The organism is Pseudomonas sp. 58(2021) (assembly GCF_017491585.1).
GTDB classification, from domain to species: domain Bacteria; phylum Pseudomonadota; class Gammaproteobacteria; order Pseudomonadales; family Pseudomonadaceae; genus Aquipseudomonas; species Aquipseudomonas fluorescens_BT.
In genome coordinates this window covers 1-56,411 of the sequence record NZ_JAFGYZ010000030.1, presented here as the reverse complement: position 1 = coordinate 56,411, position 56,411 = coordinate 1, and the positions used below count along the sequence as shown (strand labels likewise).

Below are 56,411 nucleotides of genomic sequence, written 5' to 3'. Positions count from 1 at the left end.
TTTTTTGCGCCGGTTTCTTGTTTCAGGGTTTTGCCATGGAGCGTTCAGGAGACAGAAACGACAACGGCCGACCCGAAGGTCAGCCGTTGCTCGAAGTGTTGCGAGGCTTATCAGTTCAAACGGTGCCGGTTGCGCACCTCCTGTTTCACGCCCCAGCCTTCGATAATACCGCCCAAGGGCTCGACCACCGCCGAAAAGCCCTGCTCGAAATCGCCAATGTCGTCGTAGGTTGCGTACATCACCTTGCTCAATTCCAGGGACCACGCGCCGTCGTCGCGCGCACTGACCTGGGCATTGATGGATTCACCGCGAAACTTGCCTGCCGCCCTGCGCGCCCGCTCCTCGTCCGGGAAAATGGCGTAGAACTCGATGGGATGGAATCGGGAAAAATCGAAACCGCCTTCTTTCATGCGGCGCAGAACATTGCTGCTGATGTCTTCTTGATAGGCTGTGCTCATGAATCGTCCCCCTCGCATAGATGGATAGACTTTCCGTATTCCCTGCACTGGCCCAAAGGGCTTGTGTGCTTACGGCAACCGCGTTGCCGGCGGGAAACAAGCATGTAGCTGACAAGACCAGACCTTAGCGATCCGTTCGCTGATCTCGCTTGCAGAGTAGCCCCAAGATAGAGCCGCTGCCAAGGCCTGGTACATGAAGAAAATGAAGATTCAGATTGGGGTGATGCTGCGGATTTCGATGCTGTTCTGGGTTTTCAGGCTTTTTACGCCGGCATCGGCGGTGCGCCCTTCCAGATCGTTCAGGTCAAGCTCGGCGGCGACCGGCAGCAATCGTTCCTTGATGAGGCGGGCTGCCCGTTCATGGCTGGGGCATTCCTCGCACTCGAAGACTTCGTCGATCGTTTCACCGTGATCGTCCACGAAAGTGACTTTCCACTTTGACATCGGAGCCTCCTCGAACAAACCCGCAAATGGGCTTACATCTATCTCGACTTTTGTCAGGATTGATCGTTCAAAAGGTTTACATCCGCCGAACATGAAAAAAAAGCTATCCACGTGGGAGCGGGCCTGCTCGCGAAAGCGAACGACCAGTCAACTCTACGTTGAATGATAAGACGCCTTCGCGAGCAAGCCCGCTCCCACAGGGGGTTTACAGTGCTTTTAGTCGTTGCTTGGTTTGTTTACCGCTTGCAGCACATATTGCGGCAAGGCGAAGGCGCCGATGTGGATTTCCGGGTTGTAGTAACGGGTGACGATGCCGCTGCCGATGAAGCGTTGTTGCAGAACCTCACGGCTCAGCTTGCGGTAAGCCGGGTTGGTCGAGCCCCAGGCGAAGGTCATCGAACCGCCGATGTAGGTCGGCACGGCCGCCTGATAGAAGTGCCAGTCCGGGAACAGGCTGCGCAGGCGGCCGGCGGTGGTTTTCACTTCTTCGATCTGCATGAACGGCGTGCCGTTCTGGGTCACGAGGATGCCGCCCTCGTTCAGGCAGCGGTGGCAGGCCTGATAGAAGTTTTCCGAGAACAGCACTTCGCCCGGGCCGATCGGGTCGGTGGAGTCGGAAATGATCACGTCGAACTTTTCAGTGGTGGTCGCGACGAAACGCATGCCGTCGTCGATCACCAGGTTCAGGCGTGGGTCGTCGTACGCGCCTTTGGAGTGGTTCGGCAGGAATTCCTTGCACATATCGACCACGGTGCCGTCGATCTCGACCATGGTGATGTGCTCGACGCTGGCGTGCTTGGTCACTTCGCGCAGCATGCCGCCGTCGCCACCGCCGATGATCAGCACGCGCTTGGCGGTGCCGTGGGCGAGGATCGGCACGTGAGTGAGCATTTCGTGATAGATGAACTCATCGGCTTCGGTGGTCTGAATCACGCCGTCCAGCGCCATCACCCGGCCCATGCGCGGGTTCTGGAAGATCACCAGGTGCTGGTGCTCGGTGCGCACTTCGTGCAGCAGTTTTTCCATGCGAAAACGCTGGCCGTAGCCTTCGTAGAGGGTTTCCAGGTATTCGCTGGTCTTGGTGACGGTCATGGTGAAGTGCTCCGATGAATGCGCGGGCGCCAATCGTCAGGTTCGATTGCCCGGGAAAGGCGCGCATTCTACGTTGCCGAAGATGACAGGTCGAACCTCAGTTCATCGGCCCCGCGCAATCCTTTGTGCGAACGGTCAGATCCGCATATTGCCCCGCGGCCCGGCAATCGCCCAGATGATCAGGCCCAGCACCGGCAGGAGGATGATCAACAGCACCCAGAGAATTTTCATCCCGGTCTCGGCGCCGCTCTTCAGCACGTTGATGATCGCCCAGATATCGAGGGCAAGAATGATCAGGCCGATCAGGCCGTTGAACGTGGAACCCATGGTGTCGCTCCAGAATAGTGGCATGCACTTTTAGGATAGACGGTCGCGCGCAGGGTTCCCTTTTATTGCGTTCAGACGTGCACGGCGACCTTCAGGGCTTCCAGCGACGGCGCAGCGGCGATGCCGACTTCGGCACACAGTTCCAGCACTCGCGGCACATCGTTGCCGTAGACCAGCACCACTTGCAGCTCGTCGTCGAGCAACTGGCTGAAGTTCATCAGCGTGTAGCCGCCGTTTTCCTTGTTCAGGCTGCTCATCTGCACCTGGATGCGGTTGAGCGCGGTCAGCGCTTCGGTCTTGGCCAGTTGCTTGGGCTTGAGGTTGAACTCGACGCCCGGGCCGAACGAAGCAACGATCTGCGCGAACAGATCAACATAGGTGTCAGCCTGGAACAGCACGGTCTCCGGCAGGCTGCCGACCACCACCCACTCACCCAGCGAAATCGGGAAAGTGTCGTCGTAGTTGATGTCCGGGTTGGCGGTCAGAAAAGCGTCTGCATCGGCGTAGGCCTGTGCCGCTTCATCCGCGACTTTCAGAATCTCGTCTTCGCCCATGCAGCCGGAGCTGATTTTGCTGATGAGTTCGGCGAGTGCGGCTTTCATGGGGCGGATCCTGTGGCGAAGGGAATTTTGAGGGCGCGAAGGATAGCGCATTCTCGCCTTCGCCACAGAGCAGGTTCCGGCCAGCGGCTTCAGCCCAGCAGTTTTTCCAGCTGCGCGGTGGTGTCCACGGCGCCCATGGTCCGGGCGGCGTCCAGGGCGGTGACGCCATTGGCATCCGTGGCTTTCGGATCGGCGCCCTGGTCGATCAAGTAGTCGACGATTTCAACCCGGTTGAACATCGCCGCCATCATCAGCGCCGTGCGGCCGTCGAAAGAGGCACCTTCAATCTGCGCCCCGCCCTCGACCAGAGCCTTGACCACGGCCAGATCCCCCTTGAACGCCGCGCCGGCAATCGGGCTCTGGCCGTTGCCATTGCGTTGCTCCGGATCGGCCTTGTGCTTGAGCAGCACTTGCACCGCGTCCACATGGCCGTAGTAACTGGCGAGCATCAGCAAGGTGTCGCCCTTGCTGTTGGTCAGGTTCACCGGCAGACCGGCAGTAATCAGGCGATCGAGCATCACCGCATCGCCCTCGCGCGCCTTGTTGAATACCTGCTCGGTGAATTCGGCAGCTTCTTCGGGGGTCATCTGGCGGCTTTGGTCGGACATGGGGCAACTCCACTTTCGGTCAATCGGAAAGCCGATAGTTTCCCGAGCGCGGCGATAGCTGTCATCCCCTTTTTTCCAAGGCTGCCGATAGCCAATATCAATAGCGGTACCTGCCTGCCCGAATGTCGGCAAGGATTTCATCCGTGACCTGCACGTAGGTTTCGGTCCCTGGCAGCCAGGCATAAATCGGATCATCGCCCGTCAGGCCGGGATCGAAACCTTCGTTTTTCAAGCGCGTCTTCTGATATTTGAAGGTGCCGGTGGTTTCCATCTTCACCTTGACCCGCAAGAACAACGGCACGGCATAGGCCGGCATGCGCTGGCGGGCGAAGGCCAGCAGTTCGGCGAAATCCAGGGTCGCCAGCGACTCGGCCGGGGTGATCGCCGCCATGCCGGCGCGGCCATTGGTGTTGGGGATTTCCACGCCATAGGCCACGGCTTCGGAGATGTGCGGATGCTGGAGCAGCAGGTTCTCGACCTCGGTGGTCGAGACGTTCTCGCCCTTCCAGCGGTAGGTATCACCGAGGCGGTCGACAAACTGCGCATGACCGAAACCGATGTTGCGCAGCAGGTCGCCGGTGTTGAAGAAGCGATCCCCCTTGGCAAACACGTCCTGCAGCACGACCTTGGCGGTTTTTTGCGGATCGGTGTAGCCGTCCAGCGGCGCCTTGTCATCGATCCGGGCCAGCAACAGACCCCGCTCGCCCCGATCGACCTTGCGCATGAAGCCGTCGGCACCGCGAATCGGTTCACCGCTGTCCTGGTCATAGGCGACCAGCTCCCAGGCCATCAGCGAGAAACCGATGGTGTTGTCAAAGTTGAGGATGTTGGTGAAGCCGATATTGCCGTCGCTGGCCGCGTACAGTTCACAGATGTGATCCACCGCAAACCGGGTCTTGAACTCGGCCCACGCACCGGGTCGCAAACCGTTGCCGATCATCTTGCGCACGTCATGGCGGCTGTCATCGCTGCTGACCGGCTGATCCACCAGATAGCGGCACAACTCACCGACGTAACCGATGGTGGTTGCGCGGTAGCGACGCACGTCGTTCCAGAACTGCCGGGCGCTGAACTTGCGGCGAATCGCGAAGCCCGACGCGCCATTGACCGCCGATCCCCAGCACACGCAAAGCCCGGTGGCGTGATACAGCGGCAACGTGCAATAGACGATATCGTCCGGGCGCATGTCGAGGGCGATCATGCCGAAGCTTGCCGAACTGCGCATCCAGCGCCCGTGCTTGAACACCCCGGCCTTGGGCAAGCCGGTGGTGCCGGAGGTGTAGATGTAGAAGCACGGGTCATCGAAGAAGATCTGCCGGCTGCTGGCCGGGTTGTCGACAGGTGCGTCGGCGCTGGCACTGATCAGATTGGTGTAACCCTGCGGGGCGATGCCCGGGTGACTGAAAGTGTCCTGATCCGCCACGAACCAGGTGCGGACCGGCGCAATCGTCACTTGCTCGCGCACCGCCGCGAAGGCTGGCAGCAATTCTTCCCCGACGACGATCGCCACCGGCGCCACCAGATTGATGCTGTGGATCAGCGTGTCGCGGGTCTGCGACGTGTTGAGCAGCGCGCTGACGGCGCCGACCTTGGCCAGCGCCAGAATCGTCACCAGCAGTTCCGGGCGGTTTTCGATGAACACCGCCACCACATCGCCTTTGCCGATGCCCTGCCCGATCAGGTAGTGGGCGATGCGGTTGGCCCACTGGTTGACCTGTGAATAACTCAGCACCACCTCGCCCGACAGCAGCGCGGGGCCATCGGGATTGCGCAGGGTCGCTTGTTCGAATGTCCAGCCCAGGCCACAGGTTTGGGTCGGATCCTTGACGTTGGCCACCTTCATGCCTTTCACCACCCGAGGAATGGCTTTGGCGATCATCGGCAGTTTGCGGAGCATCATGCCCCAGGTAATCGTGTCGCTAGGCGCGTGGCGCATGGCAGCTCCCGTTCGACCTTGGCGTGCAGGCCGGATTTTTATTGTCGGGCAATCGGGTGAGACAACCGGCGCTTCTCGAGCGAGGGTCGAGGCCGAAAATACGTCAGGGCTTCTCGGGCTGTACACGCGGTTTTTGCAATGTTTTGTATCCGCCAACGCTCCGAGGCGAAACGTGATTGCGGCCGGAGGGAATGGTTCCATCGGATCGACCATGATCCCGCAAAATGCAGGATGCACGATGGCCATTCATGCAGATTGCACGACACCCGAAATTAACGAAATTTATAACTTATTGATTTATATGGATTTTTAAAATCGAAAATACTGGCACAATCGCTGCAACTCCCTCCGCATGCTTGCCATTCAAGTGCATACGGAGCTGAAAGACATGAACCTGATCCAAGAAAAATTTACTTCCCTGTTCTCCAACTTCGCCGTCACTACTCAGCCACGTCCCGATGGCGGAATCCTGCTGACACTGAAGAGTGCCGACGGCAAAGTATTCAAGCGTGCGTTGACCTATCAGCAATTGCACACCGGCGATCAACTGTCGTGGGCGATCAGCGCGATTCGTCGTGACCTGGCGGAACAAGCCAGCGAGCTGCCGCAAATCGGCATGCTGCAAAGTCAGCAACGTTTTGCCCTGCCGACCTATCATTCGATGTAATCCGAACTTCGCATAAACAAACAGGCCGTGGAGCTTTCGCTTCACGGCCTGTTTGTTTATGCGTCCATTGTGTGAATTCAGAACGCTTCCGGCTCAATCCCGGTAAAGCTGTCGACGGTCACATGCCCTGCCAGCTCCCCGCCCTCACGGGCCAGCCCGCAGGTTTGCAGACCGGCGGCCTGGGCGGCGTCGAGTTCCTGAACGATGTCGGACAGGAACAGAATCTCCTGCGGCTCGACCCCGATGGCTTGCTGGATATTGCTGTACGACTGCGCTTCGCGCTTGGGCCCCGACGTGGTGTCGAAGTAGCCGCTGAACAACGGTGTCAGATCCCCTGCTTCCGAGCAGCCGAAAATCAGCTTCTGCGCCTGGATCGAACCGGACGAATACACGAACAGTTGATACCCGGCCTGATGCCAGCGCTGGAGCGCTTCGACAGCGTCCGGGTAAACATGGCCCTTCAACTGCCCGGCCTGATAACCCTGTTCCCAGACCATGCCTTGCAACGCCTTCAGTGGCGTGGCCTTGCGGTCCTCGGCAATCCAGCCCAGCAGAATGTCCACGACCCGTTCAACATCGGCCTGCGGTTCGTTGCTGTCACGGCGCACAGCGTCCAGTTGCCCGGCAACGTCTGCACGTGCGGCGTTCTGACGAACGAAGTCTGGCAGGTGTCTGGCGGCATACGGAAACAGCACGTCGAACACAAAACTCACCGAGCTGGTGGTGCCTTCGATATCGGTGAGGATGACCTTGATCGACATCGCCTCAGTCCTCCAGACGCGGGAAGCGGCCGGCTATGTCTTCGCCGGTGAAGTTGGCAACCCAGCCTTCAGGGTTGTTGAACAGCCGGATCGCCACGAAATGCGGGTTCTCGCCCATGTCGAACCAGTGTTTGGTGCCCGCGGGTACCGAAATCAGGTCGTTCTTCTCGCACAGCACGGCGTAGACGTAATCGTCGATGTGCAGGGTAAACAGGCCACGACCGGCGACGAAGAAACGCACTTCATCTTCGCCATGGCGATGTTCTTCGAGGAACTTGGCGCGCAACTCGGCCTTTTGCGGGTGATCGCTGTTGAGGCTGACCACATCGACTGTAATGTAACCGCGTTCGGTCATCAGCTTGTCGATCTGCTCTTTATAAGCACCGATCACTTCTTCCTGGCTGGCGCCGGGCTGGATCTTCGCGGCGGCTTGCCAACGGTCGAAGCGCACGCCCTGCTCGGCCAGGGTCGAGGCGATGTCTTCGAAATGGGTCAGCACCTTGTTCGGAATCTCGGGGCTGGAAACGTGATAGACGGACAGGCTGCTCATGGGGCATTCCTCGGTATCGGCCTTGCCGTCCGGTTCTTTCAGACCGGTCGGGCACTGCATTCATCAGGCAAATGGGCTGGTTCTGGTGAAGTCAGCCTTGGCGGTTCATGACGCTGCGGGTCTTCAACTCGCATTCAAACAGAAATTCAAAGGCCTCGATCTGGCGCAACGCGTCGCTCATCTGCGCGCCCCAGGTGTAGAGACCGTGGCCGCGTATCAGATAACCCACACAATCGGGATGGGCGTCGAGCCAAGGCTGCACCTTGGCGGCGAGGCGAGCAATGTCCTGATCGTTGTCGAAGATCGGTACTCGCACCCGGGATTCGTGGGTCGAGATGCCGCTGAAGGCTTTCTGCAGTTCGTAGTCTACGAACTCGATGAAGTCTTCGGGCGTCAGGCGCGACAGCACCGTGGCGTTTACCGAGTGGGTGTGCAGCACGGCACCGATCTCCGGGCGCCAGCTATACAGCTGGGTGTGCAGCAGGGTTTCGGCGGACGGTTTTTTGCCCGGTTCCAGACTGTTGCCGCAAAGATCGGTGGCCAGTACATCGTCCGGCCCCAACTGACCCTTGTGCTTGCCGGACACGGTCAACAGCGCTTCGCTCGGCGACAGGCGCGTCGAATAGTTGCTGCTGGTGGCCGGCGACCAGCCGCGACCATAAAGAAAACGCCCGGCATCGACGATTTGCTGGGCAAGCTGTTCACGGGTAAGGCTCATGGCCTGTCCTCTTGCATTCGAATGGCAATAATAACGGCAGCGGCGAGCGCTGCGAGACTGGCAATACTAAAGGTCAATGTCGCACCGAGGGCATTCCAGCTGTAGCCGGAATACAACGCGCCGAGCGCGCCGCCAGTGCCGGCCAGTGCGGCATACAACGCCTGGCCCTGCCCTTGCTGGCGCGCGCCGAAGCTACGTTGCACGAACGCGATGGCAGCGGCATGAAAGCTGCCGAACGTCGCGGCGTGCAGCACCTGGGCAAACAGCAGCACCCAGAGGAACTCGGCGAACGAACCTAGCAGCAACCAGCGCAGCGCCGCCAGCAGAAAACTTGCCATCAGCACCCGGCGAAGGGAAAAACGCGCAAGGATCCGGCTCATCGCCATGAACATCAGCACTTCCGCCACCACGCCAACGGCCCAGAGCATGCCGATCACGCCGCGGCTGTAACCCAATCGCTCGAGGTGCAAGGTCAGAAAGGTGTAATACGGCCCGTGACTCATCTGCATCAGCGCCACGCAAGCGTAGAACGCCAGCACCCCGGGACTGCGCAACTGCTTGAGAAAACCCTCGCCCGTCGGCCGGTTGCCCTGAGGCGGCTGCGCATTCGGCACCCACAGACTGCTGAGCACGATGCCGGCCATGATCAGCACCAGCGCCGCCGGGTAAATGTCGAGGCTGAGCCATTCGAACAATCGCCCCAGCGCCACCACGGTGATGATAAAACCGATGGAACCCCACAGCCGAATCTGGCTGTAGCGGGAGGTCTGACCTTGCAGATGCGCCAGGGTGATGACTTCAAATTGCGGCAACACCGCGTGCCAGAAGAACGCATGCAACGCCATGACCATCGCCAGCCAGGCGTAAGTCTTGCTGACGAAAATCAGCGAGAAGGTCAGCAGCGTACACACCGCGCCGAAGCGCACGATGGCCAGTCGTCTGCCGCTGTAGTCGCCGAGCCAGCCCCAGATGTTCGGCGCCACGCAGCGCATCAGCATGGGGATCGCCACCAGCTCGCCGATGCGTGCGGCGCTGAATCCAAGGTGATCGAAGTACAACGCCAGAAACGGCGCCGTCGAGCCGAGCAAGGCGAAATAGAACAGATAGAAACTGGACAGCCGCCAGTACGGGAGCGCCGCCACGGTCAGACCGCGGCGGCTTCGAGATCACCCATCAAAGCTGACCCAGCACCGGGGTGCTGACGCGCACGTCGGCGTTCTGGCCACGGTGACGCAGCAGGTGATCCATCAGCACGATGGCCATCATCGCCTCGGCAATCGGCGTGGCGCGGATGCCGACGCATGGGTCGTGACGGCCCTTGGTAATCACGTCGACCGGGTTGCCGTCGATGTCGATCGAACGGCCCGGGGTGGTGATGCTCGAGGTCGGCTTCAACGCCAGGTGCGCGACGATCGGCTGACCCGAAGAGATTCCGCCGAGAATGCCGCCGGCGTTGTTGCTGAGGAAACCTTCCGGGGTCAATTCGTCACGGTGCTCGGTGCCGCGCTGGGCGACGCAGGCAAAACCGGCCCCGATCTCCACGCCTTTGACCGCGTTGATACTCATCAGCGCGTGGGCCAGTTCGGCGTCGAGGCGGTCGAAGATCGGCTCGCCCAGACCCGGCATCACACCTTCGGCAACCACGGTGATCCTGGCCCCGACCGAGTCCTGATCGCGGCGCAGTTGGTCCATGTAGGCTTCCAGTTCCGGCACTTTGTCCGGGTCCGGGCTGAAGAAGGCGTTCTGCTCGACCGACTCCCAGGTCTTGAACGGGATTTCGATCGGGCCGAGCTGGCTCATGTAGCCGCGAATGACGATGCCCTGGGTCGCCAGGTATTTCTTGGCAATCGCACCGGCCGCCACGCGCATGGCGGTTTCCCGCGCCGAGCTGCGACCGCCGCCGCGGTAATCGCGCTCGCCGTATTTATGGTGGTAGGTGTAGTCGGCATGGGCCGGACGAAACAGATCCTTGATCGCCGAGTAGTCCTTTGACTTCTGGTCGGTGTTGCGGATCAACAGGCCGATGGAGCAGCCGGTGGTGCGGCCCTCGAACACGCCGGACAGGATTTCGACTTCGTCCGCTTCCTGGCGCTGGGTGGTGTGGCGGCTGGTCCCCGGCTTGCGGCGATCGAGGTCGCGTTGCAGATCCTCAAGGGAAATCTCCAGGCCCGGCGGGCAGCCGTCGACAATGGCGACCAACGCCGGACCATGGCTTTCGCCCGCGGTGGTGACAGTGAACAACTTGCCGTAGGTATTGCCGGACATGCAGGACGCTCCGTGAAATCAAACCCAAATTCATGATGCGCGCCAGTATACGCAGGCTAACCGAGTAGTTCATCCTCGAACCTTGGCGGTGTTGGTGAGTCCAACCGGCACCTTTGCAAATGATGGCGTGATGATGCTGCGAGTTTTGATCTTGAGCCTTACCCTGTTTACTGGCTTTGTCCAGGCGACCGTCCTGCAACGTCCGGTGACTCTGGACACCGGCAGCGGAGAACTTTTCGGCTCCCTGTTGCTGCCAAAGTCTGACAATCCGGTGCCGATTGTCCTCATTATTTCTGGCTCGGGTCCTACGGATCGTGACGGAAACAACCCCGACGGCGGGCGCAACGACAGCCTCAAACGGCTGGCCTGGGTGCTGGCCAAGCACAATATCGCCAGCGTACGTTTCGACAAGCGCGGGGTGGCCGCGAGCCTGGCCGCAACGCCGGATGAGCGCAATCTGTCGGTGGACGCCTATGTGGCGGACGCCGTGGCCTGGGGCCAGAAGCTCAAGGCTGACCCGCGTTTCGGCCCGTTGATCTTGCTCGGCCACAGCGAGGGAGCACTGATCGCCAGCCTGGCCGCACCGAAAGTCGACGCCGCCGCGGTCATTTCACTGTCCGGCACCGCCCGACCGATCGATCAGGTGTTGCGCCGGCAACTGGCCCGCAGCCTGCCGCCATCTTTGATGCAGCGCAGTAATGAACTGCTCGACAGCCTCAAGGCCGGTCACACCGACGACAATGTCCCGCCGCCGTTGCAGGCGATTTTCCGCCCGAGCGTGCAACCGTATCTGATTTCGCTGTTCCAACAGGATCCTTCCGCCGCCTTCGCTCAACTGAAAATGCCGGCCTTGATTGTCCAGGGCAGCAACGACATTCAGGTTCAGGTCGATGACGCCAACCTGCTCAAGGCGGCAAAACCCGATGCGACGCTGGCGTTGATCGAGGGCATGAACCACGTGATGCGCATCGTGCCCAACGACGTGAAGCGGCAAATGGCCTCCTACAAGGATCCGAATTTGCCGCTGGCGGCGGAACTGGGCACCCGGATCCTCGAATTTATTGACGGACTTCGCACCCGTTAAGCGCTTTTCGCCCTCCAGTCTTGATGAAAACGGCCGATAAGCCTTTGTCGCCAGCGTACTGGCTGGCGGCAAGCAGCTTGGACAGGATCTCGCCGTTATGACCGATACCCAGACTTCACCCGACACCACCGCTGAAAAAGACACACCACCGGCGGTCGAGCTGCCATGGGCGGATGTCCACGTCGAGCACCACAAGATGCTCCGCCTGGCGCCGTTGCAGACCGACCGCAACACCGGCGGGCGGCCGTTGCGCTTTGTTGAATTCGGTTACGCCGAGCGCAACAGCAAAGAACACAGCCTGATGCGCATGTCGATCAAACTGCCAGCGCAGCGTGTGCGCAAGGAACAGAACCAGCTCGACGTGTGGGTCGACCACAAGACCAAACGCGTGCATTTCGGCCCGGACAGCGGTTTGCAGATAGAACCGCTGAACCGTGGCATCGGCCGCTTCATGGCCGCCCAGGGCATCAACTGGGCGAAAAAGCGCTGGCCCACCTACACCGTCGACGGCATGGACTTGAACAACAAGGACGCGCTGAACGAAGACACTCGCCTGCGCCGCGATCACTTTCTGCGCGTGCATGGCTTTGACGTGGTTTACGCCGACGCCCAGCATTTGAAGGGCAGCGTCAAGGAAGTCCAGGTCGGTGACCTGCTGGGCGACTGGAACAGCGAAAAGCTGCAGATCGTCGAGATTCTTGAAGCTGCGCAGATGTTGCAACAGGCCGAGCAGAATCTGGCCGAGCAGGAAGTGAAGCTGAAGAAGCAGGAAGACAAGGTCAGCAAGTTCAAGCGCGAAGACGCCGGGTTGCGTTTCACTATTACCTGTCTGGTGGCGTTTGCGGTGTTTCAGGCCGGGTTGCTGATCTGGATTGCAACGCACCGCTGAGCCAATGATCGTTCCCACCGAGGTGGGAACGATCGGTTCAGGTCAGACGCGGGAAGCGAACAGTGCCTGATGATCGCGGCACTGTTCGGCGGTCAGCATGAACACGCCATGCCCGCCGCGCTGAAATTCCAGCCAGGCGAAATCGACTTCCGGGTACAGCGCTTCGACGTGTACCTGGCTGTTGCCCACCTCGACGATCAGCAAACCCTTCTCGGTGAGATGATCCGCCGCTTCGGCGAGCATCCGGCGCACCAGATTCAAACCATCATCGCCGCAGGCCAGGCCCAGCTCCGGCTCGTGCTGGTATTCGTCCGGCATGTCGGCGAAATCTTCCGCATCGACGTAGGGCGGGTTAGACACGATCAGGTCGAAACGTTGACCCGGCAGACCATCGAAACCATCGCCCTGCACGGTGAACACCCGCTCATCGACGCCATGGCGCTCGATGTTCTGGTTCGCCACCTCCAGCGCTTCGAACGACAGGTCCGCCAGTACCACTTCGGCGTTCTGGAACTCGTAAGCGCAGGCGATGCCGATGCAGCCGGAGCCGGTGCACAGGTCGAGAATTCGCGCCGGCTCGTCGCCGATCCATGGGGCAAAACGGTTTTCGATCAGCTCGCCAATCGGTGAACGCGGGATCAGCACGCGCTCGTCGACAATGAACGACATGCCGCAGAACCAGGCCTCGCCCAGCAGGTAGGCGGTCGGAATGCGCTCTTCGATGCGACGCTTGAGCAGGCGTTGCAGGTTGACCAGTTCATCGTCTTCCAGTGCGCAGTCCAGATAGCTGTCAGCGATTTCCCAAGGCAGATGCAAGGCACCGAGCACAAGTTGCCGGGCTTCGTCCCAGGCATTGTCGGTGCCATGGCCGAAAAACAGATCCTCCCCATGGAAGCGGCTGACGGCCCAACGGATGTGGTCGCGCAGGGTACGAAGTCGGGAAGTGATCACGGGGCAGAACTCCAGAAAAAACGACTGGCGATTCTACCAGCCAAAACGCGCCACGACGACGCAGGAAAAACTCCGGGGCGACGGTAGGACTCTTCCGATTTTCCCCTCGGCTATTGAACAGATCGTGTAACTTGACAAGGCTGCAGGCCAGCAACGACGGCGCCTACGACAGTAGCGATTCACAGAACCGCTCAGCCAGAGGACAATGTCGCAAAAGCCCCACCCCAAGGAGCCCCAGAATGTCCGTTCCAAAAACGATGTTTCAACTCAGCGGTCGCGGTTACGCAGCGGCCACGTTGAGCCATGCCACCGTGGTCATCATCGATGCCCAGAAAGAGTATCTCAGCGGCCCGCTGGCCCTGAGCGGCATGGACGCGGCTGTCGCGAACATCAAACAACTGGTTGCCGCCGCCCGCGCAGCCGGCCGGCCGATCGTGCATGTGCGCCACCTCGGCACCGTCGGCGGTCTGTTCGACCCGCAAGGCGAACGCGGCGAATTCATCCCCGGTCTGGAACCCCAGGGCGATGAAACCATCATCGGCAAACTGCTGCCGAGCGCTTTCCACGGCACCGAACTCTACGATCGTCTGCAAACCATCGGCTCGCTGGATCTGATCGTCTGCGGTTTCATGAGCCACTCCAGCGTCAGCACCACTGTGCGCGCGGCGAAAAACCTGGGCTTCCGCTGCACGCTGGTCGAAGACGCCTGCGCCACCCGTGACCTGCCGTTCAAGGGCCGTGTGCTCAGTGCCGCACAGGTTCAGGAGGCGGAAATGGCGATCATGGCCGACAACTTCGCCACCCTCGCGCTGACCAATGACCTGATCTGATCGACCGCCAATGAGCGGCTCTGCCCGCCGCTCATCCGCAAAAGCCTCGCATTTGCTTCAATTACCCTAGCCTCAGGAACAACCCGGTCAACTCCCGGTCGAAGGGCCGATACCCATTGAGGAAGGTCGGAATGAAGTTATCCGATGGATTTGACGCACGCCGCTTGCGGCCCAAAGGCCAAAGCAACTGGCGTTTTCGATTCGGCGCAGCGATCGCCGCCATTCTGGCGACGTTCGGCGTGCTGTTGGCGATGGCCGGGGTTGCCAGCCTGATCGGCCACCCGCCGGCACTCGGCGACTTGAATGCGACGCCGATGGGTTCGGCGATCATACTGGCCGTCGGCCTGTTGTTCCTGTATTTCGGCGTGGCCCTGTGGCGCCGTTGCCGGCGTCGCGCCCGGCAATCCCGGGAATTGAACATGTCCCCGCACCTGATGAAAAAACACGATTGAATCGACGGCCTGGCTTTTTGCCGGGCCGTTTTGTGTCTGTTTGGGTAAACTGGCCGCCCTTCGCGGAGGCTGATTATGCAAGACGACGATTTTTCCCTGTTCAAAAGTGCGATCCAAGGCGTCAAGCCGATCAAGCACGACCGCGCCGACACCGGCAAACCCAAGGCTGACCGCGACCGGATCGCCAAGCTGCGCCAGTCCGCCACCGTGCGCACCGAAACCACTACCGTTGATGGTCTGTCCGATCAGTTCGTGATCGACGTCGGTCCCGAAGACGAACTGATGTGGGCCCGCGACGGCGTGCAGGAAAGTCAGATGCGCAAGCTCAAGGTCGGGCAGATCCCGTTCGAAGGCAGCCTCGACCTGCACGGCATGAGCGTCGAAAAGGCCCGGGAAACCCTCTGGGCGTTTCTTGCCGAAGCGACCAGATTCGAAATCCGCTGCGTGCGCGTCACCCACGGCAAGGCTGTGCGACTCGACGGCAAGCGGCCAATGATCAAGAGCCACGTCAACACCTGGCTGCGCCAGCATGCGCAAGTGCTCGGTTTCTGCTCGTGCCAGGCGAAACACGGCGGTGCCGGCGCTGTTTACGTGATGCTCAAACGCACCATGATGGAAGGTCGTGACGAATAATCCCGTCACACCGAACTTGCAGGGGCGTGTCCGCCACCGTACCCTTGCCCTTTGCGAAAATCCCCACAGGTAGTTTCATGTCCCTGGAACAGAATTACACCGCGATTCTCGGCCAACTGGGCGAGGACGTCTCCCGCGAGGGCCTGCTCGACACGCCAAAGCGTGCCGCCAAAGCCATGCAGTACCTCTGCCGCGGTTATGAACAGACGCTCGAAGAGGTCACCAACGGTGCCCTGTTCAGCTCCGACAACAGCGAAATGGTGCTGGTCAAGGACATCGAGCTCTACTCGTTGTGCGAACACCACCTGCTGCCGTTCATCGGCAAGGCCCACGTCGCGTATATCCCGAGCGGCAAGGTGCTGGGCCTGTCGAAGGTCGCGCGGATCGTCGACATGTACGCCCGCCGCCTGCAGATCCAGGAAAACCTCAGCCGCCAGATCGCCGATGCGGTCCAGCAGGTCACCGGCGCGCTGGGCGTGGCCGTGGTGATCGAGGCCAAGCACATGTGCATGATGATGCGCGGTGTGGAGAAACAGAATTCGTCGATGATCACCTCGGTGATGCTCGGTGAGTTCCGCGAAAACGCGGCGACCCGCAGCGAGTTTCTCAGTCTGATCAAGTAATTTGCGACACAAAAAAACCGGCGTTGATCGCCGGTTTTTTTTCGTCCGTGAAAAATCGGGTAAGCTGCGCGCCTTCTTCAATGTCCCTGTGAGGCTTGTAACGTGTTCGTCAAAGCGCTTCGTGTCGGCCTCGGCCAACTGATCATCTTCGTTGACTTCCTGACCCGCCCGGGCAAGAAACAGCGCCCCGCCGCTGCCCAGGCCCAGGTCGACGCTGCCGCAAAAGACCTGACCCTGTATCAGTTCCACGCCTGCCCGTTCTGCGTGAAGACCCGCCGCAGCCTGCGCCGCCTGAATGTGCCGGTGGCGCTGAAGGATGCGAAAAACAACGAGCAGGATCGCCAGACCCTGCTGGAACAGGGCGGCAAGATCAAGGTGCCGTGCCTGCGCATCGAAGAGAACGGCCAGACCACCTGGATGTATGAGTCCAACACCATCATCGAATACCTGAACAAGCGGTTCGCCGCAGTCTGAACCCAAAAAAACCGGCCTGATGGCCGGTTTTTTCATGCCGCCTGCGCGGCCTGGGCCTGGCGCACCACCGCCGCCAGACGCTTGAGCCCTTCGTCCAGTCGTGCCGGATCGATGTGACTGAAGTTCAGGCGCAGATGACCGGGATTGCGATCCGGCTCGGGGAAGAACGGTTCGCCCGGCATGAACGCCACATCGTTGGCCAGTGCGGTGTTCAGCAGCGTGCGGGTGTCCAGCGGCTGTTTCAGGGTCAGCCAGAAAAACAGCCCGCCCTGCGGCGTGTTCCAGTCCGCCAGATCGGCGAAATGGATTTCCAGCGCCGCTTGAAAGGCATCTCTGCGCTGACGGTAAAAGCCGCGCAGTTCGCTCAAGTGTTGCTGATATTTCTCGCTGCCGATCCACTGCAATGCCTGCCACTGACCAATGCGGTTGGTGTGCAGATCCGCCGACTGCTTGAGTTTGAGCAGATGCGGAAACAGATCCGGGCTGGCGATCAGGTAGCCGACGCGCAGACCCGGCAGCAGGGTTTTCGATACGGTGCCGGTGTAGATCCAGCTGGATTTCTTCAGACGTCCGGCAATCGGTTGGGCGCTGCCGCCGTCGAAGGTCAGTTCGCGGTAAGGCTCGTCTTCGATCAGGGTCACGCCGAACTCGTCGAGCAATGCCGCAACAGCTTCGCGCCTGGCTTCGCTGTAGCGCACGGCGGACGGGTTCTGGAAGGTCGGGATCAGGTAGATGAACGCTGGGCGGTGCTGCTCCAGACGCTGACGCAATTGCGCAAGGTTCGGACCGTCAGCCTCCAGCGGCACGGTCAGGCAATCGGCGCCGAACAGCTGGAAGATCTGCAGGGCCGCCAGATAGGTTGGCGCTTCGAGCAAGATTTCTGTGCCCTTGTCGATGTACAACTTGGCCGCCAGATCGAGAGTTTGCTGGGAACCACTGACCACCAGCACCTGACTCGCCTCACATGGCAAACCCAGCGCCCTCGCCTCTGCCGCCAGGGCTTCGCGCAACGCAGGTTCTCCTTCGCTCATGCCGTATTGGCCCAGAGACAGCGGCATGTCGGTCCAGTCGACCTTCGGCAACATCGCTTCAGCCGGCAAACCGCCGGCGAAGGACATCATTTCCGGGCGCTGGGCCGCTGCAAGGATTTCACGGATCAGAGAACTTTTGAGACGCGAGACACGTTCGGAAAAAGCCATGGAAGTCACCGCTAGCAAGGCATGAGAAAAATGAGTCAAACTTGTTGACTGAAATTACGACAATCTCACTGGAAGCGTCAACATGCTTGACCTTAAAAACTGCAGCAGCCAACAGCAAGCCATGGAAGCGTTCTTCTTCGGCTATCAGGCGTTCACTGCCAAGGCCGACGAAATGCTCGAGCGTCGTGGCCTGTCCCGAGTGCATCAGCGCATCGTGTTTTTTATCGCCCGCTATCCCAATCTGAGCGTCAAGGAGCTGCTCGCGCTGCTCGGCGTGAGCAAACAGGCGCTGAACATGCCGTTGCGGCAATTGCAGGAAATGTACCTGGTGGACAGCGTGGCGTCCGAGACTGACAAGCGTAAGCGTCTGCTGGAACTGACTATCGAAGGTGCGAAGTTTGAACAGGCGCTGCGTCGGGAGCAGGTGAAATTACTTGAGCGGGTGTTTGCCGAGGCCGGCGAAACCGCGGTGAATGGCTGGCTGGCGGTGAATATGGCGCTGGGAAAAAACCAGACAACTCTCGACTGAATGCCCTGCCCTCTTCGCTGGCAAGCCAGCGAAGAGGGCCCCTGCAAGCGATATATCCCTATCGGCAAAACTTTCGTCAACAAAACCAAAAACATTATTTGCTTTATTTGTATACAAAAGCATAATCCACTGCGTGCGAGTTCCTGACTGCATGGTCAACAAATTCGCGTATGCCTCAAAGGGCCGCTGCCACCCCCTCATAGGGTCCGGCTCTGGAAATAACAATAAAACTCTTGAGGAGTACTCGCTGTGGAAAGCCGCAAATCCGAAGCATCGACGCTGGAACTCTCGCCGCCGTTACGCAATGGCCTGCTTGAGCGCCTCTTTAAACTCAGCTTGCATGGCACCACGGTGAAGACCGAGCTGATCGCCGGTCTGACAACCTTCATCACCATGGCCTACATCATTTTCGTCAACCCGAACATCATGGCCGATGCCGGGATCGATCACGGTGCAGCCTTCGTCGCCACCTGTATCGCCGCCGCGCTGGGCTGCCTGCTGATGGGTCTCTACGCCAACTGGCCGGTAGGCCTGGCGCCGGGCATGGGCCTCAACGCGTTCTTCACCTACACCGTGGTCGGCACCATGGGCTACAACTGGGAAACCGCCCTCGGTGCGGTGTTCGTTTCGGGCGTGCTGTTCATGATCCTGACCTTTTCGCGGATCCGCGAATGGCTGCTTAACAGCATCCCGGTCAGCCTGCGCTTTGCGATGGGTGCCGGTGTTGGCCTGTTCCTCGGGCTGATCGGCCTGAAAACTGCCGGCATCGTCGTCGATAGCCCGGCCACCCTGATCAAACTCGGCTCGCTGCGTGAACCCGGCCCGCTGCTCGCCGCCATCTGCTTCCTGATGATCGCGATCCTCAGCTACCACAGGGTATTCGGCGCAATCCTCATCAGCATTATTACCGTGACCCTGGCCGGCTGGGGCCTGGGCATCGTGCACTACTCAGGCATCATGTCGACTCCGCCAAGCCTGGCGCCGACCTTCATGGCCATGAACGTTGCCGGCGTGTTCAACGTCAGCATGATCAGCGTGGTGCTCGCCTTCCTCTTTGTGCACATGTTCGACACCGCCGGCACCCTGATGGGCGTCGCCCAGCGTGCCAATCTGGTGGGGGCTGACGGCCGCATCGAAAACCTCTCTCGCGCCATGAAAGCAGACTCCGCTTCCAGCGTATTTGGTGCGGTCGTCGGTGTACCGCCGGTCACCAGCTACGTGGAAAGTGCCGCGGGTGTAGCCGCTGGTGGTAGGACTGGTCTTACCGCAGTGACCGTCGGTGTGCTATTTATAGCCGCGATGTTCTTTGCACCGCTGGCAGGCATGATTCCCGCCTATGCCACCGCTGGCGCGCTGATCTATGTAGCGATGCTGATGATGGGCGGCATGGCGCACATCGAATGGGACGAAGCGACCGACAGCATTCCGGCCATCGTTACCGCGATCATGATGCCACTGACCTTTTCGGTCGCCGACGGCATCGCGCTGGGCTTCATTACCTATGTCGCGCTGAAGGCCGGCACCGGTAAATACAAAGAGATTTCCGTCAGTCTGTGGGTGCTCTGCGCGATCTTCATCGCCAAGTTCATCTTCCTGTAAGCGACACGCGGTTCACGCTTCAAAACAGCCTCACCCTGCCGGGTGGGGCTTTTGTACATTCTTGATAACGATAAAAGGGAGAACGTGATGAGTCTGGAAACCTGGCTGCTGTTCAGCGGCGCTGCGCTGGTGGTGATCCTGATTCCGGGGCCACTGTCGTTGCTGATGATCAGCAACAGTCTGAATTACGGTCTGCGCCGCTCATACCCGGCCTTCCTGGGTGGCGTAAGCGCGTCGATCTGCCTGCTCAGCGCTTCGGCCCTGGGACTGGGCGCCCTGTTGCTGGCATCGGAAAAACTCTTCAGCGCGCTGAAAATCGTCGGTGCGCTGTATCTGTTCTACCTCGCCTGGCAGAGCTGGCAGCAATCGCGTCAACCATCAGTCGGGGCCCAGGTTCCACACTCAGCGCCGGCTCCGCGCTTTCGCGCACTGTTCGGACGAGCCTTTGTACTGGGCGCCAGCAATCCAAAAGATATCCTGTTCTTCGCCGCGTTTCTGCCGCAGTTCCTCAGCACCGAACAGCCGTTTGTGCCACAACTGCTGGTGATGATTGTGACCTGGACGCTGCTCGACCTGCTCTGCAAGCTGACCTACGGCCTCGGCGCCCACGGTGCGGCACGCTACCTGCGCAGCGGCAAGGGCCAGAGCTGGTTCAACCGTATCAGTGCCGGATTGTTTGGTGGCGCAGGTGCGGCCTCATTGCTGAGCAGTCACTAAGTTCGTCGAAAACGGGTGATGCCCGGCAACATTTCACCTCACGAACAGATATATGTACCGCACTTCGCAGCGTTGATTCACCGAACATCCGGCCTCTTCTGGCCAGACCAACGTGAATCGACCTTGCGAGTGAAATACCCATGAGCCCCAAACGCCCGATAAAACCCGGTGCATCAACCACCTCCCCCGAAACGCCCTTCAACCTTCCCGACGTCGGGCCTCCGGCACTCCACAGGCTGCCGCTGAACATCGCTCCCCATGGCGAAGAGCGAGTACCTGTCGATCCCCCCGGGACGGCTGTTCAATCATCTTCCTCCCGACCTGTACCTTTGGAGATCGTCGACCTTCCGGCCGAGACCCACATCACCCCTGTCGTGGTCCATGCGCCGATCGAACACTATTTTCTCCCCCCCAATCAGCTATCCAGGCTTCCGGCGCCGAATGCGCTTTCCGGCATTCGGGAACTCGGGACGCAAAGGCATTTCGTGGATCTTCAGGAAGGGGGAACCGTGTTGCTGGGCATTGATGCGGAGAATCATTTCCGGGCCAGATTGAACAGCGACTACAGACCTTCCGGTCCACGAGTCGAACGGGTGGAAGGCACCCTCACCTGGCGCGTGAAACCCATCGACGAGGGCGCCGGCGGCAGCGATTCCAGATTAACGCTCAAGCGGCTGCGAAGCACGGATGATGATCCGCAAGAGGTTGTCGCGACCAAACGTTCTTCCACCTCGACGGGTAATGAATGGTCCGACCCCTGGAAAAAATGGGATGCGCCACCCCGGGAGACATCCATCGGCGGCATTGAAGTCGATGGCATCCGGTTTCTGCTTGTGCCGCACGGTAGCGACCCGGATCACCCGATCGTTTACATCAAGAATCCGGAACACTGGATGTATGACTTCGACTACATGGAACGCATCCTCGGCACCGACCTGATGCAGCAACCCAGAGGTGCGATCCGTGTTCCGCCCGCCAATCAGTGGGAGGTCGATCCGAACCTGCCCTTTCAACACCCGCTGACGCAGTACATCGCCACTTATTTTCCGCTGTTGTCGCATACCTCGGTGAACAAGGTGGCCAGACATCAATTCGGCCTGGCCAACGATGGGGATATGGCAACCGGCGTGGGTTTGACTCGCCTCAGGCAAACGTTCAACGATTGGAAACGCGGTAACAGCACGCCCCATCCGTCACTGGCCGATCCATTACTGATGCTGCCGACGCTGGCAACATCCAGCGCTATGCCAGGGCTCGGCCGCACCCTGGAATTGCCAACCCTGACCCCGGAAGGCCCTCTGCAGCGGCTTGACTTCGCCCTGACAAGGCAAGAGTGGGATTATTTCAAAGCGACGCAGTCAGGCGTTGACCTCAAGCGGCTCATGGCCAATATCCTGAATCGCCAGGGCTATGATGTTTTCACGCCAACGCCTTCAACTTCCTTTCCAGCCTTGGTATTTCGCCGGGAGAATCATCCCTTTGTCTTTTTCATCAGCCTGCATCGCGTCAGGGGCAAGAAAATTCATCAACCTCTGAATTCCGCTCCTGATGCCAGCGAAGCCCGGTTGAACACCCAGGTCGGATACCCGGCTTTGCAGGAAATGCTCCAGGCGCACGCTGAAAACAGACTGGTGTGGCTCAAGGGTGGCTCTCAGATTCATGCTTCGCAACCGGACAGCATTTTCATCGTCAGGGATGATGAGTCGAGGCTCGGAACGCTTGCCGACCTGTAATCCGGGATGCTTTTGGCAAGACGAAAAAAAGCCCGCAGTGTGAGCGGGCGAAAGACCAAAGAAGCTATATGCGCAGTCGCTTCCCGGCAGGGGCAGCAGCTTGGGGGTCAGCTGCCCCGGTAGGTGGAATAGCTGTAAGGCGAGATCAGCAACGGTACGTGGTAGTGATCCTGTTCGGCAGAGATGCCGAACCGCAGCACCACCACGTCCAGGAATGCCGGCTCCGGCAACTGGACGCCACGGGCGCGGTAGTAATCGCCGGCGTGGAACTGAACCTGATAGACACCGGTACGGTAGTCATCGCCTTGCAGCAGCGGCGCGTCGACCCGGCCATCGCTGTTGGTAAGCGCACTGGCAACCAATTCCAGGTGCGAACCTTCAACGCGGTACAGCTCGATCTTGATCGAGCTGCCCGGGCAACCGTGTGCAGCGTCCAAAACGTGTGTTGTCAAACGTCCCATTGATTCTGCGCGCCTGCCTGCGTGGAGCAGTCAGACTTCGCGCCTCCCGAAGTCAGTTGAAAAGGAGACCGCACCGTTTCGGAGCACGAAAAGCTGCGGCGAGCGATTGATTAAGACACTTTTCAAAAAAATTGTACACAATAAAAACGACATTTTTCCTTCCACCGCCGCCATCCTTGAATTTCCCGGTAGTTTGCCCTTCAACCTTGCATTCATTGAACCCTCCATCCACTAGCTGACTGGTCAGGCAGGTTTCTTGCAGGTTCACGCCATTAACAGCAAAAGATGACGGCCGGTGAAAAATGCGAAAATTCAGGCTTACAAATTGAGAATAAAGTTGTATACAATCAGCCCATCGCTGTGACGCCAGCCTGCCATCCAAACTTCAGGGCGCCACACAATCTGTCAACGAATAAGAAGGAAGACTGCAGTGAGCGCTGACTACCCACGCGACCTGATCGGTTACGGCAGTAACCCTCCTCACCCACACTGGCCGGGCAATGCCCGGATCGCCCTGTCGTTCGTACTCAATTACGAAGAAGGCGGCGAGCGCAACATCCTGCACGGCGACAAAGAATCGGAAGCCTTCCTCTCGGAAATGGTCGCCGCCCAGCCTCTGCAAGGCGCGCGCAACATGAGCATGGAATCGCTTTACGAGTATGGCAGCCGTGCCGGCGTCTGGCGGATTCTGAAACTGTTCAAGGAATTCGACATTCCGCTGACCATCTTCACCGTGGCCATGGCCGCCCAGCGCCACCCGGACGTGATCCGCGCGATGGTCGAGGCCGGTCACGAGATCTGCAGCCACGGCTACCGCTGGATCGACTACCAGTACATGGACGAAGCGCAGGAACGCGAGCACATGCTCGAAGCGATCCGCATCCTCACCGAACTCACCGGCGAGCGCCCGCTGGGCTGGTACACCGGTCGCACCGGCCCGAACACCCGTCGTCTGGTGATGGAAGAAGGCGGTTTCCTCTACGACTGCGACACCTACGACGACGACCTGCCCTACTGGGAACCGAACAACCCGACCGGCAAGCCGCACCTGGTGATTCCTTACACCCTGGACACCAACGACATGCGCTTCACCCAGGTCCAGGGTTTCAACAAGGGCGACGACTTCTTCGAATACCTCAAAGATGCCTTCGACGTGCTCTACGCCGAAGGCGCCGAAGCACCGAAGATGCTGTCGATCGGCCTGCACTGCCGCCTGATCGGCCGTCCGGCGCGCCTGGCGTCGCTCAAGCGCTTTATCGAATACGCTAAAAGTCATGAGCGGGTGTGGTTCAGCCGCCGCGTCGACATCGCGCGTCACTGGCACGAAACCCACCCGTACCAAGGGGCTGCCAAATGAGCACCTTTCAAACCCTGAAACCGTCGACCCTGAGCCGCGACGCCTTCGTCAAAGCTTTCGCCGACATCTACGAACACTCGCCATGGGTGGCCGAGAAGGCCTTCGACCTGGGCCAGGACGCCTCGATCGATCAGATCGAAACCCTGCACCAGCGCATGAGCGACATCCTGTTGAGCGCCGATCACGCCAGTCAGCTGGCACTGATCAACGCTCACCCGGACCTGGCCGGCAAAGCTGCCGTCCAGGGCGAGTTGACCGAAGCCAGCACCCATGAACAGGCTGGCGCCGGTATTCACCAATGCACGGCCGAAGAGTTCCAGCGCTTCACCGAGCTGAACGACGCCTACAAGGCCAAGTTCAAGTTTCCCTTCATCATGGCGGTAAAAGGCAGCAACCGGCATCAGATCCTCGCGGCGTTCGAAACGCGCATTCACAACCCGGTCGACACCGAGTTCAAATGTGCGCTGGCGGAGATCAACAAGATCGCCCTGTTCCGATTACTGACTCTCTAGCGAGCCTGGCCCGAGAAACCTCTAGAACGCTTGTGTTTCCCAGGGCCCTGCAAGCATCCCAAGCCACTTATTTAAAGGCAGACAAGAAGAATGAAAGCTTACGCCGTACCTTTCGAGAAGTTCGTCAACCTGGCCGATGCCCGTCTGGGCACCAAAATCATCTCGGTCACCGATGACTGGTTCGCAGACGCCAATCGTCTGTTTCAGCCGACCCCGGCCGTGTGGAAGGAGGGCGTGTTCGATGACAACGGCAAGTGGATGGACGGCTGGGAATCGCGCCGCAAGCGCTTCGAAGGCTACGACAGCGCGGTGATTCGCCTGGGCGTACCGGGTTCGATCAAAGGCGTGGACATCGACACTTCATTCTTCACCGGCAACTTCCCGCCATCGGCCTCGCTGGAAGCCTGCTTCCTGGCGTCGGGCGAGCCGGACGAAAACACCCAGTGGACTGAAGTGCTGTCGGCCGTCGAGCTGCAAGGCAACAGCCACCACTACCACGAAATCAACAACGACAAGGCGTTCAGCCACCTGCGCTTCAACATCTACCCGGATGGCGGAGTTGCCCGTCTGCGCGTGTACGGCATTCCGTTCCGCGACTGGTCGGCAGTTGGCGACAACGAGCAAGTCGACCTGGCTGCAGCCCTCAACGGTGGCCGCGCCCTCGCCTGCTCCGACGAACACTTCGGCCGCATGAGCAACATCCTCAACCCGGGCCGTGGCATCAACATGGGCGACGGCTGGGAAACCGCACGTCGTCGCACGCCAGGCAATGACTGGGTGATCGTCGCACTGGGCCACCCGGGCGAGATCGAAAAAATCATCGTCGACACCCTGCACTTCAAGGGCAACTACCCGGACACCTGCTCGATCCAGGGCGCGTTCGTCAAGGGCGGCACCGACAGCCAGATCGAAACCCAGTCGCTGTTCTGGCGCGAACTGCTGCCGAGCCAGAAGCTGGAAATGCACGCCGAACACACCTTCGTCGAGCAGATCAAGGCGCTGGGCCCGATCACCCACATCCGTCTGAACGTGTTCCCGGATGGTGGTGTGAGCCGCCTGCGCGTTTTGGGCAAGGTCGCTAAATAAGCGGTGCGCCCTTCGCGAGCAAGCCCGCTCCCACAGGGGAATGCGGTCGAATGTGGGAGCGGGCTTGCTCGCGAAGGCGTCAGAACCAACAACACAGAACTCAACGAAAAGAAGAACAGCATGCGCACACTGACGATTGAACCGCTGACCAAAGAAGCCTTCGCCCCATTCGGTGACGTGATCGAAACCGACGGCAGCGATCACTTCATGATCAACAACGGTTCGACCATGCGCTTCCACAAACTGGCGACGGTCGAAACCGCGACGCCTGAGGACAACGCGATCATCAGCATCTTCCGCGCCGACGCGCAGGACATGCCGCTGACCGTCAGCATGCTGGAACGCCATCCGCTGGGCAGCCAGGCTTTCATTCCGCTGCTCGGCAACCCCTTTCTGATCGTGGTCGCGCCACTTGGCGATGTACCTGTATCAGGCTTGGTCCGCGCCTTCGTCACCAACGGCAGGCAGGGCATCAATTACCATCGCGGCGTCTGGCACCACCCGGTGCTGACGATCGAAAAGCGGGATGACTTCCTGGTGGTTGATCGCAGTGGCACAGGCAACAACTGCGATGAGCATTTTTTCAAAGAGGATGAGCGTTTGATCCTCGCCCCCCACCAATAAGAGAAGGTCTGATCACTCGACAACAAGAGTGACAGGCGAGAGGTAAAGACTGTGGAAGCACATCTGTTGGAATGGCTGAACCTGAGCGTGCGCTGGGTTCACATGATCACTGGCGTGGCCTGGATCGGCGCGTCGTTCTACTTCGTCTGGCTGGAGAACAACCTCAACCGCGTCAACCCGAAAACCGGTCTTGCCGGTGATCTGTGGGCGATCCACGGCGGCGGTATCTATCACCTGGAAAAATACAAACTGGCCCCTCCGTCGATGCCGGAGAACCTGCACTGGTTCAAATGGGAAGCCTATTTCACCTGGATGTCGGGGATCGCGCTCCTTTGCGTAGTGTTCTACTCCAACCCCGTGCTCTACCTCGTGGCACCCGGCAGCGGCCTGACCGGCCCTGAAGGCGTGGCCATCGGTATCGGCTCGCTGATCGCCGGCTGGTTCATCTACGACTTCCTCTGCGATTCGCCACTCGGCAAGAAACCCGCCCTGCTCGGCTTCATCCTGTTCGTACTGATCATCGGCGCGGCGTATGGCTTCAGCAAGGTGTTCAGCGGTCGTGGTGCGTACCTGCACGTCGGCGCGATCATCGGCACCATCATGGTCGGCAACGTGTTCCGCATCATCATGCCGGCCCAGCGCGCACTGGTGGCCGCGATCGCCGAGAACCGCACGCCGGATCCGGCGCTACCGGCCAAAGGCCTGCTGCGTTCGCGTCACAACAACTACTTCACCCTGCCGGTGCTGTTCATCATGATCAGCAACCACTTCCCGAGCACTTACGGCAGCCAGTACAACTGGCTGATCCTGGCCGGGATCGCCGTGTTGGCGGTGTTGGTGCGTCACTACTTCAACACCCGTCACGACAGCCACAAGTTTGCCTGGACCCTGCCGGTAGCAGCGGTGGGCATGATCAGTCTGGCGTACGTCACGGGCCCGGCGCCGATGTCGACCGCTCCGGACGTGGCCAAGGCGCCTGCGAAAATCGAGTACCAGCCGTTGCCGGAAACGGCGCTGGGTGGTGGCGCGAAACCGGCTGAAGCTGCACAACCGGCAGCCTCTGCCGCCCCTGCTGCCGCTCCGGCTCAGGCGTCCAACACCGGTCCTGCGTTCGACAAGGTGCACAACGTGATCCAGGAACGCTGCGCGGTCTGCCATTCGGCCAAACCGACCAGCCCGCTGTTCAGCGCGGCACCGGCCGGTGTGATGTTCGACACCCCCGAGCAGATCCGCCAGAACGCGGCGCGGATCCAGGCGCAAGCCATCACCACGCAGATCATGCCACTGGGCAACATCACGCAGATGACCCAGCAGGAACGTGACCTGATCGGTGCCTGGATCGCCCAGGGAGCCCAGACCAACTAAGCAATAAAAGCATCGCGGGCAAGCCCGCTCCCACAGGGATTCACACAATCCCGTGGGAGCTGGCTTGCCTGCGATTAGCCGCAACGCGGTTTACCTGATGCAAAAGGACAGCTGTGAGCAACCCGGCAGCTGTTCAATCACAAGAATAAAAAAGATCCGAGGTGTTGCATGTCCGAGCTGTCCAAAGCGCGCATCCCCGACGCACCCGCCATTCAGCGTTTGCCCCTTTTGCAACTGATCCTGGTCGGTTTGCAACATGTACTGCTGATGTACGGCGGCGCCATCGCGGTACCGCTGATCATTGGACAGGCCGCTGGCCTGAGTCGTGAAGAAATCGCCTTCCTGATCAACGCCGACCTGCTGGTCGCCGGCATCGCCACCATTGTGCAGTCCCTGGGGATCGGCCCGATGGGCATACGCATGCCGGTGATGATGGGCGCCAGTTTCGCCGCCGTCGGCAGCATGGTCGCCATGGCCGGCATGCCCGGCATCGGTCTGCAGGGAATCTTCGGCGCCACCATCGCCGCCGGGTTCTTCGGCATGATCATCGCGCCGTTCATGTCCAAAGTTGTGCGCTTCTTCCCGCCCCTGGTGACCGGCACGGTCATCACCTCGATCGGTTTGTCACTGTTCCCCGTGGCCGTGAACTGGGCCGGTGGCGGCGCTGGCGCCGCTCAATTCGGTTCACCGATTTACCTGGCCATCGCCGCACTGGTGCTGGCCACCATTCTGTTGATCCACCGCTTCATGCGCGGTTTCTGGGTCAATATTTCCGTGCTGATCGGCATGTGCCTGGGTTACGTGCTCTGCGGCGCCATCGGCATGGTCGACCTGAGCGGCATGGCCAGTGCGCCATGGGTTCAGTTCGTCACCCCGCTGCATTTCGGCATGCCGAAGTTCGAACTGGCACCGATCCTGTCGATGTGCCTGGTGGTGGTGATCATCTTTGTCGAGTCCACCGGGATGTTCCTCGCACTGGGCAAGATCACCGGCCAGGAAGTCTGTCCGCGCATGCTGCGCCGGGGCTTGCTGTGTGATGCCGGCGCGTCGTTCTTCGCCGGATTCTTCAACACCTTCACCCACTCCTCCTTCGCGCAGAACATTGGCCTGGTGCAGATGACCGGTGTGCGCTGCCGTTCGGTGACCATCGTCGCCGGCGGTTTGCTGATCGTCCTGAGCCTGCTGCCGAAAGCGGCGTTCCTGGTGGCGTCGATTCCACCGGCAGTACTCGGCGGTGCGGCGATTGCGATGTTCGGCATGGTCGCGGCTACCGGCATCAAGATCCTGCAGGAAGCCGACATTGGTGACCGTCGCAATCAATTGCTGGTAGCCGTGAGCATCGGCATGGGCCTGATCCCGGTAGTGCGTCCGGAGTTCTTCGCCCACCTGCCGTTGTGGATGAGTCCGATCACCCACAGCGGGATCGCCATGGCCACCCTCAGCGCGCTGACGCTGAACCTGTTGTTCAACATTCTCGGCGGCGCCGAACGCGCCGCGATCAACGACTGCCACGCACACCAACATTAACAGCGACACAAAAATCCCCTTGTGGGAGCGGGCTTGCTCGCGAAAGGGTCATGTCAGTCACCATCACTGTTGAATGAGCCTCCGCTTTCGCGAGCAAGCCCGCTCCCACAGGGTAAGCAACGCCCTGCCTCAAACAATAAAAACAAGAGGGAGCAACAGATGATCCGGACTCAAACCAACGTGTTGTTGAGCGGCGGCCTGCTGGCCGCCTCGCAAGCCATGGCCGGCGATTTATTGCTGTGGCAGACGAACAGCCTGAGCTACCTCTACGGCAAGAACTTCGCGATCAACCCGTCGATCCAGCAGACGGTGACGTTCGAGCACGCCGACAAGTGGAAGTACGGCGACAACTTCCTGTTCGTCGACAAGATCTTCTACAACGGCCAGGAAGACCGCAACAAAGGCCCCCACGCCTTCTACGGCGAATTCAGCCCGCGCCTGTCGTTCGGCAAGATCTTCGACAAGAAGCTGGAGTTCGGCCCGATCAAGGACCTGCTGCTGGCGATGACCTACGAATACGGCGAAGGCGAGAGCGAGGCCTATCTGATCGGCCCCGGTTTCGACCTGAAAGTGCCGGGCTTCAACTATTTCACCCTGAATTTCTACCGCCGCCAGACCGAAGGCCCGCGCCCGGGCGATGGTGTCTGGCAGATCACCCCGGGCTGGTCCTACAGCATTCCCGTGGGCAATTCCGATTTGTTGATCGATGGCTACCTCGACTGGGTGGTCGACAACGACAAGAACTCGCGCGGCACCTATCACGCCAACCTGCACATCAACCCACAGATCAAATACGACCTGGGCAAAGCCCTCGGCTGGAGCCAGAAGCAGGTGTACGTCGGCACCGAATACAGCTACTGGAAGAACAAATACGGCGTCGAAAGCACCCACCGTTTAGACACCAACCAAAACACCGCCAGCCTGCTGGTGAAGGTGCACTTCTAAAATGACCCGCAACCGTGCCCCCTACCTGTCGTCGGTGCTCTGTTGCGGGGCACTTGAGACCTGGCCGTTGAGTCAGTATTCTCCGCGGCCTCCTGAATTCGGTCTAAAAAAAAGCCCGGATTTAATTCCTGACCAACGAGCCAACTTATCCCGGCGCAGTCAGTACCGAGGCATCCCGAAAACACGCTCAGTCGACTGTTTTTCAGCAGCCGACGGGCGTTTTTTTGCTTTTCGAAAAGCCTTGGCTCAGCTCTTGCTAACAGCATTAAAGCTGACCGGATGGATGATTTTTGCAACAACGAAAAAAGGCGCCACACCAGAGCGCCGACTCAAAAAAATAAACGTGGAACACCTACTTTGGGAGCAACCGAATGAAACGTATGAGCACCAGCCTGATGCTTGCGGGAACCATGCTGGCGGGGGGCCAGGCCATGGCCGACGGCCTGCTGCAATGGCAGAACAACAGCCTGACCTACCTCTATGGCAAGGATTTCCAGGTCAACCCGCGCATTCAGCAGACCGTCACCTTCGAACACGCCGATGCCTGGAAGTACGGCGACAACTTCCTGTTCGTCGACAAGATCTTCTACAACGGCAAGGATGACGGCGGTGTCGGCTCGAACACTTACTACGGCGAAATCAGCCCGCGTCTGTCGTTCGGCAAGATATTCGACCAGAAACTGGCTTTCGGTCCGGTCACCGACGTGTTGCTGGCCATGACTTACGAGTTCGGTGAGGGTGATACCGAGTCGTACCTGATCGGTCCAGGCTTTGACCTGGCGATCCCGGGCTTCGACTACTTCCAGCTGAACTTCTATCAGCGCCACACCGAAGGCTCCCGCGCCGGAGACAACGTCTGGCAGATCACCCCGGTCTGGTCCTATACGATTCCGGTCGGCGACTCGAACATCCTGATCGACGGGTTCATGGACTGGGTGGTCGACAACGACTCCAACTCCAAAGGCGATTACCACGCCAACCTGCACTTCAACCCACAGGTCAAATACGACCTGGGCAAGGCGCTGAGCATTGGCGAGAAGCAGTTGTATGTGGGTGTTGAGTACGACTACTGGTCGGACAAGTACGGGATCAAGGACAGCCAGTATTTCAAGACCGATCAGAGCACCACGAGCTTCCTGGTGAAGTTCCACTTCTGATCCTGGTGTCAATGGCGTCTGAAAGGACGCCTTCGCGAGCAAGCCCGCTCCCACATTGGTTTTGTGTCGTTCACAAAACCAATGTGGGAGCGGGCTTGCTCGCGAATGGGCGGCACCACAAATCTCAAGCGGGAGCCAACGCCGCGGTTATCCCCAAAAACCGGCACAGCTCATCGCGCTTGGCCAAGGCATCGCGTCGCCCAAGGTCGATCAGTTCGCTGCAATACCCGGCCTCGAACAGCAAGTAACTCAATACCCCTGCCCCACTGGTCTTGGTCGCCCCCGGACCGCGCAAGAACAGCCGCAACGCCGCTGGCAGCTCCTGTCGATGCCGCGCCGCGATTTCATCGATCGGCTGGCTCGGCGAAATCACCAGCACGTCCACCGGCGCTACGCCCAGCGCGCGGGTCGGCGTTCCGTCGGGCATCAGGTGACTGAACTGGTTCAACCGCTGAAGCAGCTCGATATCGCTTTCCAGACTGTCAATGAAGGTGCTGTTGAGCATGTGCCCGCCGATCTGCGCCAGTGTCGGCTGCTTTCCCGTGTAAGTGCGCTCAAGCGGATGTGCCGGATCGAACCCCCGAGGGTTGCCGCTGACGCCCACCACCAGCACCCGGCTCGCACCCAGATGCAGTGCCGGGCTGATCGGCGCCGATTGCCGCACCGCGCCATCGCCGAAATATTCATCGCCAATCTTCACTGGCGCGAACAACAGCGGGATCGCCGAACTGGCCAGCAAGTGTTCCACCGACAACTGCGTCGGCACACCGATGCGCCGGTGACGCAGCCAGGAATCGATGGTCCCGCCGCCCTGATAGAAGGTCACCGCCTGCCCCGACTCGTAGCCGAACGCTGTTACCGCCACCGCGTGCAATTGCTTGCGCGCGATGGACTCGGCGATGCCGGGCATGTGCAGTTTTTCATTGAGCAGATGGCGCAGCGGCGAACTGTTGAGCAGTGCTACCGGCACTTGCCTGCCCATGCCCAACAGGCTGTGGCTGACAAAACGACTGGCCTGGTGGATCACCCCCGGCCAGTCGCTGCGCAACACGCGATGGCTGCGAAAGCCTTGCCAGAACAGCGTCAGACGCTCGATGGCCGCGCGAAAATCGGTCGCACCGCTGGCCAGGCTGACCGCGTTGATCGCCCCGGCCGATGTGCCGACGATCACCGGGAACGGATTGTCCGCGCCCAGCGGCAGCAGTTCGGCAATTGCCGCCAGCACCCCCACCTGATACGCCGCCCGAGCCCCGCCGCCGGAAAGAATCAAACCTGTGACCGGTTCAGCTGGGCTCATCGCAACGCTCCGTGGTGCTTATGGGATGGGGTGAATCAACGACGTTTGGCGTACAGCTTAGGCTCGCCCGGCGGACGGCTCTTGAAACGCCGGTGCGCCCACAGGTATTGCTCGGGGCAATCGCGTAGCACATCTTCCACCCACTGATTGATGCGGATGCAGTCGGCTTCTTCGGTTTCGCCCGGAAACCCTTCCAGCGGCGGATGGATCACCAGACGATAGCCGCTGCCGTCCGCCAGACGCTCCTGGGTGAACGGCACCACCAGGGCCTTGCCCAGCCGGGCGAACTTGCTGGTGGCGGTGACGGTTGCGGCCTGAATGCCGAACAACGGCACGAAGATGCTTTGCTTGGCGCCGTAGTCCTGATCCGGCGCGTACCAGATCGCACGCCCGGAACGCAGCAGCTTGAGCATGCCGCGGACATCGTCGCGCTCCACCGCCAGCGAATCGAGATTGTGCCGCTCGCGGCCCTGACGCTGAACGAAGTCGAACAACGGGTTCTTGTGCTCGCGGTACATACCATCGATGGTGTGCTGCTGGCCGAGCAGCGCCGCGCCGATTTCCAGTGTCGTGAAATGCACTGCCATCAGAATCACGCCCTTGCCTTCGCGCTGGGCCTTTTGCAGGTGCTCGAGGCCTTCGACATGGGCCAGTTTCGCCAGACGCTGACGGGACCACCACCAGCTCATCGCCATTTCAAAGAACGCGATGCCGGTGGAGGCGAAGTTTTCCTTGAGCAGGCGTTTGCGCTCGGCGGCGGATTTTTCCGGGAAACACAGTTCCAGATTGCGCTTGGCGATACGCCGCCGGTCGCTTGCGAAGCGATACATCAGGGCACCGAGAAAACGACCGATGGCCAGCAATGCCGGATAGGGCAACTGCACCGTCAGCCACAACAGCCCCAGGCCGCACCAGAGCGGCCAGAAGCGAGGAGCAAGAAATGCTTTTCGAAAACGCGGGCGATCCATTAAAGCTTCCGTAAATAAGTGGCCGCGCATTCTACATCGTTCAGCCCGGCTTGCGGCTGGCGGGCGTTCTCGTTATAAGTCTCGGCACTTTTAGTGACAAGCCGTTGTATGCCGACATGAGCCAAAACGAATCGCCAGACCAAGATCCCGTGTTCCAGCTGAAGGGCAGCATGCTCGCCATTACCGTGCTGGAATTGGCCCGCAACGACCTCGACAGCCTCGATCGGCAACTGGCCGCCAAAGTCGCCCAGGCACCGAATTTCTTCAGCAACGCGCCGCTGGTTCTGGCGCTGGACAAACTGCCGCCAAGTGAAGGTGCTGTCGACTTGCCGGGACTGATGCGCGTGTGCCGCCAGCACGGCCTGCGCACCCTGGCGATCCGCGCCAGCCGCATCGAAGACATCGCCGCCGCCATCGCCATCGACATCCCGGTACTGCCGCCGTCCGGCGCCCGTGAGCGACCGCTGGAAACCGCTGAGCCTGTTGCTCCGAAGAAGCCGGAAAAGCCGCCGGAGCCGACCGTCAAACCGACCCGCGTCATCACCACGCCAGTACGTGGTGGCCAACAGATCTATGCCCAGGGTGGCGATCTGGTGGTGGTGTCGTCGGTCAGCCCGGGGGCGGAACTTCTCGCCGATGGCAACATCCATGTATACGGCCCGATGCGCGGTCGTGCGCTGGCCGGGGTCAAGGGCGACACCAAGGCGCGGATTTTCTGTCAGCAATTGAGCGCTGAACTGATCTCCATCGCAGGCCATTACAAGGTTTCCGAGGACCTGCGTCGCGATCCGATGTGGGGCTCGGGTGTACAGGTCAGCCTGTCGGGCGACGTGTTGAACATCATTCGGCTTTAACGGATACTGCCGCATTTTCCAAGCATCTCTAAAACGTAGCGAAAACGGCTCAAACGAAGTAGGAAAAAGGCCAAAAGCCAAATTCCAGCCAAGGCTGTCCGACTGCAGTAGTTTTCAAGAGATGTTTTTCAGGGGCTGAACAGTCCTTCTTCCTTAGGGGTGAAACACCTTGGCCAAGATTCTCGTGGTTACATCCGGCAAGGGTGGTGTGGGTAAGACCACCACCAGCGCCGCTATCGGTACCGGCCTCGCTCTGCGCGGCCACAAAACAGTGATCGTCGACTTCGACGTGGGCTTGCGAAACCTTGACCTGATCATGGGTTGCGAGCGCCGCGTGGTGTATGACTTCGTCAACGTGGTCAACGGCGAAGCCAACCTGCAGCAGGCCCTGATCAAAGACAAGCGCCTGGAAAACCTCTATGTGCTGGCCGCCAGCCAGACCCGCGACAAAGACGCGCTGACCGTCGAAGGCGTGGAAAAAGTCCTGATGGAGCTCAAGGAACAATTCGAGTTCGTGGTCTGCGACTCCCCGGCGGGCATCGAGAAAGGCGCCCACCTGGCCATGTACTTCGCTGACGAAGCGATCGTCGTGACCAACCCGGAAGTGTCTTCGGTACGTGACTCGGACCGCATGCTCGGCCTGCTGGCCAGCAAATCCCGTCGCGCCGAACGTGGCGAAGACCCGATCAAGGAACACCTGCTGATCACCCGCTACCACCCGGAGCGCGTTGAAAAGGGCGAAATGCTCGGCGTCGAAGACGTCAAGGAAATCCTCTCGGTGACCCTGCTGGGCGTGATCCCGGAATCCCAGGCGGTGCTCAAGGCTTCCAACCAGGGCGTCCCGGTCATCCTCGACGACCAGAGCGATGCCGGCCAGGCCTACAGCGATACCGTCGACCGCCTGCTGGGCAAAGACAAAGCACACCGGTTCCTCGATGTCGAGAAGAAGGGATTCTTCGAGCGCCTGTTTGGAGGTAGGTAATGAACCTTTTTGACTTCTTTCGTGCCAACAAAAAGCCAAGCACTGCCTCGGTAGCGAAAGAGCGTCTACAGATCATCGTGGCGCATGAGCGCGGCCAGCGCAGCACGCCGGATTACCTGCCAGCCTTGCAGAAGGAACTGGTGGACGTGATCCGCAAGTACGTCAACATCGGCAACGACGACGTACATGTTGCACTGGAAAGCCAGGGCAGTTGCTCGATTCTGGAACTCAACATCACCCTGCCAGATCGCTGAGTCGATCCGGCAGGAACGACGGCGGCTCAGGGCCCTTCCGAAACCGGAAGGGCCCTGAGCCGCCGTTGGCATTTGTTACGAGGCTGTTTTAATGCCGCTGTCCAACATCCGCATCATCCATCAGGACGCCGCCGTGCTGGTGGTCGACAAACCGACCCTGCTGCTCTCGGTGCCCGGTCGCGCCGACGACAACAAGGACTGCCTGATCACCCGCCTGCAGGAAAACGGCTACCCGGAAGCACGCATCGTCCATCGCCTGGACTGGGAAACGTCGGGCATCATCCTGCTGGCCCGCGACGCGGACACCCACCGCGAACTGTCGCGGCAGTTTCACGACCGCGAAACCGAAAAGGCCTACACCGCCCTGGCCTGGGGTCAGCCGGAACTGGACAGCGGCAGCATCGATCTGCCGTTGCGCTACGACCCGCCGACCAAACCGCGCCACGTGGTCGATCACGAACATGGCAAACACGCCCTGACCTTCTGGCGCGTGCTGGAGCGTTGCGGCGACTGGTGCCGCGTCGAACTGACGCCAATCACCGGTCGTTCGCACCAGTTGCGCGTGCACATGCTGTCCATCGGTCATCCACTGCTCGGCGACGGGCTCTACGCTCACCCCCAAGCCCTCGCGGCCTGGCCACGCCTGTGCCTGCACGCCAGCATGCTCAGCTTCACCCACCCACAGTCCGGCGAACGCTTGCGCTTCGAATGCCCGGCTCCGTTTTAAGCACTGCCTGACTGGCAGTCGCCTGTTTTAAAGGATTTTGTTCCGGATGAGTTGTACTGATTCCCTGGCAACACCCGTCAAGAAGACCCGTCACCAACTGCTTTACCTGATTTACGGCAACCAGGATGTTTACCGGCGCGAAGCCAAATTCAGCATCCTGACCGCCCTCTCCCAGGCCAGGACCGGCAAACGCCCGGCGATCAGGATCCTCACTGACCGGCCGCAGGACTATGAAGGCTGGCCGGTCGATACCGTACTGCTCGACGAACCGACACTGACTCGCTGGCAGGGCCACAACGGCTATCACCACCGACGCAAGGCCTGCGCCATCGCCGCCGGCCTGCAACTGGCCGAAAAGACCTTGTTCGTCGACACCGACACCCTGTTCACCAGCGACCCCAATCGCCTGTTCCCGCACATCACTGCGCAGCAGTCGGTGATGGATCGCTTCGAATACGACTGGAAAGATGTCTTCGAGCGCGACGACTACCTGAAGCTCGGTCGCGATCTCGGTGCCCATGGCATCACCCCGGAAAACGGCTTCAAGCTCTACAACAGCGGGCTGTGTGGCGTGACCGACAGCGACGGGGCATTGTTCGAGCAGTCGATCCGCTTGATCGACGAATGGACGGCAGACGGTTTCCAGATCCATACCATCGAACAAGTCGCGCTGTCGTTCGCCATGCGCAAACGGCCGGTGGTCGAGGCCCGCAAATACGTCTATCACTACTTCGCGGAAAAACGCTTTTTCCACGCGATGCAGGCGTTCTTCTTTGCCCAGCACGGCGAGCAGTTCAGTCAGCGGCTGGTGGATCTGTGCAAGGACGTGCCGCGGGTCAAACCGTTCCCGTCCGCGTGGCAGCGTCTGAAAATCAAATGGAAGCTGCGCAACCAGAGCGGCACCCTGCGCAAGGTCGGTCGCGATCTGCTGTACGGCAGCGCAGCACCGGATCATCCGTACTATACCGCCTGCCGCCATGAATGGTGGGAATGTGCCTCGCGGGAGATTCTTCGCTGGGACAAGAGCCGTCAGAAAAAGCTCCTGAACCAGAGCAACTGGCCGCAACAACTGCCCCGCCCTGAAAAGCCTGAAGACGAAAAAGTCATCATGAGCTACCTGAAAAAACGCGTGGCCACCGCTCGCTGACGCGAGCGGCATATGTCATGTCCCAAGCATCAGGCCGATGCGTTAAACTCCCGCCCATTGCTGTCTGGAGCTTCTTATGCGCGAAGAGTTGAACCAAGGCCTGATCGACTTCCTCAAGGCCTCCCCTACCCCGTTCCACGCCACCGCCAGCCTTGTTCAACGCCTGGAGGCCGCCGGTTATGTACGCCTCGACGAGCGTGAGACCTGGCACACCGAAGCCAATGGCCGTTACTACGTCACCCGTAACGACTCCTCGATCATCGCGATCAAGATGGGCCGCAACTCCCCGCTGCACGACGGCATCCGTCTGGTCGGCGCCCACACCGACAGCCCGTGCCTGCGGGTCAAGCCGCAACCTGAACTGCAACGTCAGGGTTTCTGGCAACTCGGTGTCGAAGTCTACGGCGGCGCGCTGCTGGCGCCGTGGTTCGACCGCGACCTGTCTCTGGCCGGTCGCGTCACCTTCCGTCGCGACGGCAAGGTCGAGAGCCAATTGATCGACTTCAAGGCCCCGATCGCGATCATTCCCAACCTGGCGATTCACCTCAACCGTGAAGCCAACCAGGGCTGGGCCATTAACGCCCAGACCGAACTGCCGCCGATTCTCGCCCAGTTCGCCGGTGACGAACGCGTGGACTTTCGCGCAGTGCTCACCGATCAACTGGCCCGCGAACACGGGTTGAATGCCGACGTAGTGCTCGATTACGAGCTGAGCTTCTACGACACCCAGAGCGCAGCGGTCATCGGCCTGCACGGTGATTTCATCGCTGGCGCCCGACTCGACAACTTGTTGTCCTGCTATGCCGGTCTGCAAGCCCTGCTGACCGCCGACACCGAAGAAACCTGCGTGCTGGTGTGCAACGATCACGAAGAAGTCGGCTCCTGCTCCGCCTGCGGCGCCGACGGCCCGATGCTGGAACAGACCCTGCGCCGTCTGCTGCCGGAAGGTGACGAGTTCGTTCGCACCATTCAGAAATCCCTGCTGGTCTCGGCCGACAACGCCCACGGCGTACACCCGAACTACGCCGAGAAACACGACGCCAACCACGGCCCGAAACTCAACGCCGGCCCGGTGATCAAGGTCAACAGCAACCAGCGCTACGCCACCAACAGCGAAACCGCCGGTTTCTTCCGTCACCTGTGCATGGCCGAAGAAGTGCCGGTACAAAGCTTCGTGGTGCGCAGCGACATGGGCTGCGGCTCGACCATCGGCCCGATCACCGCCAGTCATCTGGGCGTGCGCACCGTCGACATCGGCCTGCCGACCTTCGCCATGCACTCGATCCGCGAACTGTGCGGCAGCCATGACCTGGCCCATCTGGTGAAAGTGCTGAGCGCCTTCTACGCCAGTCGAGAACTGCCGTAACCAACGGGAGATCGCAGCCTCACGCTGCGATCTCCTGCCCTGCGAAACCGGCTCATTTCTGATACACATCACCACCGGTCGGCAAAAAGCGACCTAGACTTAAATCATCCTCTTCGACAAGGCTGTCGCCATGATCTCGATGTCTGCGTTCCACTCCATGCTCATTCCGATCCTGTCCGGAATGATTCTGCTGGCGATCGGCTTCAACTTCCGCGACAAGAACGCCGGAGTATTCGCCATGTGGATCGGCATGCTGATGATCCTGGCCACCGTGGTCTACAAGATCCTGGCCAAACTCAACGAATAAATCCGCGCCCGGCTCGCATTGATTCTGGCGGACTCGTACACTCGCCCGATCCGCCCCTTGCGAGGTTGACCGCCTAGTGTTCGCTCGTTTCTTTGCCCTGCCCTGCCTCTTCCTTGTCTGCCTGATGACGCTCCTGCCGTCGGCGCCTGCCCAGGCGGTGAGTCTGCCCGGCCTGCTCAATGGTTCGAACAAGGCGCAACCTGAAGCCCAGGAACCGCTTGGCCAATCCCTCGACGAAGTCATCAAGTCTCTGGAAAACGATCAGCAGCGCAGCCAATTGCTGAGCGACCTGAAAAAACTGCGCGACGCCACGAAAAAAGCCCAGGCCACCCCGGAAGAAGGCGTGCTGGGCCTGATCGGCGGCACCCTGGCCAATTTCGAAAAACAGTTCACCGGCAGCGACAGCCCGCTCAATCGCTGGTCCACCGAATTCGAACTGGCCAAGGATGAACTGTCCGCACTGATGATGCCGGCCAGTGAATGGCTGCCGATCATCTTCGGCTTCGCCGTGATCCTGATGGTCTGGAGCCTGCTGGCCGCCGCGCTGATCTGGCTCGGTCACCGGGTGCGCATGCGTTTCGGCCTGACCGAAGAACTGCCGCAACACCCCCGGGCCCTCGACATGCTGCGCTTCGCCCTGCGCAAGCTCGGGCCCTGGATGATCGCGCTGGTCATCACGGTTTACATGAGCTACGCACTGCCATCGTCCCTGGGCAAAAGCCTGGCGATGGTCCTGGCCTACGCACTGGTGGTCGGCACCTGTTTCTCGGCGATCTGCGTGATCGCCTTTTCCGTACTCGACGGCCCGCACCGCCACCGCGCGTTGTACATACTGCGCCATCAGGCGTTCCGCCCGCTGTGGCTGATCGGTAGCTTCGCCGCATTCGGCGAAGCACTGAACGATCCGCGCCTGGTGGCGGGTCTGGGTGTACACCTGGCTCACACCGCCGCCACCGTCACCAATGTGCTGGCGGCGCTCTCGACCGGCCTGTTCATCCTGCGCTTTCGCCGCCCCATCGCCCACCTGATCCGCAACCAGCCACTGTCCCGCCGCCTGACCCGCCGCGCCCTCAGCGACACCATCGAAATCCTCGGCACCTTCTGGTACGTGCCGGCGCTGGTGTTGGTGGGCATTTCCCTGTTCGCCACCTTCGTCTCCGCCGGCGACACCAGCACGGCCTTGCGCCAGTCGCTGATCTGCACCGTGCTGCTGGTGTTGTGCATGGTGATCAACGGCCTCGTCCGCCGCCACGCCCTCAAACCCCAACGCGGGCCGAAACGCCACGCGCTGTATTCCGAGCGCCTGAAAAGCTTCTTCTACACCCTCGCCCATTTACTGGTATGGCTGGCGTTCATCGAACTGGGCCTGAGGGTCTGGGGCATGTCGTTGATCGGCTTCACCGAAGGCGAAGGCCACGACATCAGCGTCAAACTGTTCAGCCTGATCGGCACACTGATCTTCGCCTGGCTGATCTGGATCCTCAGCGACACCGCCGTCCACCACGCCCTCACCCGCTCACGCAAAGGCCTGGCCAACGCCCGCGCGCAAACCATGATGCCGCTGATCCGCAACGTGCTGTTCGTGGCGATCTTCATCATCGCCCTGATCGTCGCGCTGGCGAACATGGGTATGAACGTCACGCCCCTGCTGGCCGGTGCCGGCGTGATCGGCCTGGCCATCGGCTTCGGCGCCCAGTCGCTGGTGGCCGACCTCATCACCGGCCTGTTCATCATCATCGAAGACTCCCTGGCCATCGACGACTACGTCGACGTCGGCGGGCACCTGGGCACCGTCGAAGGCCTGACCATCCGCACCGTACGCCTGCGGGACATCGACGGCATCGTCCACACCATCCCGTTCAGCGAAATCAAAAGCATCAAGAACTACTCCCGGGAATTCGGCTACGCGATCTTCCGCGTAGCGGTGCCGTTCAACATGAACATCGACGAAGCCATCAAACTGATGCGCGAAGTCGGCCAGAAAATGCGCACCGACCCGCTGCAGCGCCGCAACATCTGGTCGCCACTGGAGATTCAGGGGGTGGAAAGTTTTGAATCGGGTAATGCGATATTGCGCGCCCGGTTCAAGACCGCACCGATCAAACAGTGGGAAGTTTCACGGGCGTTCAACCTGTCGCTGAAACGGCATCTGGATGAAGCCGGCCTGGATCTGGCGACGCCGAGGATGAACGTCCAAGTGATCACCGCAGGCGGTGGTGGCCAAACTCAAGAATAGATCCGGCGAATCTGATCGACTTCCGGCCGCCATCGCTGGCAAGCTAACTCCCACCACTCACCACGATGAGCGTTAGCTCGAGTAAAGCTTTTGATCTTTTGGCCCCATCGGAAGGCTGAGTGGAGGGATTTATCCGGGGGTGGGAGCGCAGCGACCGTGCGGCGCAGCCGCATGCATCGAGAGGAGGTGCAGCGAAGCAAACCGTAGGCGATGCCCCCGGATGAATCCCGGAACGAAGGAACACCGAGCCTCAGCGAGGTGCCGAACGCAGGGGCCCAGCGTTTTGGTTACTTTGGGGCGTTTGCCAAAGTGACTCGCCGTAAGGGCGAAACCGTCAGCGGCAGCACCCGAAGCAACGGATATTCACCCAAAACAACCCAAAACCTGGTCGGCCCAGAGGCCGCCAAGGTCAAACCACATCAACCCCCACGTGAATCGCATCATGCCGCCAAAACTCCAGATCACAATCAATCAACCGCCCGGCCTGATCATAATTAACCCTAGCAATCCTCAACCCCGGACTCCCCACCGAAACCCGTAAAGCCGCCGCCGCATCCACCGACAACGACGTAGGCACAATCTCGAACCGCACCCGCCCATAGTGCAAATCGTAATGCCGCGCATAAAGCTCGGTAATCGACTGATTCAAATCAAACTCCAGAATCCCCGGGAAAAACTGCGGATTCAGATAATGCTCCACATACAACACCAGCCGCCCATCGATCCGCCGCGACCGGCAAATCTGAATCACGCTCGACAACGCCGGCAACTGTAACCACGCACAGACCGCCGCTGACGCCGGTTGCAGCCGCGCCGAAATCACCTCGGTCGACGGCACCCGCCCCTGCGCACTGACCATCGCGTGAAAGTGACTGCGCTGCATCAGGTTGTAAGCCAGACGCGGCGGCGACACGAACCAGCCCCGACGTTCCTCGCGATAAATCTGGCCTTGCGCCTCCAGTTGCAACAACGCTTCACGCACCGTAATCCGCGTCGTGCCGAACAACTCGCTGAGCTTGCGCTCCGCCGGCAGCTTGCTCCCCGCCGCGAGCAACCCATGGTCGAGTTGTTCCTGAAGGATCTGGCCAATGGCTGTCACCGCTTTTGTTGCCTCATCGCGCATCAACGTTACCTATCTGGACTAGACCAGCACTGTTTCGGGGCAAAAACCGCACAGCTATTTCGCCGTTTGGTCGTGTTGCAAGCCTAGGCAGTGCAGATGACCGAGAGATGACAAAACTACCGAACGGTCGCCCTGACAACTTGCAATACATCGGCCAAGTCCCTTGCCCACCGGGACTTTGCGGGTGGTCTACGCTTACCGGGCAGCCGTCGATACCGGCGGAATAAAACGCGGATCGGGTATCCGCCGACATCAAAGTGTCATCCAGCCCCCCTACATTGGCTCAGGTATTGCTGACCTAGACCAACACAAACCGCAATCGCAGCGTTGAACACGACCAAGGAGCTTCGGAATGAAACAGCTTTTCCTGGCAACACTGTTAGGCTCGACCATTGCCATGTGCACCGCCGCCATGGCGGCTGACGATCTGAAAACCCTCGAAGCCGCTGCGAAAGCGGAAGGCGCCGTCAACAGCGTCGGCATGCCCGATGACTGGGCCAACTGGAAAGGCACCTGGGAAGACCTGGCCAAGAAATACGGCCTGAAACACATCGATACCGATATGAGTTCGGCCCAGGAAATCGCCAAGTTCGCGGCTGAAAAAGATAACGCCACTGCCGACATCGGCGACGTCGGCGCGGCTTTCGGCCCGATCGCAGTCAAGCAAGGCGTGGTGCAACCGTACAAGCCGACCACCTGGGACCAAGTGCCGGACTGGGCCAAGGACAAGGACGGCAACTGGGCACTGGCCTACACCGGTACCATCGCCTTCATCGTCAACAAGAAACTGCTGCACGGCTCCGAAGTGCCGACCAAATGGGCTGACCTCAAGGGCGGCAAGTACAAGGTCTCCATCGGTGACGTGAGCACTGCCGCGCAAGCTGCCAACGGCGTACTCGCCGCTGCGCTGGCCAACGGCGGCGACGAGAAAAATCTCCAGCCTGCCCTGCTGCTGTTCGCAGACATCGCCAAGCAGGGTCGCCTGTCGATGGCCAACCCGACCATCGCCACCATGGAAAAAGGCGAGATCGAAGTCGGCGTGGTCTGGGATTTCAACGGCCTGAGCTACAAGGCCAAGATGGCCAACCCGGATGACTACGTGGTGCTGATCCCGTCCGACGGCTCGGTGATTTCCGGCTACACCACCATCATCAACAAATACGCGAAGAACCCGAACGCCGCCAAGCTGACCCGCGAATACATCTTCAGCGACGCCGGCCAGACCAACCTCGCCCGCGGCAACGCCCGCCCGATCCGCGCCGAGCACCTGACATTGCCGGAAGACGTGAAAGCCAAGCTGCTGCCGAACGAGCAGTACAAGAAGGTCACGCCGATCAAGGACGCCGATGCGTGGGAAAAAACCTCCAAGGCCCTGCCGCAGGAGTGGAACGAAAAAGTCATCGTAGAAATGAAGTAAAGCGGCTGATCACCCTTTTGTGATCTGTTGAAGATCCAAATGTGGGAGCGGGCTTGCTCGCGAAGGCGTCTTGTCAGTCGACATCAATGTTGAATGATCTACCGCTTTCGCGAGCAAGCCCGCTCCCACAAGGGATTGGGTTGATTTCGAGATATTTGAACTTCGCGGAGTTTTTGCCCCTATGAAGCAAACTGTCATCCTTGTCGTGCTCGACGGCCTCAACTACGAGGTCGCGTGTCACGCCATGGGGCATCTGCAGGCTTACGTTGGCGCAGGACGCGCCGCGCTCTACCAGTTGGAGTGCGAGCTGCCGGCCCTGTCCCGACCGCTTTACGAATGCATCCTCACGGGCGTACCGCCGATCGACAGCGGCATCGTCCACAACAACGTCTCGCGCCTGTCCAGTCAGCGCAGCATCTATCACTACGCCCGCGATGCCGGTCTGAAAACCGCTGCCGCGGCTTACCACTGGGTCAGCGAGCTGTACAACCGCTCGCCGTTCGTGGCCGCCAGAGATCGTCATACCGACGACCCGGCGCTACCGATCCAGCACGGCCACTTCTACTGGAACGATCACTATCCGGACTCGCACCTGTTCGCCGACGCCGAAAACCTGCGCCTGCGCCATGCTCCGGACTTTCTGCTGATCCATCCGATGAACATCGACGACGCCGGGCACAAGCACGGCCTCGACACCCCGCAATACCGCAACAGTGCCCGCAGCGCCGACATCATCCTCGCCGACTACCTGCAAGGCTGGCTCGACGCCGGCTGCCAGGTGCTGGTGACCGCCGACCATGGCATGAACAACGACCGCTCGCACAACGGCCTGCTGCCGGAAGAACGCCAGGTACCGCTGTTCGTGTTCGGTGATGCCTTCAGCCTGAACAGCGAAGCTTCACCGAAGCAGACCGACATCTGCGGCACGGTCTGCGAGCTGCTCGGCGTACCTCACGACAAACCTGTGTGCCGGGAGTTGCTCAAGTGAACTCAATGATTCGCGGCAAATGGCTGGCCGCCCTGTGCCTGGTGCCTTTCGCGCTGTTCTTTATCGTGTTCGAAATTGCCCCGCTGATCTGGGTGATGATCAACAGCCTGCAATCGGAAGAATTCGGCTGGGGGTTCGCCAACTTCAGCAAGATCTTCAATTCGAAGTTCTATCTGCAGGCGATCCAGTACAGCCTCGAAATCAGCTTCTGGTCGAGCGTATTCGGCATCATCATCGCGGTGCTGGGCGCCTACTCCCTGCGCCGGGTCGATTCGAAGCTGCGCAACTTCGTCAACGCCTTCGCCAACATGACCAGCAATTTCGCCGGCGTGCCTCTGGCCTTTGCGTTCATCATCCTGCTCGGCTTCAACGGCAGCATCACGATCATGCTGAAGCAGGCCGGAATCATTCAGGATTTCAACCTGTACTCGAAAACCGGGCTGATCATCCTTTACACCTACTTCCAGATTCCCCTCGGCGTGTTGCTGCTGTACCCGGCATTCGACGCCCTGCGTGAAGACTGGCGCGAATCCGCCGCACTGCTCGGCGCCGACAGCTGGCAGTTCTGGCGCCACATCGGCCTGCCGGTACTGACCCCGGCCCTGCTCGGCACCTTCGTGATCCTGCTGGCCAACGCCCTCGGCGCCTACGCCACGGTCTACGCGCTGACCACCGGCAACTTCAACGTATTGCCGATCCGGATTGCGGCGATGGTCTCCGGTGACATTTCCCTCGACCCGAACCTGGCCAGCGCCCTGGCCGTGGTGCTGGTGGCGCTGATGACCCTGGTGACTGTCGTGCATCAACTGCTGTTGAAGAGGAGCTACCATGTCTCGCGCTGAATCCGGCCCGGCCGGCGTCTACCACCGCGTCGTGGTCTATCTGTTGTTCGCCATCCTGCTGCTGCCGCTGGTGGGCACGCTGATCTACTCGATTGCCAGCAGTTGGTCGGCCACCATCCTGCCCAGCGGTTTCACCCTCAAGTGGTACATCCAGTTGTGGAGCGATCCGCGCTTTCTGCACGCCTTCGGCCAGTCGCTGCTGGTGTGCGTCGGGGCGCTGATCCTCTCGGTGGTGCTGATCCTGCCGCTGCTGTTCGTGGTGCATTACCACTTCCCGAAACTCGATGCGCTGATGAACATCCTGATCCTGCTGCCTTTCGCGGTGCCGCCGGTGGTGTCGTCGGTGGGGCTGTTACAGCTCTACGGTTCCGGGCCGTTCGCGATGGTCGGCACACCCTGGATCCTTATCGGTTGCTACTTCACCGTGGCGTTGCCGTTCATGTACCGGGCGATCACCAACAACCTGCAAGCGATCAACCTGCGCGACCTGATGGACGCCGCCCAACTGCTCGGCGCCAGTACCTTTCAGGCAGCATTCCTGGTGGTGTTGCCGAACTTGCGCAAGGGCCTGATGGTCGCGTTGCTGTTGTCGTTCTCGTTCCTGTTCGGTGAGTTCGTGTTCGCCAATATCCTGGTCGGCACCCGTTACGAAACCCTGCAGGTCTACCTCAACAACATGCGCAACAGCAGCGGTCACTTCACCAGTGCCTTGGTGATTTCCTACTTCTTTTTCGTGCTGGTCCTGACCTGGGTCGCCAACATCTTGAACAAGGACAAAAGCGAATGAGCTATGTCAGCGTCCAACACCTTCAGAAAAACTACGCCGGCACCACAGTGTTCAGCGACATCAACTGCGAAATCCGGAAAGGTGAATTCGTCACCCTGCTCGGCCCGTCCGGTTGCGGCAAATCCACCCTGTTGCGTTGCATCGCCGGCCTGACGCCGGTGGATGGCGGCAAGATACTGCTCGATGGCGTCGACATCGTGCCGCTCACCCCGCAAAAGCGCGGGATCGGCATGGTGTTCCAGAGCTATGCGCTGTTTCCCAACATGACCGTGGAGCAGAACGTCGCCTTTGGTCTGCGCATGCAGAAGGTCAACCCGGACGACAGCCACAAGCGCGTCGCCGAAGCATTGAAACTGGTTGAACTTAATGACTTCGCCAGTCGTTATCCGCATCAACTCTCCGGTGGTCAGTGCCAACGTGTCGCCCTCGCCCGCTCGCTGGTGACGCGTCCGCGCCTGTTGCTGCTGGATGAGCCGCTGTCGGCTCTTGATGCGCGGATTCGCAAACATCTGCGTGAACAGATCCGTCAGATCCAGCGTGAACTCGGCCTAACCACGATTTTCGTCACACACGATCAGGAAGAAGCACTGACCATGTCTGACCGGATTTTCCTGATGAACCAGGGAAAAATCGTACAAAGCGGCGATGCCGAAACCCTCTACACCGCACCGGTCGACGTGTTTGCCGCCGGCTTCATCGGCAACTACAACCTGCTCGATGCCGAGAGCGCCTCGAAGCTGTTGCAGCGGCCGGTCAACCATCGCATCGCGATTCGTCCGGAGGCCATCGAACTGAGCCTGAACGGCGAACTCGATGCACAGATTCGCAGCCACAGCCTGCTGGGCAACGTGATCCGCTACCGCGTCGAAGCCCGGGGCGTGGAACTGGTGGTGGATGTGCTCAACCGTTCGGCGGCGGATCTGCATCCCGACGGTCAGCGCCTGGCACTTTCCATCGATCCCACCGCCCTGTGTGAGGTAGCCTGATGACTTTGCTGACACCCAAGAGGGAACTGAACTGATGGCTCTGGCAATTTTTGATCTGGACGACACCCTGATCCACGGCGACTGCGCCACGCTCTGGAGCGAGCAGATGGGGCGCCTGGGCTGGGTCGATCCCGAGTCGTTCATGCGCAGGAACAACGAGCTGATGGACGCCTACAGCCATGGCAAGTTGCGCATGGAGGACTACATGGAGTTCAGCCTCGAACCGCTGATCGGCCGTACCCCGGAAGAAGTCGAGCATCTGGTCGGGCCGTGGGTGGAAGACTTCATCGAGCCGATCATCTTCAGCGACGCGACCAAGATCATCGCCGCGCACCGCAAGGCCGGCGACCGGATTCTGGTGATCTCGGCCTCGGGGACGCACCTGGTCAAGCCGATTGCCGATCGATTGGGCATCGATGAGATTCTGGGTATCGAACTGGAAGTGGCGCATGGCGTGTACAGCGGCCAGACCGTGGGCACCCTGACCTACCGCGAAGGCAAGATCACCCGCTTGCTGGAATGGCTGGATGCAGAAGAAGAAAACCTTGAAGGCGCAAGTTTCTATTCTGACTCACGCAATGATCTGCCACTGTTGCTGAAAGTGGATTATCCGCATGTGGTCAATCCGGATCCGGTATTGCGCGAGCAGGCCGAGAAATCCGGGTGGCCGATTCATCTCTGGAAGTAAGCGATTGCCTTGTGGGAGCTGGCCTGCTCCCACAAGCATCCATGATCAGCTCAGGCTGTCGTCGATCACCAGCACCAGCTTCCCGGCTACCGTGTTGCTCGCCAGCTCGGCAAATGCCGCCTCGGCATCCTTGATCGCAAAGGTCTTGGCCAGTTGAGGCTTCAGGCGCCCCTCGGAAAACAGTGGCCACACGTGCTGGCTCAGATCGCTGAACAGATCGGCCTTGAACTGATCGTCACGGCTGCGCAGGGTCGAGCCCAGCAGTTGCACGCGCTTGGCCAGCACCTGGGCCAGATCCAGTTTTGCCTCGCGGCCGCCCATCAGACCGATCAGTACCCAGCGTCCATCCTGAGCCATCAGCTTCAGGTTCAGCGCCGAATAATGGCCGCCGACCGGATCCAGAATCACATCGAACGGCCCGAAATCCCGCAGGCTTTCCAGATCATCAGTGCGCACCACGCCGCCCTGAGCACCCAGCGCTTCACAGTAAGCCAGGCGCTCGGCCGAACCGACGCTCACCCAGCATGGATTGCCAAACGCCTTGCACAGTTGAATGGCGGCAGAACCGATGCCGCTGGCGCCGGCATGCAGCAGAACTTTCTCACCCGGTTTGAGCGCAGCGAGTTGAAACACATTCAGCCAGACGGTCGCGTAAACCTCGGGCAACGCTGCGGCTTCGATCAGCGATACACCTTCCGGAACCGGCAACACATGCCGCCCGTCGACGACCACTTCTTCGGCCATCCCGCCCCCGGCCAGCAAGGCGCAGACCCGATCACCGACCTGCCACGACGAGCCGGCGCCGACCTCGCTGATCACCCCGGAACATTCAAGACCCAGTACTTGACTGGCACCCGGTGGCGGTGGATAAAGCCCCGCCTTCTGTAATAAATCCGCGCGATTGAGGCCCGCTGCCGCCACCCGGATGCGAACTTGTCCTACATCGCACGTAGGACTTGGTTCATCAACCCATGCCACTTGACCTTCAACGCCTTGCAATGCCTTCACAGTGCCTCCATAGTGAGTCTGGACTGAGCCCGAAGCTGTAGCGCCGGGCTTTTTGCATTATGCGACCGGCCCTGGGGTCTGAACGATCGCTGAACAGCAATGATCGTACAGAGCGCAGAGGTACCGGCGACTTCAAAGACGGCCTAATATGCGTTATCAATTGTCCCCGCGTCGAATCAGCATGAAGCATTTGCTCCCCAGCACCGCCCTCGCTCTTTTCATCGGTATCGGCCTCTTGCCGGTGTCGGGCAGTACATTCGCAGCCAACAGCTGGGACAAGTTGCAGCCTGATCGCGATGAAGTGATCGCCAGTCTGAACGTCGTCGAGTTGCTCAAGCGCCACCATTACAGCAAGCCGCCGCTCGACGATGCGCGCTCGGTGATCATCTACGACAGCTACATCAAGCTGCTCGACCCGTCGCGCAGCTATTTCATGGCCAGCGACATCGCCGAATTCGACAAGTGGAAGACCCAGTTCGACGACTTCCTCAAGAGCGGCGACCTCAACGCCGGTTTCACCATCTACAAGCGCTATCTGGACCGCGTGAAGGCGCGTCTGGACTTCGCCCTTGCCGAGCTGAACAAAGGCGTCGACAAGATGGACTTCACCACCCATGAAACCTTGCTGATCGATCGCAAGGACGCCCCGTGGCTCAAGTCCACCGCCGAACTCGATGACCTGTGGCGCAAACGCGTCAAGGACGAAGTGCTGCGACAGAAGATCGCCGGCAAAGAGCCGAAGCAGATCCAGGAAACCCTGACCAAGCGCTACAAGAACCAGTTGGCGCGTCTGGACCAGACCCGTGCCGAAGACATCTTCCAGGCGTACATCAACACCTTCGCCATGTCTTACGATCCGCACACCAACTACCTGTCGCCGGATAACGCGGAAAACTTCGACATCAACATGAGCCTGTCCCTCGAGGGCATCGGCGCCGTGTTGCAAAGCGACAACGATCAGGTGAAAGTCGTGCGTCTGGTGCCGGCAGGCCCGGCCGACAAGACCAAACAGGTTGCACCGGCGGACAAGATCATCGGCGTTGCCCAGGGCAACAAAGAGATGGTCGACGTAGTAGGCTGGCGCCTGGACGAAGTGGTCAAGCTGATCCGTGGTCCGAAAGGCACCGTGGTCCGTCTGGAAGTCATCCCGGCCAGCAATGCGCCGAACGACCAGACCAGCAAGATCGTGCCAATCACCCGTGAAGCGGTGAAGCTCGAAGACCAGGCCGTGAAGAAATCCATCCTGAGCCTCAAACAGGACGGCAAGGACTACAAGCTCGGCGTGATCGAGATTCCGGCCTTCTACCTGGACTTCAAGGCGTTCCGTGCCGGTGATCCGGATTACAAGAGCACCACTCGCGACGTCAAGAAGCTGCTGACCGAGTTGCAGAAAGAGAAAGTCGACGGCGTGGTCATCGACCTGCGCAACAACGGCGGCGGTTCCCTGCAGGAAGCCACCGAGCTGACCAGCCTGTTCATCGACAAGGGCCCTACCGTACTCGTGCGTAACGCCGATGGCCGGGTCGACGTGCTGGAAGACGAAAACCCGGGTGCGTTCTACAAAGGCCCGATGGCGCTGCTGGTCAACCGCCTGTCCGCCTCGGCTTCGGAAATCTTCGCCGGCGCCATGCAGGACTACCACCGCGCGCTGATCATCGGTGGCCAGACCTTCGGCAAAGGCACTGTGCAGACGATCCAGCCGCTGAACCATGGCGAACTGAAACTGACCCTGGCCAAGTTCTACCGGGTTTCCGGTCAGAGCACCCAGCATCAGGGCGTACTGCCGGACATCGACTACCCGTCGATCATCGACACCAAGGAAATCGGCGAGAGCGCCCTGCCGGAAGCCATGCCATGGGACACCATCCGCGCGGCGATCAAACCGGCGAGCGATCCGTTCAAGCCGTTCCTGGCCCAGCTGAAATCCGAGCATGACACCCGTTCTGCCAAGGACGCGGAGTTCGTGTTCATCCGCGACAAGCTGGCCCTGGCGCAGAAGCTGCTGGAAGAAAAAACCGTCAGCCTCAATGAAGCCGAACGCCGTGCCCAGCACGCCGACATCGACGCCAAGCAACTGGCGATGGAGAACATCCGTCGCAAGGCCAAAGGCGAAGAACCGCTCAAAGAGCTGAAGAAAGAAGACGAAGACGCTCTGGCAGCCGCCGAGCCGGACAAGGTCAAACCGGAAGACGACGCCTACTTGAGCGAGACCGGGCGCGTGCTGCTGGATTACTTGAAGCTGAGCAATCAGGTGGCCAAGAAGTAAGGTGATGGCAATTTAATGCTGACGATCCCCGGATCGTCATCAAACAGTCATCATTCTGTCGTGCAATAAAGGACTGGGAGCGGTTCTCTTCATCGAGAGCGCTCCCAGTCCTTTTTTATCGCCAGAGATTGCCATGACCACGACCGAACAGCTGAGTGCCTTGAGCTCGATCCTGACTCAAAGCGGTTTGCACAGCCTGTTCCAACCGATCATTTGCCTCTCCGAACGACGCATTCTTGGCTATGAAGCCTTGACTCGCGGTCCTTCCAACAGCCCGCTGCACTCCCCTATCGCCCTGTTCGCCGTGGCCCGTCAGGCCGGACGCTTGAGCGAACTGGAAATCGCCTGCCGCCATAGCGCCTGCCGCCGTTTCAACGAACAGCAATTGCCGGGCAAGCTGTTTCTCAACGTCTCTCCCGAATCCCTGCTCGAAGCCGCGCACCAGCCGGGGCGCACGCTGCGGCTGCTTCAGGATTTTGGTATTCCGCCGAGCCAAGTGGTGATCGAACTCACCGAACAGACGCCGATCGATGATTTCCAGTTGCTGCAAACTGCGCTGCATCACTATCGGGCGATGGGGTTTTCCATTGCGCTGGACGATCTCGGGGCGGGTTATTCAAGTCTGCGCCTTTGGTCGGAGCTGCGTCCCGACTACGTGAAAATCGACCGGCACTTTATCGACGGTATTCACCAGGACGCATTGAAGCGCGAGTTCGTCGGATCGATCCTGCAAATCGCCAAGGCCTCCCGGGCCCAGGTGATTGCCGAAGGCATCGAACTGCCGGAAGAGTTGGCGGTGCTGACCGAGATGGGTGTGGATCTGGTCCAGGGCTATCTGCTCGGGCGCCCTCAGGAACACCCACCACGCGATGCCCGGGCCTTGATGCCCAAACACGACAGCAGCGCCGTTGCGCTGAACGATGAAGGCAGCGACCTCAGCGCCCTGCTCAACGACCAACCGGCCGTGAATCGCGACACGCCGACCGCCACCGTACTTGAGGCCTTCCGCCGCCAGGCCAACCTGAACTCGCTGGCGGTACTCGACGAACTGGGTCAGCCGTGCGGCATCGTTCATCGTCACTCGTTGTCCGATGCGTTGCTCAAGCCGTTCGCCACCGACCTCTTCGCCCGCAAACCGATCAGCCGCTTGATGAACGACGACTTCCTCGCCGTGGAAATGAGCCAGTCGCTGCAACAGGTCAGCCGCCTGATCACCAGCCGCGCCCGGCAACGCATCGAAGAAGATTTCATCATCACCCTCAACGGCGGTTACCTGGGCCTGGGCCGGGTGATTGACGTGCTCAAACTGATTACCGAACTGAAAATCCAGCAGGCCCGTTATGCCAATCCGCTGACCTTGCTGCCGGGGAACGTGCCGATTCAGCAATGTTTGACTCGCCTTCTGCAACAGGGGCGGGAATCGGTGATCTGCTACGTCGACATCGACAGCTTCAAACCCTTTAACGATATCTATGGGTATGGGCGTGGGGATGAGGTGTTGCTGTGTCTGGCGCAATGCCTCAACGAGCGCGTCGACCCGTCCCGTGATTTCGTCGGGCATATCGGGGGAGATGATTTCCTGTTGGTGCTCGGTCCGGAGGATTGGCGCAAACGGCTCAATCAATTGCTTGATGATTTCCAGAGCCAATGCCGACGGTTTTATCGCCCCGAACACCTCGAGGCTGGGTGTTTTGTTGCGCCGAACCGCCAGGGTATTCGTCACGAGTTTCCGTTGTTGTCACTGTCCATCGGAGTCGTCCATTTGCATCCTGAAGCGTGTGCGCAATTGGATGCGAGTCAGTTGGCGGAGATGGCGTCGCAAGCGAAGCATCATGCGAAGAATGTTCCGGGGTACAGCGTGCATTTGATTGATAGCCTTGCCGCTCCCAACCTTCATTCTCCGCAACTAATCGGTCAACGCTGAGCCCCAGACTACATCCACCGTGGAATCAGGGCTGCACGCGAAGGGTAGGTTAACGCAACTAACTAGTTACCTTGACACCAATTCAGCAAAAAACTAACAACATCTATTGTTTATTTTCATAAAAACAGTCGTACTCACCATATGGATCTATCCTCACTCGCTGCGAGTTCAAGGTCTTCCCTCCAGACATCTCTCGCCAAACGGTAGACCTCCTTAAAAAAACAACGCGAACTGTCTAACGAATACCACTCACCTCTAGGCCAACTACACGTTTCGCACTCGTCTATTTCAAAAAGACTACTAAAATCATAGTTTGAATCACCTAACGCCGCTTCTAAGGCCTCAACCAAAACCAGCTTATGCCTATATGATAGGTATGGCAGGTTCAGACAGTACTTCCTGATGAGAATCTCTCTATCCTCAGGAACATTCGGATTATATACACCGAGCTCTAGGCCTCGAGTCTCCTCTCGATCATAAACATCAAAAACGCCAATAAACCAAGTAAATCTTGGTTCGAAGCGCTCATTCATATACGGATCTTTCAACATCATCTTTTCTCCGACGGGAAGCCAGTAAATGGCTCCTGCGTGTTCGTCCTATCAAACTTAACTTCAAACCAGTTCATATTTTCATTCAAAATCGGATTTTGCGGATCTGAACTCTTCGGCCTATACCCCCGCCCTGCCCCAGGCAATTCAAATCTAACTATAGGAATATCATTCTGATCCCTTCCCGTATGCATGATTAAGCCATTTTTATCCCTAGCCATCGCCTTGTTTAATGCACCCAAATGCATTCGCCAGTTATGAAACTGTGAGCTTGGATTTCCTCTGGGCGGTGTTGGAGTGACGCCAGTGTGAGGATCAGTACCATCGATGGCTCGCTGCTTAACCGCCCTATCAGGAATTTCAGAGCTATGTTTTTTGACGGTGTGCATACCATAACGGTCTTCATATTCAGTTACCCGTCGCTTGGCGTTTTCCTCGGCTACCTCATCAATCCTCGCCCGCCGCTCCTGTGCTGTCATCTTTGGCAGAGGGGGCGCCCCCTCTTCGACGACCACTCGACCGGCTTCGTATCGCATTGGACGGCGCGGGGTCGGCGGTGGGCAAGAACAGCTCAACCCCAACGGATCCACCCACCCCGTCGGATTCGGCACGTACTGATACTGATTCAGCCCCCCAGCCAGCTTCACCGGATCCGGCGTCAGGTACCGCCCAACGTCCGGGTCGTAATAACGATGCCGGTTGTAATGCAGCCCGCTTTCGTCATCGAAGTACTGCCCCTGAAAGCGCAGCGGCTGGTCCAGGTAGTCCTCGGTCGCGAGCTCCAGCGAGGTGACCTTGCCGTAGGCGCTGTATTTGGCTGACCAGACGATGTCGCCGCTGTAGTCGGTCAACTCCTGCGGGGTGCCGAGGTGGTCGAGCTGGTAGTAGAACGGGCAGGCGCGTTTCGGGCCTTTGCCGTCGAGCATCGCCAGCGGACGAAAGGTGCCGGGTTCGTAGATGAAGCTGCGGTGCTGTTCCTGGCTGCTTTCGGCGATCAGGTGCTCGCCTTGCCAGAAAAACTCGGTGGTCTGGCCGTCGACGGTCTTGCGGATGCGCCGGCCGAAGGCGTCGTATTGGTAGGTGGCGGTGGTGCCGTCAGGGCGGGTCAGGCCGATCAGGCGGTGCTGGCTGTCGTAGCGGTATGCAGTGACGAGTTGCTGCGCGCGGCCGCGGCGTTCGCGGATCAGGTTGCCGAAGGCGTCGTAGTCATAGTGGCGGTCGCCCTGCATCAGCAGGCGATTGCCTTTGATGCTGGTCGGGCCCGGCCGGTCCTGCATCAGCAGGTTGCCGGCCGGGTCGTGGGCGAAGTTTTCCGGCAGGTCGTCGCGGGTGTGACGTACGCGGATCAAGCGGTTGAGGGCGTCGTACTGGTAGCTGCGCTGGCCGTGGCGGGTGTCGGCGATGTGTTCGAGGTTGCCGTTGGCGCTGTAGGCAAAATCGCGGCGGTACAGCGCGCTGCGTTGATGGCCTACGGCGTGGGCGCTTAAGCGGCCCTGTTCGTCGTAGGAATATTCGCTGAGCAGCAGGCCTTGCTGGCGCTGCTGCTCGCGGCCGTTCTGGCAGGTGTGGCGGGTGAGCAAGGCGCCGTTGAGGTCGATCGCGGTCAGCGCGCCGCCCTTGGCGTAGTGGTAATCGAGCTTGCTGTTGTCCGGCAGACGCAGGCGAGTGAGCTGGCCGCAGGCGTCGTAGGTGTAACGCAAGGTGCCCCAGCCCTGATGCTCACGCACCAGGCGGTCCTGCAGGTCGTACTCGAAGGCCAGCGGGTGATCCTGGCCGTCATCCACGCCGACCAAACGGCCCAAACGATCATAGCGGTAGCTGACCTCGACCCCGTCCGGCAGGGTCTTGAGCAGCAGGCGTCCGGCGCTGTCGCGTTGATAGCCGGTGACCAGCGTCGAGCCGTCGTCGCCGAACTCGGTCTTTTCCAGCAGATGACCGTTGCGGTCGTAGGCGTAGGCGGTGCGCCGGCCATCGAAGCCGGTTTCCTGTCGGATCAGTCCGGTCGGCGTGTAGTCCAGCCGGTACTTTTCGCACGACTCGTTCTCGATTTCCGTGAGCAACAGCTGCGCATGGTCGTAGCGGTATTGAATCCGCGTGCCGTCGGGGTTGATCCGCCGGCTGACCAGGTGCAGGTCGTTGTCATATTCGTAACGGGTGATGCGCCCCAGTTCATCGCGTTCGGCGGTGACCTGGCCGTAGGCGCTGTAGGACCAGGCACGGGTGGCACCGGTCGGCGAGGTGGTCTGGATCAGCCGGCCGACGGCGTCCCACACATGGCGGGTGATCGCGCCATGTTCGTCCTGCGCAGTAATCCGCCGCCCCAACGCATCGTAGGAAAACTTCCGAACCCCGCCGTCCGGCAGACTTTCCTCGACCAGTTGCCCAAGGTCATTCCACACGAACACATGCCGACCCGAATCCGGATAACGGATCGACAGCAACCGCCCCTGCGGGTCGTAGTGGTAATGGGTGACATGGCCGTCGGGATCGACCGCTTCGGTGACGTCGCCCTGGGCGT

58 protein-coding genes are annotated in these 56,411 nt (G+C 60.0%); 37 read left to right on the top strand and 21 right to left on the bottom strand.

What is annotated here, in order from left to right; all coding sequences use genetic code 11:
- Positions 1–110: 110 nt before the first annotated feature.
- The 7 genes from J5M72_RS26255 to J5M72_RS26225 form a co-directional block, all read right to left on the bottom strand.
- Entirely contained in the window at positions 111–458 is a 348-nt protein-coding gene (locus J5M72_RS26255; protein WP_007960698.1) for a ribonuclease E inhibitor RraB, read from the bottom strand.
- 210 nt (positions 459–668) lie between these two features.
- Positions 669–902: a hypothetical protein gene (locus J5M72_RS26250; RefSeq protein WP_007959980.1), complete on the bottom strand. Its 234-nt coding sequence runs from the start codon at positions 900–902 to the stop codon at positions 669–671.
- A gap of 216 nt (positions 903–1,118) precedes the next feature.
- The gene (gene speE, locus J5M72_RS26245) at positions 1,119–1,994 is read right to left on the bottom strand and encodes a polyamine aminopropyltransferase (RefSeq protein WP_007959983.1); all 876 of its coding nucleotides are present in this window, start codon (positions 1,992–1,994) and stop codon (positions 1,119–1,121) included.
- 135 nt (positions 1,995–2,129) lie between these two features.
- The gene (locus tag J5M72_RS26240) at positions 2,130–2,321 is read right to left on the bottom strand and encodes a PLDc N-terminal domain-containing protein (protein ID WP_207867747.1); all 192 of its coding nucleotides are present in this window, start codon (positions 2,319–2,321) and stop codon (positions 2,130–2,132) included.
- Positions 2,322–2,392: 71 nt separating this feature from the next.
- Positions 2,393–2,923, bottom strand: coding sequence for a hypothetical protein (locus J5M72_RS26235; RefSeq protein ID WP_207867746.1), 531 nt, complete (start codon positions 2,921–2,923; stop codon positions 2,393–2,395).
- Positions 2,924–3,012: 89 nt separating this feature from the next.
- On the bottom strand, positions 3,013–3,531 hold the full coding sequence (locus J5M72_RS26230) for an ankyrin repeat domain-containing protein (RefSeq protein ID WP_169429532.1): 519 nt from the start codon (positions 3,529–3,531) through the stop codon (positions 3,013–3,015).
- Between the two features lie 97 nt (positions 3,532–3,628).
- Complete coding sequence (locus tag J5M72_RS26225; RefSeq protein ID WP_207867745.1) at positions 3,629–5,467, bottom strand: long-chain-acyl-CoA synthetase; 1,839 nt, start codon at positions 5,465–5,467, stop codon at positions 3,629–3,631.
- Between J5M72_RS26225 and J5M72_RS26220 the strand changes: the two genes are divergently transcribed.
- Both J5M72_RS26220 and J5M72_RS26215 read left to right on the top strand, forming a co-directional pair.
- A complete protein-coding gene (locus J5M72_RS26220) occupies positions 5,466–5,780 on the top strand; it encodes a hypothetical protein (protein ID WP_207867744.1) in 315 nt (104 codons plus the stop codon). The genes J5M72_RS26225 and J5M72_RS26220 overlap by 2 nt on opposite strands.
- Before the next feature lie 75 nt (positions 5,781–5,855).
- Positions 5,856–6,134: a DUF3509 domain-containing protein gene (locus J5M72_RS26215; RefSeq protein ID WP_039769924.1), complete on the top strand. Its 279-nt coding sequence runs from the start codon at positions 5,856–5,858 to the stop codon at positions 6,132–6,134.
- 77 nt (positions 6,135–6,211) lie between these two features.
- Here J5M72_RS26215 and mtnC read toward each other — a convergent pair whose 3' ends face one another.
- From mtnC to aroC, 5 genes are all read right to left on the bottom strand, one after another.
- Positions 6,212–6,895 (bottom strand): acireductone synthase, encoded by a 684-nt coding sequence (gene mtnC, locus J5M72_RS26210; protein ID WP_207867743.1) that lies wholly within the window; start codon positions 6,893–6,895, stop codon positions 6,212–6,214.
- Between the two features lie 4 nt (positions 6,896–6,899).
- Positions 6,900–7,445: an acireductone dioxygenase gene (locus J5M72_RS26205; protein WP_085710649.1), complete on the bottom strand. Its 546-nt coding sequence runs from the start codon at positions 7,443–7,445 to the stop codon at positions 6,900–6,902.
- Between the two features lie 91 nt (positions 7,446–7,536).
- Positions 7,537–8,163 (bottom strand): methylthioribulose 1-phosphate dehydratase, encoded by a 627-nt coding sequence (locus tag J5M72_RS26200; protein ID WP_207867742.1) that lies wholly within the window; start codon positions 8,161–8,163, stop codon positions 7,537–7,539.
- Positions 8,160–9,305 carry an MFS transporter gene (locus tag J5M72_RS26195; protein ID WP_169429526.1) on the bottom strand — a complete coding sequence of 382 codons (1,146 nt, stop codon included), beginning with the start codon at positions 9,303–9,305 and terminating at the stop codon, positions 8,160–8,162. Before J5M72_RS26195 ends, J5M72_RS26200 begins: the two co-directional genes overlap by 4 nt.
- Before the next feature lie 31 nt (positions 9,306–9,336).
- Complete coding sequence (aroC, locus tag J5M72_RS26190; RefSeq protein WP_169429525.1) at positions 9,337–10,428, bottom strand: chorismate synthase; 1,092 nt, start codon at positions 10,426–10,428, stop codon at positions 9,337–9,339.
- Between the two features lie 130 nt (positions 10,429–10,558).
- Here aroC and J5M72_RS26185 point away from each other — a divergent pair, with 130 nt between their 5' ends.
- Together J5M72_RS26185 and J5M72_RS26180 are read left to right on the top strand one after the other, a co-directional pair.
- Complete coding sequence (locus tag J5M72_RS26185; protein ID WP_207867741.1) at positions 10,559–11,512, top strand: alpha/beta fold hydrolase; 954 nt, start codon at positions 10,559–10,561, stop codon at positions 11,510–11,512.
- A 97-nt stretch (positions 11,513–11,609) separates the two neighbouring features.
- The gene (locus J5M72_RS26180; protein ID WP_207867740.1) at positions 11,610–12,401 is read left to right on the top strand and encodes a hypothetical protein; all 792 of its coding nucleotides are present in this window, start codon (positions 11,610–11,612) and stop codon (positions 12,399–12,401) included.
- Positions 12,402–12,443: 42 nt separating this feature from the next.
- Here J5M72_RS26180 and prmB read toward each other — a convergent pair whose 3' ends face one another.
- The gene (gene prmB / locus J5M72_RS26175) at positions 12,444–13,352 is read right to left on the bottom strand and encodes a 50S ribosomal protein L3 N(5)-glutamine methyltransferase (protein ID WP_085710643.1); all 909 of its coding nucleotides are present in this window, start codon (positions 13,350–13,352) and stop codon (positions 12,444–12,446) included.
- A 239-nt stretch (positions 13,353–13,591) separates the two neighbouring features.
- Between prmB and J5M72_RS26170 the strand changes: the two genes are divergently transcribed.
- From J5M72_RS26170 to J5M72_RS26150, 5 genes are all read left to right on the top strand, one after another.
- Positions 13,592–14,182, top strand: a complete 591-nt coding sequence (locus J5M72_RS26170; protein WP_169429523.1) for a cysteine hydrolase family protein — start codon at positions 13,592–13,594, stop codon at positions 14,180–14,182.
- Positions 14,183–14,313: 131 nt separating this feature from the next.
- Positions 14,314–14,634 carry a hypothetical protein gene (locus J5M72_RS26165; RefSeq protein ID WP_169429522.1) on the top strand — a complete coding sequence of 107 codons (321 nt, stop codon included), beginning with the start codon at positions 14,314–14,316 and terminating at the stop codon, positions 14,632–14,634.
- 75 nt (positions 14,635–14,709) lie between these two features.
- Positions 14,710–15,267, top strand: a complete 558-nt coding sequence (locus J5M72_RS26160) for a Smr/MutS family protein (RefSeq protein ID WP_169429521.1) — start codon at positions 14,710–14,712, stop codon at positions 15,265–15,267.
- Positions 15,268–15,344: 77 nt separating this feature from the next.
- Positions 15,345–15,890 (top strand): GTP cyclohydrolase I FolE, encoded by a 546-nt coding sequence (gene folE, locus J5M72_RS26155; protein WP_003204506.1) that lies wholly within the window; start codon positions 15,345–15,347, stop codon positions 15,888–15,890.
- 102 nt (positions 15,891–15,992) lie between these two features.
- Positions 15,993–16,364, top strand: a complete 372-nt coding sequence (locus J5M72_RS26150) for a glutathione S-transferase N-terminal domain-containing protein (protein ID WP_007960011.1) — start codon at positions 15,993–15,995, stop codon at positions 16,362–16,364.
- Positions 16,365–16,396: 32 nt separating this feature from the next.
- On the opposite strand, the gene J5M72_RS26145 is transcribed toward J5M72_RS26150, so the two are convergent.
- Complete coding sequence (locus tag J5M72_RS26145) at positions 16,397–17,563, bottom strand: PLP-dependent aminotransferase family protein (RefSeq protein WP_207867739.1); 1,167 nt, start codon at positions 17,561–17,563, stop codon at positions 16,397–16,399.
- An 82-nt stretch (positions 17,564–17,645) separates the two neighbouring features.
- Between J5M72_RS26145 and J5M72_RS26140 the strand changes: the two genes are divergently transcribed.
- The 4 genes from J5M72_RS26140 to J5M72_RS26125 all read left to right on the top strand — a co-directional run bounded on the left by J5M72_RS26140 (position 17,646) and on the right by J5M72_RS26125 (position 22,141).
- Positions 17,646–18,092: a MarR family transcriptional regulator gene (locus J5M72_RS26140; RefSeq protein ID WP_207867738.1), complete on the top strand. Its 447-nt coding sequence runs from the start codon at positions 17,646–17,648 to the stop codon at positions 18,090–18,092.
- 249 nt (positions 18,093–18,341) lie between these two features.
- Positions 18,342–19,691 carry an NCS2 family permease gene (locus J5M72_RS26135; protein WP_114881997.1) on the top strand — a complete coding sequence of 450 codons (1,350 nt, stop codon included), beginning with the start codon at positions 18,342–18,344 and terminating at the stop codon, positions 19,689–19,691.
- Positions 19,692–19,778: 87 nt separating this feature from the next.
- Positions 19,779–20,408: a LysE family translocator gene (locus J5M72_RS26130; RefSeq protein WP_169429518.1), complete on the top strand. Its 630-nt coding sequence runs from the start codon at positions 19,779–19,781 to the stop codon at positions 20,406–20,408.
- A 140-nt stretch (positions 20,409–20,548) separates the two neighbouring features.
- Positions 20,549–22,141: a hypothetical protein gene (locus J5M72_RS26125; protein WP_207867737.1), complete on the top strand. Its 1,593-nt coding sequence runs from the start codon at positions 20,549–20,551 to the stop codon at positions 22,139–22,141.
- A gap of 107 nt (positions 22,142–22,248) precedes the next feature.
- Here J5M72_RS26125 and uraH read toward each other — a convergent pair whose 3' ends face one another.
- A complete protein-coding gene (gene uraH, locus J5M72_RS26120; protein ID WP_169429516.1) occupies positions 22,249–22,602 on the bottom strand; it encodes a hydroxyisourate hydrolase in 354 nt (117 codons plus the stop codon).
- 430 nt (positions 22,603–23,032) lie between these two features.
- Here uraH and puuE point away from each other — a divergent pair, with 430 nt between their 5' ends.
- The 8 genes from puuE to J5M72_RS26080 all read left to right on the top strand — a co-directional run bounded on the left by puuE (position 23,033) and on the right by J5M72_RS26080 (position 31,175).
- Complete coding sequence (puuE, locus tag J5M72_RS26115; protein ID WP_207867736.1) at positions 23,033–23,959, top strand: allantoinase PuuE; 927 nt, start codon at positions 23,033–23,035, stop codon at positions 23,957–23,959.
- Positions 23,956–24,471, top strand: coding sequence for a 2-oxo-4-hydroxy-4-carboxy-5-ureidoimidazoline decarboxylase (uraD, locus tag J5M72_RS26110; RefSeq protein WP_039769895.1), 516 nt, complete (start codon positions 23,956–23,958; stop codon positions 24,469–24,471). The genes puuE and uraD overlap by 4 nt, the downstream gene beginning before the upstream one ends.
- Positions 24,472–24,561: 90 nt before the next feature.
- Positions 24,562–25,557, top strand: a complete 996-nt coding sequence (alc, locus tag J5M72_RS26105) for an allantoicase (RefSeq protein WP_169429515.1) — start codon at positions 24,562–24,564, stop codon at positions 25,555–25,557.
- A 120-nt stretch (positions 25,558–25,677) separates the two neighbouring features.
- Complete coding sequence (locus tag J5M72_RS26100; protein ID WP_027613342.1) at positions 25,678–26,181, top strand: ureidoglycolate lyase; 504 nt, start codon at positions 25,678–25,680, stop codon at positions 26,179–26,181.
- Between the two features lie 51 nt (positions 26,182–26,232).
- Positions 26,233–27,546 (top strand): urate hydroxylase PuuD, encoded by a 1,314-nt coding sequence (locus tag J5M72_RS26095; protein ID WP_207867735.1) that lies wholly within the window; start codon positions 26,233–26,235, stop codon positions 27,544–27,546.
- Positions 27,547–27,714: 168 nt separating this feature from the next.
- On the top strand, positions 27,715–29,073 hold the full coding sequence (locus tag J5M72_RS26090; protein ID WP_207867734.1) for a nucleobase:cation symporter-2 family protein: 1,359 nt from the start codon (positions 27,715–27,717) through the stop codon (positions 29,071–29,073).
- A 159-nt stretch (positions 29,074–29,232) separates the two neighbouring features.
- A complete protein-coding gene (locus tag J5M72_RS26085; RefSeq protein WP_207867733.1) occupies positions 29,233–30,018 on the top strand; it encodes an outer membrane protein OmpK in 786 nt (261 codons plus the stop codon).
- A gap of 371 nt (positions 30,019–30,389) precedes the next feature.
- Positions 30,390–31,175, top strand: coding sequence for an outer membrane protein OmpK (locus tag J5M72_RS26080; RefSeq protein WP_169429510.1), 786 nt, complete (start codon positions 30,390–30,392; stop codon positions 31,173–31,175).
- Between the two features lie 124 nt (positions 31,176–31,299).
- Here J5M72_RS26080 and J5M72_RS26075 read toward each other — a convergent pair whose 3' ends face one another.
- A complete protein-coding gene (locus tag J5M72_RS26075; protein ID WP_169429509.1) occupies positions 31,300–32,472 on the bottom strand; it encodes a patatin-like phospholipase family protein in 1,173 nt (390 codons plus the stop codon).
- 35 nt (positions 32,473–32,507) lie between these two features.
- The gene (locus J5M72_RS26070; RefSeq protein WP_207867732.1) at positions 32,508–33,440 is read right to left on the bottom strand and encodes a lipid A biosynthesis lauroyl acyltransferase; all 933 of its coding nucleotides are present in this window, start codon (positions 33,438–33,440) and stop codon (positions 32,508–32,510) included.
- A gap of 116 nt (positions 33,441–33,556) precedes the next feature.
- On the opposite strand from J5M72_RS26070, the gene minC reads away from it, so the two are divergent.
- The 8 genes from minC (at position 33,557) to J5M72_RS26030 (ending at position 41,313) form a co-directional block, all read left to right on the top strand.
- Positions 33,557–34,294 (top strand): septum site-determining protein MinC, encoded by a 738-nt coding sequence (minC, locus tag J5M72_RS26065; RefSeq protein ID WP_207867731.1) that lies wholly within the window; start codon positions 33,557–33,559, stop codon positions 34,292–34,294.
- 169 nt (positions 34,295–34,463) lie between these two features.
- Positions 34,464–35,276, top strand: a complete 813-nt coding sequence (minD, locus tag J5M72_RS26060; RefSeq protein WP_096822931.1) for a septum site-determining protein MinD — start codon at positions 34,464–34,466, stop codon at positions 35,274–35,276.
- A complete protein-coding gene (minE, locus tag J5M72_RS26055; protein ID WP_003223146.1) occupies positions 35,276–35,530 on the top strand; it encodes a cell division topological specificity factor MinE in 255 nt (84 codons plus the stop codon). The genes minD and minE overlap by 1 nt, the downstream gene beginning before the upstream one ends.
- 91 nt (positions 35,531–35,621) lie before the next feature.
- Entirely contained in the window at positions 35,622–36,257 is a 636-nt protein-coding gene (locus J5M72_RS26050; RefSeq protein ID WP_169429506.1) for an RluA family pseudouridine synthase, read from the top strand.
- Between the two features lie 46 nt (positions 36,258–36,303).
- Positions 36,304–37,404 (top strand): hypothetical protein, encoded by a 1,101-nt coding sequence (locus J5M72_RS26045; protein WP_169429505.1) that lies wholly within the window; start codon positions 36,304–36,306, stop codon positions 37,402–37,404.
- A gap of 76 nt (positions 37,405–37,480) precedes the next feature.
- Entirely contained in the window at positions 37,481–38,770 is a 1,290-nt protein-coding gene (locus tag J5M72_RS26040) for a M18 family aminopeptidase (protein ID WP_207867730.1), read from the top strand.
- Between the two features lie 130 nt (positions 38,771–38,900).
- Positions 38,901–39,077, top strand: coding sequence for a hypothetical protein (locus tag J5M72_RS26035; RefSeq protein WP_169429504.1), 177 nt, complete (start codon positions 38,901–38,903; stop codon positions 39,075–39,077).
- Between the two features lie 76 nt (positions 39,078–39,153).
- Positions 39,154–41,313, top strand: a complete 2,160-nt coding sequence (locus J5M72_RS26030; RefSeq protein ID WP_169429503.1) for a mechanosensitive ion channel family protein — start codon at positions 39,154–39,156, stop codon at positions 41,311–41,313.
- Positions 41,314–41,722: 409 nt separating this feature from the next.
- Here J5M72_RS26030 and J5M72_RS26025 read toward each other — a convergent pair whose 3' ends face one another.
- Complete coding sequence (locus J5M72_RS26025) at positions 41,723–42,436, bottom strand: UTRA domain-containing protein (protein ID WP_085701120.1); 714 nt, start codon at positions 42,434–42,436, stop codon at positions 41,723–41,725.
- A 352-nt stretch (positions 42,437–42,788) separates the two neighbouring features.
- On the opposite strand from J5M72_RS26025, the gene J5M72_RS26020 reads away from it, so the two are divergent.
- The 6 genes from J5M72_RS26020 (at position 42,789) to J5M72_RS25995 (ending at position 48,144) form a co-directional block, all read left to right on the top strand.
- Positions 42,789–43,853, top strand: coding sequence for an ABC transporter substrate-binding protein (locus J5M72_RS26020; protein ID WP_169429502.1), 1,065 nt, complete (start codon positions 42,789–42,791; stop codon positions 43,851–43,853).
- Positions 43,854–44,034: 181 nt separating this feature from the next.
- Complete coding sequence (locus J5M72_RS26015) at positions 44,035–44,841, top strand: alkaline phosphatase family protein (RefSeq protein WP_169429501.1); 807 nt, start codon at positions 44,035–44,037, stop codon at positions 44,839–44,841.
- 5 nt (positions 44,842–44,846) lie between these two features.
- A complete protein-coding gene (locus J5M72_RS26010; RefSeq protein WP_207867756.1) occupies positions 44,847–45,683 on the top strand; it encodes an ABC transporter permease subunit in 837 nt (278 codons plus the stop codon).
- Positions 45,670–46,470 (top strand): ABC transporter permease, encoded by an 801-nt coding sequence (locus J5M72_RS26005; protein WP_064378700.1) that lies wholly within the window; start codon positions 45,670–45,672, stop codon positions 46,468–46,470. Before J5M72_RS26010 ends, J5M72_RS26005 begins: the two co-directional genes overlap by 14 nt.
- Complete coding sequence (locus J5M72_RS26000) at positions 46,467–47,456, top strand: ABC transporter ATP-binding protein (RefSeq protein WP_207867729.1); 990 nt, start codon at positions 46,467–46,469, stop codon at positions 47,454–47,456. The genes J5M72_RS26005 and J5M72_RS26000 overlap by 4 nt, the downstream gene beginning before the upstream one ends.
- A gap of 34 nt (positions 47,457–47,490) precedes the next feature.
- Positions 47,491–48,144 (top strand): HAD family hydrolase, encoded by a 654-nt coding sequence (locus J5M72_RS25995; RefSeq protein WP_169429498.1) that lies wholly within the window; start codon positions 47,491–47,493, stop codon positions 48,142–48,144.
- A 45-nt stretch (positions 48,145–48,189) separates the two neighbouring features.
- On the opposite strand, the gene J5M72_RS25990 is transcribed toward J5M72_RS25995, so the two are convergent.
- A complete protein-coding gene (locus tag J5M72_RS25990; protein WP_169429497.1) occupies positions 48,190–49,152 on the bottom strand; it encodes a zinc-binding dehydrogenase in 963 nt (320 codons plus the stop codon).
- A gap of 181 nt (positions 49,153–49,333) precedes the next feature.
- On the opposite strand from J5M72_RS25990, the gene J5M72_RS25985 reads away from it, so the two are divergent.
- Positions 49,334–51,418, top strand: a complete 2,085-nt coding sequence (locus J5M72_RS25985) for a carboxy terminal-processing peptidase (protein WP_169429496.1) — start codon at positions 49,334–49,336, stop codon at positions 51,416–51,418.
- Positions 51,419–51,551: 133 nt separating this feature from the next.
- Positions 51,552–53,342 carry a bifunctional diguanylate cyclase/phosphodiesterase gene (locus tag J5M72_RS25980; protein WP_207867728.1) on the top strand — a complete coding sequence of 597 codons (1,791 nt, stop codon included), beginning with the start codon at positions 51,552–51,554 and terminating at the stop codon, positions 53,340–53,342.
- A gap of 134 nt (positions 53,343–53,476) precedes the next feature.
- Here J5M72_RS25980 and J5M72_RS25975 read toward each other — a convergent pair whose 3' ends face one another.
- The gene (locus J5M72_RS25975; protein WP_243433498.1) at positions 53,477–53,875 is read right to left on the bottom strand and encodes a hypothetical protein; all 399 of its coding nucleotides are present in this window, start codon (positions 53,873–53,875) and stop codon (positions 53,477–53,479) included.
- 17 nt (positions 53,876–53,892) lie between these two features.
- The coding region (locus J5M72_RS25970) for an RHS repeat-associated core domain-containing protein (RefSeq protein WP_207867726.1) at positions 53,893–56,411 on the bottom strand (2,519 nt) is incomplete at its 5' end.

Bases quoted from the DNA above. Each gene is read 5' to 3' on its own strand.
- J5M72_RS25995 (WP_169429498.1), top strand. From the start codon at position 47,491: ATGGCTCTGGCAATTTTTGATCTGGACGACACCCTGATCCACGGCGAC.
- J5M72_RS26070 (WP_207867732.1), bottom strand. From the start codon at position 33,440: ATGGATCGCCCGCGTTTTCGAAAAGCATTTCTTGCTCCTCGCTTCTGG.
- J5M72_RS26220 (WP_207867744.1), top strand. From the start codon at position 5,466: ATGGCAGCTCCCGTTCGACCTTGGCGTGCAGGCCGGATTTTTATTGTC.
- J5M72_RS26225 (WP_207867745.1), bottom strand. From the start codon at position 5,467: ATGCGCCACGCGCCTAGCGACACGATTACCTGGGGCATGATGCTCCGC.
- J5M72_RS26170 (WP_169429523.1), top strand. From the start codon at position 13,592: ATGTCCGTTCCAAAAACGATGTTTCAACTCAGCGGTCGCGGTTACGCA.
- J5M72_RS26130 (WP_169429518.1), top strand. From the start codon at position 19,779: ATGAGTCTGGAAACCTGGCTGCTGTTCAGCGGCGCTGCGCTGGTGGTG.
- J5M72_RS26020 (WP_169429502.1), top strand. From the start codon at position 42,789: ATGAAACAGCTTTTCCTGGCAACACTGTTAGGCTCGACCATTGCCATG.
- J5M72_RS26125 (WP_207867737.1), top strand. From the start codon at position 20,549: ATGAGCCCCAAACGCCCGATAAAACCCGGTGCATCAACCACCTCCCCC.
- J5M72_RS26050 (WP_169429506.1), top strand. From the start codon at position 35,622: ATGCCGCTGTCCAACATCCGCATCATCCATCAGGACGCCGCCGTGCTG.
- J5M72_RS26230 (WP_169429532.1), bottom strand. From the start codon at position 3,531: ATGTCCGACCAAAGCCGCCAGATGACCCCCGAAGAAGCTGCCGAATTC.
- J5M72_RS26140 (WP_207867738.1), top strand. From the start codon at position 17,646: ATGCTTGACCTTAAAAACTGCAGCAGCCAACAGCAAGCCATGGAAGCG.
- J5M72_RS26035 (WP_169429504.1), top strand. From the start codon at position 38,901: ATGATCTCGATGTCTGCGTTCCACTCCATGCTCATTCCGATCCTGTCC.
- J5M72_RS26205 (WP_085710649.1), bottom strand. From the start codon at position 7,445: ATGAGCAGCCTGTCCGTCTATCACGTTTCCAGCCCCGAGATTCCGAAC.
- J5M72_RS26200 (WP_207867742.1), bottom strand. From the start codon at position 8,163: ATGAGCCTTACCCGTGAACAGCTTGCCCAGCAAATCGTCGATGCCGGG.
- J5M72_RS26240 (WP_207867747.1), bottom strand. From the start codon at position 2,321: ATGGGTTCCACGTTCAACGGCCTGATCGGCCTGATCATTCTTGCCCTC.
- J5M72_RS26180 (WP_207867740.1), top strand. From the start codon at position 11,610: ATGACCGATACCCAGACTTCACCCGACACCACCGCTGAAAAAGACACA.
- speE (WP_007959983.1), bottom strand. From the start codon at position 1,994: ATGACCGTCACCAAGACCAGCGAATACCTGGAAACCCTCTACGAAGGC.
- uraH (WP_169429516.1), bottom strand. From the start codon at position 22,602: ATGGGACGTTTGACAACACACGTTTTGGACGCTGCACACGGTTGCCCG.
- J5M72_RS26085 (WP_207867733.1), top strand. From the start codon at position 29,233: ATGATCCGGACTCAAACCAACGTGTTGTTGAGCGGCGGCCTGCTGGCC.
- J5M72_RS25985 (WP_169429496.1), top strand. From the start codon at position 49,334: ATGAAGCATTTGCTCCCCAGCACCGCCCTCGCTCTTTTCATCGGTATC.
- J5M72_RS25975 (WP_243433498.1), bottom strand. From the start codon at position 53,875: ATGAATGAGCGCTTCGAACCAAGATTTACTTGGTTTATTGGCGTTTTT.
- J5M72_RS26005 (WP_064378700.1), top strand. From the start codon at position 45,670: ATGTCTCGCGCTGAATCCGGCCCGGCCGGCGTCTACCACCGCGTCGTG.
- J5M72_RS26045 (WP_169429505.1), top strand. From the start codon at position 36,304: ATGAGTTGTACTGATTCCCTGGCAACACCCGTCAAGAAGACCCGTCAC.
- alc (WP_169429515.1), top strand. From the start codon at position 24,562: ATGAAAGCTTACGCCGTACCTTTCGAGAAGTTCGTCAACCTGGCCGAT.
- uraD (WP_039769895.1), top strand. From the start codon at position 23,956: ATGAGCACCTTTCAAACCCTGAAACCGTCGACCCTGAGCCGCGACGCC.
- J5M72_RS26100 (WP_027613342.1), top strand. From the start codon at position 25,678: ATGCGCACACTGACGATTGAACCGCTGACCAAAGAAGCCTTCGCCCCA.
- J5M72_RS26075 (WP_169429509.1), bottom strand. From the start codon at position 32,472: ATGAGCCCAGCTGAACCGGTCACAGGTTTGATTCTTTCCGGCGGCGGG.
- J5M72_RS26040 (WP_207867730.1), top strand. From the start codon at position 37,481: ATGCGCGAAGAGTTGAACCAAGGCCTGATCGACTTCCTCAAGGCCTCC.
- J5M72_RS26160 (WP_169429521.1), top strand. From the start codon at position 14,710: ATGCAAGACGACGATTTTTCCCTGTTCAAAAGTGCGATCCAAGGCGTC.
- J5M72_RS26185 (WP_207867741.1), top strand. From the start codon at position 10,559: ATGATGCTGCGAGTTTTGATCTTGAGCCTTACCCTGTTTACTGGCTTT.
- J5M72_RS25980 (WP_207867728.1), top strand. From the start codon at position 51,552: ATGACCACGACCGAACAGCTGAGTGCCTTGAGCTCGATCCTGACTCAA.
- minE (WP_003223146.1), top strand. From the start codon at position 35,276: ATGAACCTTTTTGACTTCTTTCGTGCCAACAAAAAGCCAAGCACTGCC.
- J5M72_RS26235 (WP_207867746.1), bottom strand. From the start codon at position 2,923: ATGAAAGCCGCACTCGCCGAACTCATCAGCAAAATCAGCTCCGGCTGC.
- J5M72_RS26010 (WP_207867756.1), top strand. From the start codon at position 44,847: ATGATTCGCGGCAAATGGCTGGCCGCCCTGTGCCTGGTGCCTTTCGCG.
- J5M72_RS26145 (WP_207867739.1), bottom strand. From the start codon at position 17,563: ATGGCTTTTTCCGAACGTGTCTCGCGTCTCAAAAGTTCTCTGATCCGT.
- J5M72_RS26165 (WP_169429522.1), top strand. From the start codon at position 14,314: ATGAAGTTATCCGATGGATTTGACGCACGCCGCTTGCGGCCCAAAGGC.
- folE (WP_003204506.1), top strand. From the start codon at position 15,345: ATGTCCCTGGAACAGAATTACACCGCGATTCTCGGCCAACTGGGCGAG.
- J5M72_RS26250 (WP_007959980.1), bottom strand. From the start codon at position 902: ATGTCAAAGTGGAAAGTCACTTTCGTGGACGATCACGGTGAAACGATC.
- J5M72_RS26000 (WP_207867729.1), top strand. From the start codon at position 46,467: ATGAGCTATGTCAGCGTCCAACACCTTCAGAAAAACTACGCCGGCACC.
- J5M72_RS26255 (WP_007960698.1), bottom strand. From the start codon at position 458: ATGAGCACAGCCTATCAAGAAGACATCAGCAGCAATGTTCTGCGCCGC.
- J5M72_RS26015 (WP_169429501.1), top strand. From the start codon at position 44,035: ATGAAGCAAACTGTCATCCTTGTCGTGCTCGACGGCCTCAACTACGAG.
- minC (WP_207867731.1), top strand. From the start codon at position 33,557: ATGAGCCAAAACGAATCGCCAGACCAAGATCCCGTGTTCCAGCTGAAG.
- J5M72_RS26080 (WP_169429510.1), top strand. From the start codon at position 30,390: ATGAAACGTATGAGCACCAGCCTGATGCTTGCGGGAACCATGCTGGCG.
- mtnC (WP_207867743.1), bottom strand. From the start codon at position 6,895: ATGTCGATCAAGGTCATCCTCACCGATATCGAAGGCACCACCAGCTCG.
- aroC (WP_169429525.1), bottom strand. From the start codon at position 10,428: ATGTCCGGCAATACCTACGGCAAGTTGTTCACTGTCACCACCGCGGGC.
- J5M72_RS26090 (WP_207867734.1), top strand. From the start codon at position 27,715: ATGTCCGAGCTGTCCAAAGCGCGCATCCCCGACGCACCCGCCATTCAG.
- J5M72_RS26215 (WP_039769924.1), top strand. From the start codon at position 5,856: ATGAACCTGATCCAAGAAAAATTTACTTCCCTGTTCTCCAACTTCGCC.
- J5M72_RS26025 (WP_085701120.1), bottom strand. From the start codon at position 42,436: ATGCGCGATGAGGCAACAAAAGCGGTGACAGCCATTGGCCAGATCCTT.